Origin of the sequence: Streptomyces sp. AB3(2024), from assembly GCF_041862025.1 — a bacterium.
Lineage (GTDB): Bacteria > Actinomycetota > Actinomycetes > Streptomycetales > Streptomycetaceae > Streptomyces.
Genome location: NZ_JBGWAB010000057.1, coordinates 1 through 46,175 on the forward strand (window position 1 = coordinate 1; position 46,175 = coordinate 46,175).

Annotated in this window: 46 protein-coding genes, 1 pseudogene and 1 riboswitch; of the genes and pseudogenes, 29 read left to right on the top strand and 18 right to left on the bottom strand. The window is 72.6% G+C overall.

All coding sequences use genetic code 11. The annotated features are described in order from the left end of the window. The first annotated feature begins 298 nt into the window (after nucleotides 1-298). From ACEPPI_RS21985 to sucD, 3 genes are all read left to right on the top strand, one after another. Entirely contained in the window at nucleotides 299-1,489 is a 1,191-nt protein-coding gene (locus tag ACEPPI_RS21985; RefSeq protein ID WP_373916963.1) for a VWA domain-containing protein, read from the top strand. A 266-nt stretch (nucleotides 1,490-1,755) separates the two neighbouring features. Further along, nucleotides 1,756-2,949, top strand: a complete 1,194-nt coding sequence (gene sucC / locus ACEPPI_RS21990; protein ID WP_373916964.1) for an ADP-forming succinate--CoA ligase subunit beta — start codon at nucleotides 1,756-1,758, stop codon at nucleotides 2,947-2,949. Nucleotides 2,950-2,970: 21 nt separating this feature from the next. Further along, the gene (sucD, locus tag ACEPPI_RS21995) at nucleotides 2,971-3,858 is read left to right on the top strand and encodes a succinate--CoA ligase subunit alpha (protein ID WP_030230875.1); all 888 of its coding nucleotides are present in this window, start codon (nucleotides 2,971-2,973) and stop codon (nucleotides 3,856-3,858) included. A 78-nt stretch (nucleotides 3,859-3,936) separates the two neighbouring features. Here the strand turns inward: sucD and ACEPPI_RS22000 are convergent, their stop codons facing one another. Beyond that, complete coding sequence (locus ACEPPI_RS22000) at nucleotides 3,937-5,523, bottom strand: helix-turn-helix domain-containing protein (RefSeq protein ID WP_373916965.1); 1,587 nt, start codon at nucleotides 5,521-5,523, stop codon at nucleotides 3,937-3,939. A 119-nt stretch (nucleotides 5,524-5,642) separates the two neighbouring features. On the opposite strand from ACEPPI_RS22000, the gene ACEPPI_RS22005 reads away from it, so the two are divergent. Further along, entirely contained in the window at nucleotides 5,643-7,334 is a 1,692-nt protein-coding gene (locus ACEPPI_RS22005) for a DUF6350 family protein (protein WP_373916966.1), read from the top strand. 334 nt (nucleotides 7,335-7,668) lie between these two features. Here ACEPPI_RS22005 and ACEPPI_RS22010 read toward each other — a convergent pair whose 3' ends face one another. Further along, on the bottom strand, nucleotides 7,669-8,268 hold the full coding sequence (locus ACEPPI_RS22010) for a hypothetical protein (protein WP_373916967.1): 600 nt from the start codon (nucleotides 8,266-8,268) through the stop codon (nucleotides 7,669-7,671). Nucleotides 8,269-8,493: 225 nt separating this feature from the next. On the opposite strand from ACEPPI_RS22010, the gene purN reads away from it, so the two are divergent. Continuing rightward, nucleotides 8,494-9,117 carry a phosphoribosylglycinamide formyltransferase gene (gene purN / locus ACEPPI_RS22015; RefSeq protein WP_373916968.1) on the top strand — a complete coding sequence of 208 codons (624 nt, stop codon included), beginning with the start codon at nucleotides 8,494-8,496 and terminating at the stop codon, nucleotides 9,115-9,117. Continuing rightward, nucleotides 9,114-10,709, top strand: coding sequence for a bifunctional phosphoribosylaminoimidazolecarboxamide formyltransferase/IMP cyclohydrolase (purH, locus tag ACEPPI_RS22020; RefSeq protein WP_373916969.1), 1,596 nt, complete (start codon nucleotides 9,114-9,116; stop codon nucleotides 10,707-10,709). Before purN ends, purH begins: the two co-directional genes overlap by 4 nt. Nucleotides 10,710-10,775: 66 nt before the next feature. Here purH and ACEPPI_RS22025 read toward each other — a convergent pair whose 3' ends face one another. Further along, on the bottom strand, nucleotides 10,776-11,513 hold the full coding sequence (locus tag ACEPPI_RS22025; RefSeq protein ID WP_356215065.1) for an RDD family protein: 738 nt from the start codon (nucleotides 11,511-11,513) through the stop codon (nucleotides 10,776-10,778). Nucleotides 11,514-11,765: 252 nt separating this feature from the next. Here ACEPPI_RS22025 and ACEPPI_RS22030 point away from each other — a divergent pair, with 252 nt between their 5' ends. Further along, the gene (locus ACEPPI_RS22030; protein ID WP_373916970.1) at nucleotides 11,766-12,626 is read left to right on the top strand and encodes a bifunctional methylenetetrahydrofolate dehydrogenase/methenyltetrahydrofolate cyclohydrolase; all 861 of its coding nucleotides are present in this window, start codon (nucleotides 11,766-11,768) and stop codon (nucleotides 12,624-12,626) included. Next, entirely contained in the window at nucleotides 12,616-13,161 is a 546-nt protein-coding gene (locus tag ACEPPI_RS22035; protein WP_373916971.1) for a DUF3017 domain-containing protein, read from the top strand. The genes ACEPPI_RS22030 and ACEPPI_RS22035 overlap by 11 nt, the downstream gene beginning before the upstream one ends. Here ACEPPI_RS22035 and ACEPPI_RS22040 read toward each other — a convergent pair. Beyond that, the gene (locus tag ACEPPI_RS22040) at nucleotides 13,148-14,044 is read right to left on the bottom strand and encodes a LysR family transcriptional regulator (protein ID WP_373916972.1); all 897 of its coding nucleotides are present in this window, start codon (nucleotides 14,042-14,044) and stop codon (nucleotides 13,148-13,150) included. The genes ACEPPI_RS22035 and ACEPPI_RS22040 overlap by 14 nt on opposite strands. Before the next feature lie 80 nt (nucleotides 14,045-14,124). Between ACEPPI_RS22040 and ACEPPI_RS22045 the strand changes: the two genes are divergently transcribed. From ACEPPI_RS22045 to ACEPPI_RS22065, 5 genes are all read left to right on the top strand, one after another. Continuing rightward, complete coding sequence (locus ACEPPI_RS22045; protein WP_373916997.1) at nucleotides 14,125-14,727, top strand: short chain dehydrogenase; 603 nt, start codon at nucleotides 14,125-14,127, stop codon at nucleotides 14,725-14,727. 239 nt (nucleotides 14,728-14,966) lie between these two features. Further along, entirely contained in the window at nucleotides 14,967-15,956 is a 990-nt protein-coding gene (locus ACEPPI_RS22050; RefSeq protein WP_373916973.1) for a malate dehydrogenase, read from the top strand. Between the two features lie 121 nt (nucleotides 15,957-16,077). Then, nucleotides 16,078-16,443 (top strand): hypothetical protein, encoded by a 366-nt coding sequence (locus ACEPPI_RS22055; protein ID WP_373916974.1) that lies wholly within the window; start codon nucleotides 16,078-16,080, stop codon nucleotides 16,441-16,443. Further along, entirely contained in the window at nucleotides 16,433-16,804 is a 372-nt protein-coding gene (locus ACEPPI_RS22060; RefSeq protein WP_373916975.1) for a hypothetical protein, read from the top strand. The genes ACEPPI_RS22055 and ACEPPI_RS22060 overlap by 11 nt, the downstream gene beginning before the upstream one ends. Nucleotides 16,805-16,807: 3 nt before the next feature. After that, nucleotides 16,808-17,785, top strand: coding sequence for a hypothetical protein (locus ACEPPI_RS22065; protein ID WP_373916976.1), 978 nt, complete (start codon nucleotides 16,808-16,810; stop codon nucleotides 17,783-17,785). 57 nt (nucleotides 17,786-17,842) lie between these two features. On the opposite strand, the gene ACEPPI_RS22070 is transcribed toward ACEPPI_RS22065, so the two are convergent. After that, nucleotides 17,843-18,343, bottom strand: coding sequence for a carboxymuconolactone decarboxylase family protein (locus tag ACEPPI_RS22070; protein WP_373916977.1), 501 nt, complete (start codon nucleotides 18,341-18,343; stop codon nucleotides 17,843-17,845). A 46-nt stretch (nucleotides 18,344-18,389) separates the two neighbouring features. On the opposite strand from ACEPPI_RS22070, the gene ACEPPI_RS22075 reads away from it, so the two are divergent. After that, nucleotides 18,390-19,805 carry a PLP-dependent aminotransferase family protein gene (locus ACEPPI_RS22075; protein WP_373916978.1) on the top strand — a complete coding sequence of 472 codons (1,416 nt, stop codon included), beginning with the start codon at nucleotides 18,390-18,392 and terminating at the stop codon, nucleotides 19,803-19,805. A gap of 90 nt (nucleotides 19,806-19,895) precedes the next feature. Here ACEPPI_RS22075 and ACEPPI_RS22080 read toward each other — a convergent pair whose 3' ends face one another. Then, complete coding sequence (locus ACEPPI_RS22080) at nucleotides 19,896-20,711, bottom strand: DMT family transporter (protein ID WP_373916998.1); 816 nt, start codon at nucleotides 20,709-20,711, stop codon at nucleotides 19,896-19,898. Between the two features lie 202 nt (nucleotides 20,712-20,913). Between ACEPPI_RS22080 and ACEPPI_RS22085 the strand changes: the two genes are divergently transcribed. Together ACEPPI_RS22085 and ACEPPI_RS22090 are read left to right on the top strand one after the other, a co-directional pair. Further along, nucleotides 20,914-21,198, top strand: a complete 285-nt coding sequence (locus tag ACEPPI_RS22085; protein ID WP_373916979.1) for a hypothetical protein — start codon at nucleotides 20,914-20,916, stop codon at nucleotides 21,196-21,198. 7 nt (nucleotides 21,199-21,205) lie between these two features. Continuing rightward, the gene (locus ACEPPI_RS22090; RefSeq protein WP_373916980.1) at nucleotides 21,206-22,405 is read left to right on the top strand and encodes a glutathionylspermidine synthase family protein; all 1,200 of its coding nucleotides are present in this window, start codon (nucleotides 21,206-21,208) and stop codon (nucleotides 22,403-22,405) included. Nucleotides 22,406-22,482: 77 nt separating this feature from the next. Here ACEPPI_RS22090 and rocD read toward each other — a convergent pair whose 3' ends face one another. After that, nucleotides 22,483-23,685: an ornithine--oxo-acid transaminase gene (gene rocD, locus ACEPPI_RS22095; protein ID WP_373916981.1), complete on the bottom strand. Its 1,203-nt coding sequence runs from the start codon at nucleotides 23,683-23,685 to the stop codon at nucleotides 22,483-22,485. A 108-nt stretch (nucleotides 23,686-23,793) separates the two neighbouring features. Further along, nucleotides 23,794-23,884: riboswitch (ZMP/ZTP riboswitch) on the top strand. A gap of 35 nt (nucleotides 23,885-23,919) precedes the next feature. Here rocD and glyA point away from each other — a divergent pair. The 4 genes from glyA (at nucleotide 23,920) to ACEPPI_RS22115 (ending at nucleotide 28,232) form a co-directional block, all read left to right on the top strand. Beyond that, a complete protein-coding gene (glyA, locus tag ACEPPI_RS22100; protein ID WP_373916982.1) occupies nucleotides 23,920-25,203 on the top strand; it encodes a serine hydroxymethyltransferase in 1,284 nt (427 codons plus the stop codon). A 235-nt stretch (nucleotides 25,204-25,438) separates the two neighbouring features. Continuing rightward, nucleotides 25,439-26,452, top strand: a complete 1,014-nt coding sequence (gene trpS, locus ACEPPI_RS22105; protein ID WP_373916983.1) for a tryptophan--tRNA ligase — start codon at nucleotides 25,439-25,441, stop codon at nucleotides 26,450-26,452. A gap of 83 nt (nucleotides 26,453-26,535) precedes the next feature. Further along, nucleotides 26,536-27,120: a 2'-5' RNA ligase family protein gene (locus ACEPPI_RS22110; protein ID WP_373916984.1), complete on the top strand. Its 585-nt coding sequence runs from the start codon at nucleotides 26,536-26,538 to the stop codon at nucleotides 27,118-27,120. Between the two features lie 167 nt (nucleotides 27,121-27,287). Further along, the gene (locus tag ACEPPI_RS22115) at nucleotides 27,288-28,232 is read left to right on the top strand and encodes a YihY/virulence factor BrkB family protein (protein WP_373916985.1); all 945 of its coding nucleotides are present in this window, start codon (nucleotides 27,288-27,290) and stop codon (nucleotides 28,230-28,232) included. Here the strand turns inward: ACEPPI_RS22115 and ACEPPI_RS22120 are convergent. Continuing rightward, nucleotides 28,229-29,473, bottom strand: a complete 1,245-nt coding sequence (locus ACEPPI_RS22120) for a D-alanyl-D-alanine carboxypeptidase family protein (RefSeq protein ID WP_373916986.1) — start codon at nucleotides 29,471-29,473, stop codon at nucleotides 28,229-28,231. The genes ACEPPI_RS22115 and ACEPPI_RS22120 overlap by 4 nt on opposite strands. A gap of 121 nt (nucleotides 29,474-29,594) precedes the next feature. On the opposite strand from ACEPPI_RS22120, the gene ACEPPI_RS22125 reads away from it, so the two are divergent. From ACEPPI_RS22125 to ACEPPI_RS22135, 3 genes are all read left to right on the top strand, one after another. Beyond that, nucleotides 29,595-29,840, top strand: a complete 246-nt coding sequence (locus ACEPPI_RS22125; RefSeq protein WP_030230975.1) for an SCO4848 family membrane protein — start codon at nucleotides 29,595-29,597, stop codon at nucleotides 29,838-29,840. Further along, the gene (locus ACEPPI_RS22130; protein ID WP_373916987.1) at nucleotides 29,837-31,270 is read left to right on the top strand and encodes a metallophosphoesterase; all 1,434 of its coding nucleotides are present in this window, start codon (nucleotides 29,837-29,839) and stop codon (nucleotides 31,268-31,270) included. Before ACEPPI_RS22125 ends, ACEPPI_RS22130 begins: the two co-directional genes overlap by 4 nt. Nucleotides 31,271-31,367: 97 nt before the next feature. Further along, nucleotides 31,368-32,924 (top strand): ABC transporter substrate-binding protein, encoded by a 1,557-nt coding sequence (locus tag ACEPPI_RS22135; protein ID WP_373916988.1) that lies wholly within the window; start codon nucleotides 31,368-31,370, stop codon nucleotides 32,922-32,924. On the opposite strand, the gene ACEPPI_RS22140 is transcribed toward ACEPPI_RS22135, so the two are convergent. Then, nucleotides 32,911-33,438 carry a MarR family winged helix-turn-helix transcriptional regulator gene (locus ACEPPI_RS22140; protein ID WP_373916989.1) on the bottom strand — a complete coding sequence of 176 codons (528 nt, stop codon included), beginning with the start codon at nucleotides 33,436-33,438 and terminating at the stop codon, nucleotides 32,911-32,913. The two genes, ACEPPI_RS22135 and ACEPPI_RS22140, sit on opposite strands and share 14 nt — an antisense overlap. A gap of 109 nt (nucleotides 33,439-33,547) precedes the next feature. Between ACEPPI_RS22140 and ACEPPI_RS22145 the strand changes: the two genes are divergently transcribed. After that, nucleotides 33,548-34,825, top strand: a complete 1,278-nt coding sequence (locus ACEPPI_RS22145) for an MFS transporter (protein WP_373916990.1) — start codon at nucleotides 33,548-33,550, stop codon at nucleotides 34,823-34,825. Nucleotides 34,826-34,853: 28 nt separating this feature from the next. Here ACEPPI_RS22145 and ACEPPI_RS22150 read toward each other — a convergent pair whose 3' ends face one another. Genes ACEPPI_RS22150 through ACEPPI_RS22160 form a run of 3 tightly spaced genes read right to left on the bottom strand, consistent with a single transcriptional unit; the run spans nucleotide 34,854 to nucleotide 36,433 of the window. Beyond that, nucleotides 34,854-35,585 (bottom strand): TetR family transcriptional regulator, encoded by a 732-nt coding sequence (locus tag ACEPPI_RS22150; protein ID WP_373916991.1) that lies wholly within the window; start codon nucleotides 35,583-35,585, stop codon nucleotides 34,854-34,856. A gap of 11 nt (nucleotides 35,586-35,596) precedes the next feature. Then, nucleotides 35,597-36,001: a thiol-disulfide oxidoreductase DCC family protein gene (locus ACEPPI_RS22155; protein ID WP_373916999.1), complete on the bottom strand. Its 405-nt coding sequence runs from the start codon at nucleotides 35,999-36,001 to the stop codon at nucleotides 35,597-35,599. 27 nt (nucleotides 36,002-36,028) lie between these two features. Then, complete coding sequence (locus ACEPPI_RS22160) at nucleotides 36,029-36,433, bottom strand: hypothetical protein (protein WP_373916992.1); 405 nt, start codon at nucleotides 36,431-36,433, stop codon at nucleotides 36,029-36,031. A 124-nt stretch (nucleotides 36,434-36,557) separates the two neighbouring features. On the opposite strand from ACEPPI_RS22160, the gene ACEPPI_RS22165 reads away from it, so the two are divergent. Genes ACEPPI_RS22165 through ACEPPI_RS22175 form a run of 3 tightly spaced genes read left to right on the top strand, consistent with a single transcriptional unit; the run spans nucleotide 36,558 to nucleotide 39,843 of the window. Next, nucleotides 36,558-36,977, top strand: a complete 420-nt coding sequence (locus tag ACEPPI_RS22165; protein ID WP_373916993.1) for a helix-turn-helix domain-containing protein — start codon at nucleotides 36,558-36,560, stop codon at nucleotides 36,975-36,977. Between the two features lie 9 nt (nucleotides 36,978-36,986). Then, nucleotides 36,987-37,403 carry a VOC family protein gene (locus ACEPPI_RS22170; RefSeq protein WP_356215018.1) on the top strand — a complete coding sequence of 139 codons (417 nt, stop codon included), beginning with the start codon at nucleotides 36,987-36,989 and terminating at the stop codon, nucleotides 37,401-37,403. Nucleotides 37,404-37,437: 34 nt separating this feature from the next. Then, nucleotides 37,438-39,843, top strand: coding sequence for an ATP-binding cassette domain-containing protein (locus ACEPPI_RS22175; protein WP_373916994.1), 2,406 nt, complete (start codon nucleotides 37,438-37,440; stop codon nucleotides 39,841-39,843). Nucleotides 39,844-39,859: 16 nt separating this feature from the next. Here ACEPPI_RS22175 and ACEPPI_RS22180 read toward each other — a convergent pair whose 3' ends face one another. The 6 genes from ACEPPI_RS22180 to ACEPPI_RS22205 all read right to left on the bottom strand — a co-directional run bounded on the left by ACEPPI_RS22180 (nucleotide 39,860) and on the right by ACEPPI_RS22205 (nucleotide 45,006). Then, nucleotides 39,860-40,471, bottom strand: a complete 612-nt coding sequence (locus tag ACEPPI_RS22180) for a Uma2 family endonuclease (protein WP_373916995.1) — start codon at nucleotides 40,469-40,471, stop codon at nucleotides 39,860-39,862. A 204-nt stretch (nucleotides 40,472-40,675) separates the two neighbouring features. After that, nucleotides 40,676-41,434: a succinate dehydrogenase iron-sulfur subunit gene (locus tag ACEPPI_RS22185; RefSeq protein WP_033219571.1), complete on the bottom strand. Its 759-nt coding sequence runs from the start codon at nucleotides 41,432-41,434 to the stop codon at nucleotides 40,676-40,678. Further along, the gene (sdhA, locus tag ACEPPI_RS22190) at nucleotides 41,434-43,188 is read right to left on the bottom strand and encodes a succinate dehydrogenase flavoprotein subunit (RefSeq protein ID WP_371677029.1); all 1,755 of its coding nucleotides are present in this window, start codon (nucleotides 43,186-43,188) and stop codon (nucleotides 41,434-41,436) included. The genes ACEPPI_RS22185 and sdhA overlap by 1 nt, the downstream gene beginning before the upstream one ends. A gap of 23 nt (nucleotides 43,189-43,211) precedes the next feature. After that, complete coding sequence (locus ACEPPI_RS22195) at nucleotides 43,212-43,694, bottom strand: succinate dehydrogenase hydrophobic membrane anchor subunit (protein WP_030231015.1); 483 nt, start codon at nucleotides 43,692-43,694, stop codon at nucleotides 43,212-43,214. 5 nt (nucleotides 43,695-43,699) lie between these two features. Continuing rightward, on the bottom strand, nucleotides 43,700-44,080 hold the full coding sequence (sdhC, locus tag ACEPPI_RS22200; RefSeq protein WP_356215006.1) for a succinate dehydrogenase, cytochrome b556 subunit: 381 nt from the start codon (nucleotides 44,078-44,080) through the stop codon (nucleotides 43,700-43,702). Nucleotides 44,081-44,232: 152 nt separating this feature from the next. Continuing rightward, on the bottom strand, nucleotides 44,233-45,006 hold the full coding sequence (locus ACEPPI_RS22205) for a 2-oxo-4-hydroxy-4-carboxy-5-ureidoimidazoline decarboxylase (RefSeq protein ID WP_373916996.1): 774 nt from the start codon (nucleotides 45,004-45,006) through the stop codon (nucleotides 44,233-44,235). A gap of 179 nt (nucleotides 45,007-45,185) precedes the next feature. Between ACEPPI_RS22205 and ACEPPI_RS22210 the strand changes: the two genes are divergently transcribed. After that, entirely contained in the window at nucleotides 45,186-45,929 is a 744-nt protein-coding gene (locus ACEPPI_RS22210) for an RNA polymerase sigma factor (RefSeq protein ID WP_373917000.1), read from the top strand. After that, a pseudogene (locus tag ACEPPI_RS22215) lies at nucleotides 45,929-46,175 on the top strand (hypothetical protein); the annotation flags it as partial. The gene ACEPPI_RS22210 and the pseudogene ACEPPI_RS22215, both read left to right, overlap by 1 nt.

A 46,175-nucleotide genomic window follows, 5' to 3' on the forward strand; every position in this document is an offset into this window, starting at 1 on the left:
GGGGGGGGGGGGGGGGGGGGGGGGGGGGGGGGGGGGGGGGGGGGGGGGGGGGGGGGGGGGGGCGGGGGGGGCGGCGCCCGGCCGCCCCCCCCCCCCCCCCCCCCCCCCCCCCCGGGCGGGGACGCTCCGCCTCCCGCGCCGCCCCCGAGGGCTTCGCCCCGGACCTCGACCCGGCCCGCGCGGACGCGGCGGAGGCCGTCGCCCGCCTGCTGCTGGCCACGGCGGGGTGAGGCGCCGGGACGGAGGGGCGGCGGGGCGGTGCCGGAAGAGAAGGGAACGAGCGGAGGGAGAAGGACAGATGACGGAGCGGGACCGGCCGGCGGCGGCCGGGGGGACGACGGCGACGGACGCCGTCGCGGGGGACGAGCGGCTGCGGCGCTGGCGGATGGTGCTCGGCGGCGGCGAGGCCGACGGCACGGGGTACGCGCCGGCCGGGCGGGACGCCGCGATGGACGCCGCCCTCGAAGCGCTGTACGGGGGCGGTGGCGGCGGACGGCCCGCGGGGGAGCGGTCCGCCGGGCTCGGGGGCTCCGCGCCGCGGGTGGCGCGCTGGCTCGGGGACATCCGTACGTACTTCCCCACCACGGTGGTCCAGGTCATGCAGCGGGACGCCATCGACCGGCTCGGCCTGTCCGCGCTGCTGCTGGAGCCGGAGATGCTGGAGGCCGTCGAGCCGGACGTCCACCTGGTCGCCACCCTGCTGTCGCTGAACAAGGCGATGCCGGACACCACCAGGGAGACCGCGCGGGCCGTGGTCCGCAAGGTGGTGGAGGAACTGGAGCGGCGTCTTGCCTCCCGTACGCGGGCCACGGTGACGGGCGCGCTCGACCGGTCGGCGCGGACCGCCCGCCCCCGCCACCGCGACATCGACTGGGACCGGACCATCCGGGCGAACCTGAAGAACTACCTGCCCGAGCACCGGACGGTCGTGCCGGAGCGTCTCGTCGGCCACGGCCGCTCCGCGCGGGGGGTCCGCAAGGAGGTCGTCCTCTGCGTCGACCAGTCGGGTTCGATGGCGGCCTCCGTCGTCTACGCCTCCGTCTTCGGGGCGGTCCTGGCGTCCATGCGCTCGATCGCGACCCGCCTGGTCGTCTTCGACACGGCCGTCGTCGACCTGACCGACCGGCTCGACGACCCCGTCGACGTCCTCTTCGGTACCCAGCTCGGCGGCGGCACCGACATCAACCGCGCCCTCGCCTACTGCCGGTCCCGGATCACCCGTCCCGCCGACACGGTCGTGGTCCTGATCAGCGATCTCCACGAGGGCGGCATACGTGACGAGATGATCAAGCGGGTCGCGGCGATGAAGGCCGACGGGGTGGAATTCGTGACCCTCCTCGCACTGTCCGACGAGGGCGCTCCCGCCTACGATCACGAACACGCGGCGGCGCTCGCCGCACTCGGCGCGCCCGCCTTCGCCTGCACCCCCGACCTGTTCCCGGAGGTGATGGCGGCGGCACTGGAGAAGCGGCCCCTGCCCAGCACGTGAGGGCGCTGACGCAAATCGGCAGATCACACGAAGTTGCAGTTCAACCGTGAGGTGATCTGTGACAGGTATCACCGCGCAGGTGTGATCTGCGATTTAGGGACCTACGGCCCACGGGGATAACCTGCGAGACGGACATGCCGCGTCCACGGTCACCGTGTGCGCCTCCCCTGTGACAGCGCCGTCACGTTGCCCTTCGCGGCACGCCCACGCAGATAGCAGACAACCGCGAATCACTGCGAATCTTTGAAGACAAGGGACGGACGCGCGTGGACCTGTTCGAGTACCAGGCGAGGGACCTCTTCGCCAAGCACGGTGTACCGGTGCTGGCCGGTGAAGTCATCGACACGCCTGAGGCGGCTCGCGAGGCCACCGAGAAGCTGGGCGGCAAGTCGGTCGTCAAGGCCCAGGTGAAGGTCGGCGGCCGCGGCAAGGCCGGCGGCGTCAAGCTCGCCGCCACCCCGGACGAGGCCGTCGCCCGCGCGACGGACATCCTCGGCATGGACATCAAGGGCCACACGGTCCACAAGGTGATGATCGCCGAGACCGCTCCGGAGATCCTGGAGGAGTACTACGTCTCGTACCTCCTCGACCGCACCAACCGCACTTTCCTGGCCATGGCCTCGGTCGCGGGCGGCATGGACATCGAGCAGGTCGCCGAGGAGACCCCGGAGAAGCTCGCCAAGGTCCCGGTGAACGCCAACGAGGGCGTGACCATCGAGAAGGCCCGCGAGATCGTCGCGCTGGCGAAGTTCCCGGCCGAGGTCGCCGAGAAGGTCGCCGAGGTCCTCGTGACCCTGTGGGCGACCTTCATCGCCGAGGACGCGCTCCTCGTCGAGGTCAACCCGCTCGCGAAGGTCGCCAACGGCGACGTCATCGCGCTCGACGGCAAGGTCTCGCTCGACGAGAACGCCGAGTTCCGCCAGCCGGGTCACGAGGAGTTCGTGGACCACGCTGCCGCGAACCCGCTGGAGGCCGCCGCCAAGGCGAAGAACCTCAACTACGTCAAGCTCGACGGTGAGGTCGGCATCATCGGCAACGGCGCGGGTCTCGTCATGAGCACCCTCGACGTCGTCGCGTACGCCGGTGAGGCGTACACGTCGGCGAATGGCGGCGGCGTCAAGCCCGCCAACTTCCTGGACATCGGTGGCGGCGCCTCCGCCGCCGTCATGGCCAACGGTCTTGAGATCATCCTCGGCGACCCGGACGTCAAGTCCGTGTTCGTCAACGTCTTCGGTGGCATCACCGCGTGTGACGAGGTCGCCAACGGCATCGTCCAGGCCCTGCAGCTGCTCGCGGACAAGGGCGAGGCGGTCACCAAGCCGCTGGTCGTCCGCCTCGACGGCAACAACGCCGAGCTGGGTCGCAAGATCCTCTCGGACGCCAACCACCCGCTGGTGCAGCGCGTGGACACCATGGACGGCGCGGCCGACAAGGCCGCCGAGCTCGCGGCTGCGAAGTAAGGGCAGAGGTCACAGACTCACATGGCTATCTTCCTCAACAAGGACAGCAAGGTCATCGTCCAGGGCATGACCGGTGCCACGGGCATGAAGCACACCAAGCTGATGCTGGCTGACGGCACCAACATCGTCGGCGGCGTGAACCCGCGCAAGGCCGGCACCACCGTCGACTTCGACGGCACCGAGGTCCCGGTCTTCGGTTCCGTCGCCGAGGCGATGGAGAAGACGGGCGCCAACGTCTCCGTCCTCTTCGTCCCGCCGGCCTTCGCCAAGGCCGCCGTCGTCGAGGCCATCGACGCCGAGATCCCGCTGGCCGTCGTCATCACCGAGGGCATCGCGGTGCACGACTCCGCCGCCTTCTGGGCGTACGCGACCGCCAAGGGCAACAAGACCCGGATCATCGGCCCGAACTGCCCGGGTCTGATCACCCCCGGCCAGTCCAACGCCGGCATCATCCCGGGCGACATCACCAAGCCCGGCAAGATCGGTCTCGTGTCCAAGTCCGGCACGCTGACCTACCAGATGATGTACGAGCTCCGTGACATCGGCTTCACCTCCGCCGTCGGCATCGGTGGCGACCCGGTCATCGGCACCACGCACATCGACGCCCTGGAGGCCTTCGAGGCCGACCCGGACACCGAGCTCATCGTCATGATCGGCGAGATCGGCGGCGACGCCGAGGAGCGTGCGGCGGACTTCATCGCGAAGAACGTCACCAAGCCGGTCGTCGGTTACGTCGCGGGCTTCACCGCCCCCGAGGGCAAGACCATGGGCCACGCCGGCGCCATCGTCTCCGGTTCTTCCGGCACCGCACAGGCCAAGAAGGAAGCCCTTGAGGCCGCCGGCGTCAAGGTCGGCAAGACGCCGACCGAGACCGCCAAGCTGGCGCGCGAGATCCTGAACGCCAAGTAGTCGTTCTCGTCTTCCGCACGTGTACGGGCGTGGGGGGGGGCCCCCCCCCGCGGGGGGGGCGCGCCCCACGCCCGTTCCTCATTCCAGGGCCGGGGAGATCCGGGCGGGGCCGGAGGCCGGGTCGCCCCGGAGCTTTTCCCGGAGCTCCCGGCTCTGGTCGGTGAGCCGCTGCGGGCCGCTGTGCGGGGGGACCCCGGAGACGCTGCTGCCCGGCGCGACCGGGGCCACGTACCGGTCCGGCGCGGTGACGGCGGTGTACCCGGTCGCCACGGCGATCGCCGCGGTGAGGCAGATCGCCGCCCGGGACCACCGCCGGGCCGTGCGCTCGGTGAGGGCGCGGATGGTGGCCGGGGCGCTGCGGGGTTCCAGCTGCTCGGCGGGCCGGAGCCCGCCGAGCAGCTCGCGCAGCGCGGCGGACTGCCTCTCCGGCGGTACGTCGGCCAGCCCGGGAACCCGTTCGGCGAGGGTGACGTGGGCGCGCAACAGCCGGTTCCCGGCGGCGGGGGTGCTGGCCTCGGTCTCGGCGGCGGTGTCGGGCAGGTCGAGGCCGATGCCGTCGTAGAGCAGCACGGTCCTGCGGTGCGCGGGCGGCAGGCCGAGCAGGGCGTCCAGCAGCATCCGGTCGACGGGTTCGACCGGGCCCGGGTCGGGGTTGCGGTACGCGCGGCGGAACCGGCGCCAGGGCGAGAGGGCGTACTCGTACGCGACGGCCCGTACCCAGCCGACGGGATCCGGGTCGGTGGCCACCTCGGGCCAGCGCCCCCAGGCCTGCCGGAAGGCGTGCTCGACGGACTGCCGGGCGAGGGCGCGGCGGCCGGTGAGCAGGTAGGTCTGGCGGACGAGCGCGGGGGCGGCGCAGAGGTAGAGGGCGTCGAAGGCCCGTGCGGATTCCGTCGGGGGCGGCTGTGCGGACTCCCCGGGCGGCGCGGGGTCGGGCTGTGTGGGGTCGGGACGGGCGGGGTCGGGCTGCGTGGGTTCGGGGCGTGCCGGAGCGCCGGCCCGTGGGTCGGGCCGGGCGGGGTCCGTGCGCGGGGGCGCGGAGGGGGGCGGATCCGTCGGGCCGGCGGGCGCGGGGGAGGGACCGCCCCCGCCGGCCCCGGTTCTGACGGGGTGTTTCGTCTCGTGGCGGGTCAGGGAAACGGGTGGCCGGGCGGCGCCCTTGCCGGCCGGGCGGGGGCGCGTACCGGGCCCGCCCGCGCGCGTGGGGAGACCGCCCGCCGCGAATGCCCGTACGCCTGCGGCGCCGGCCCGGGGGGCTGCGCCGATGGTATCCCCGGCGGGAGCGTCCACGGCTTCCGGGGCGGTCGGTTGGGGAGGGCCGGGCGGTTCGGGCGTGGTGGTGGCGGTGGTGGCGGCCCGTACGGCGGGCGCGTCCGGCTCCGCCTCCCGGGGGGCACGGGCCTCGGCCTCCGCCTCCGTCTCCCCCGTCTCCGACTCCCCCTCCGCTTCCGCGAGGCGGGTCAGCAGCGCTGCGTACACCTCTCGCTTGCGTCCGCGCGGTTCGGTGCGGCCCGTCTCCCAGGAGCGGACGGTCGTCGCGGTGACGCCCACCGTCGCCGCGACCTCCTCGGGGGTCAGCCGGCCCGCTTCGCGCAGCCTGCGGCGTTCCTTGGGGGACGGCAGGCCCAGCTCCGCGTCGGAGGTCGTCTCGACGCCTTGTGTCATGCCACACTCCCCGCGACCCGACAGTCCTGCGCGAAAAAGTACATAAACGTATATTGAGCGACACCACGGGCATTCGCCTGTTACCCGCCCATAGCGCGTGTCGTTGGCACCATGGCGGGGTGACCCAAGTGACCGAACACGGGACCTCGTTGCCGACGGTCCCGAGGGCGGGTGTGCGCCGGCGTTCGCCGGCCGCCGCTGCCTGTGTGCTGGGCGGCGCCGTGGCCGCCGGACTGGGGCTCGGCTTCCTGGCCGTGCTCGTGATCGTCCTGTGGATCAGCTCCCCCTACCCGGACAGCGGTCCGGGCGGCGCCCTGCACCTCGCCGCGGGGCTGTGGCTGATGGCGCACGGGACGGAACTCGTCCGCTACGAGACCCTCTCCGGGGTGCCCGCGCCCGTCGGCCTGACACCGCTGTTGCTGGTGGCGCTGCCGGTGCTGCTGATGCGGCGGGCGGCCCGGCTCGGCAGCGCGTCGGGGGACGGCGGGGGCGGTGAGGGGAACGAGGCCGACGAGGCGTTGCCGGCCGGTGTCGTCCTTTCCGCCGTCACCTGCGGCTACCTGGGCGTCGGGGCGCTGGCCACCGTGTACGCCGCCGGGGGGCCGATGCCCGCCGATCCGCTCAGCGCCGCATGGCACGTCCCGCTGGTGGCGGTGCTCGCCGCCGCGGCCGGGGTGTGGTCGGCGAAGGGGAGGCCGCTCGGGCCGCTGCCGGGCTGGATTCCAGGGGGCGTACGGAGGGCCGTCGCGCGCCCCCGTTACGCGCTGGCGCTGCGATCGGGCGCGGCCGGGGCCCTCGTCCTGCTGGGCGGCGGCGCCCTGCTCGTCGGCGCGTCGCTGGCGTGGCACGGGGCGGAGGTGCAGTCCTCCTTCCTGACGCTGACCGGGGTGTGGTCCGGGCGGTTCGCGGTGCTGCTGCTCGCACTGGCCCTGATCCCCAACGCCATGGTGTGGGGAGCGGCGTACGGGCTGGGGCCCGGGTTCGCGGTGGGGGCCGGGGTGACGGCCACCCCGCTCGGCTTCGCGGGCGCGCCGGCCCTGCCGAGGTTCCCGCTGCTCGCGGCGCTGCCGCCGGAGGGGCCGGGAACGCCGGTCACCTGGGCGGCGGCCGGGGTGCCGGTGGCGGCCGGGCTGATCGTGGGGTGGTTCTCGGTGCGCCGGGCGCGGGACGTCTCCTCCGGGGAGGCCGCGCTGACGGCGGCGCTGGGCGCGGTGGTGTGCGGGCTGGCGATGGCGGGCCTGGCGGCGGCTTCGGCCGGGCCGCTCGGGTCGCGGGCACTGGCCGGCTTCGGGCCCGTGTGGTGGGCGGTGGGCGGCGCGGCCGCGGGGTGGACGCTGCTGCTGGCGGTGCCGTTGGCGGTGGGGGTGCACGTGTGGCGGACCCGGCCGGTGCGGGGTGCCTCCGGCGGGGGCGGGGAGGACGTGTGGCACGACTCCGGGGTGCGGGAGCTGAGGTGGGCGGCGTTGCGGGAGGCGACCCGACCGGTGGCTCCGCCGGTGGCTCCGCCGGTTCCGGTGGGGGTGGTCGCTCCGCCCGAGCCGGTGGCTCCGCCCGAGCCGGTGGCTCCGCCCGAGCCGGTGGCTCCGCCCGAGCCGGTGGCTCCGCCCGAGCCGGTGGCTCCGCCCGAGCCGGTGGCTCCGCCGGTGGTGGTGGCTCCGGCGGCTCCGCCCGAGCCGGTGGCTCCGCCGGTCGTGGTGGCTCCGGCGGCTCCGGATGCTCCCGAGGTACCGCTGGTGGTGGTGCCCGCCGAACCGTTGCTGCCGCCGGTGGTCGGGGTGCGGGTGCTGGCCCGGCGGCGGCCTCCGCCCTGACCGGCCGCGCATGCGGTCCCGCGCCTCGGCGGGGCCGGGTGTTCCCGGGGCGGCTCCGCCCCGGACCCCGCGCCTCGATCGCCGGCGGGGCTTGGTTTGGTGGGCGTGGCGCGGGTGCGGCATGCGGCCCGCGTCCCGGATTCCGGGGCTGAAGCGTCGTCGGCGGGGCCGGGGTGTTCCCGGAGCTCCGCCCCGGACCCCGCGCCTCGATCGCCGGCGGGGCGAGATGCGGCCGGCGTGGGTGGTGCGGGTGCGGGTGCGGTATTGGGCCCGCACCCCGGACCCGGACCCGGACCCGGACCCGGACCCGGGGCTGAGGCGTCGGCGGGGTCGGTCAGCGCTGGACCTTCAGGATGTCGCCCAGGACGTTGTCCGGGAGCAGGTTGTTGCACTGGAGTTCCGCCGTGCGGGTCAGGGCGTCGTCGCGGCAGACGAAGAAGTCCTTGTACGTCAGCTGCAGCGCGTACGAGCTCGCCGCCAGCATCAGGGCCATGGACGCCGTCACCAGGCCGCCGACCGCCGCCGCGCGCTGCGGCCGGGCCGCCGGGCCCAGGGAGTCCAGGCCTCCCGGCCGGGCCGGGGTGCCCGTCGTGGGGTCGGCCTTGGTCTCCGGGCGGCCGCGCAGGGCGCTGATGCCCCAATACATCGCGAGCGCGCCCAACAGCAGCCCCACCGAGGGGATCCCGAAGATCCCGAAGAAGAACCCCCACATGCCCGCCAGCAGGGCGTACCGCGCGCGCCGCTGGAGCGGGTCCATGGGGTCCCAACGGGCCGGGCCCCCGGGGCCCCCGGGCTCGGACGGGCCGCCGCCGGAGCCGCCGCCGCCGGGCTGCTGCGGCTGCCGGGGCTGCCACGGCTGGTCGGGCCGGCCCTCCGGGGGCGCCGCGAAGGGGTTGTCGTCGGTCGAGGGGTCGGGCTGACGGCGGTCCGGCATCGAGTGCGTTACTTCCCCTGTGTCGTGGGCCGGGCGCGCGCCCGGCGTGCGGTGTACGCCAGACGCTACCGCTCGCCCGTCCCCCCGTCCCTCGGGGGCGGTCCCGTGTGCCGGTATCGTTGCAGGCGGTCGGTGGCTTCGTATGGTTCCCCGTATATCGGTACCCCGAAGTTTCGTATGACCACACAAGACGAACGACGGCAATCCCGTAAGAAAGGGCCTCCCATGCCCGCCTCCCGGCTGGTCGTGCTGGTCTCCGGCTCCGGCACCAACCTCCAGGCCCTGCTCGATGCCATCGACGCGCACCCCGGCGGAGCCGAGGGATTCGGCGCCGAGGTCGTCGCGGTGGGGGCCGACCGCGCGAACATCGCCGGCCTCGAACGGGCCGAGAAGGCCGGGATCCCCACTTTCGTGTGCCCGGTCAAGGCCTACGGCAGCCGCGAGGAGTGGGACGCGGCGCTGACCGAGGCGACGGACGCGCACGCGCCGGACCTCGTGGTCTCCGCCGGGTTCATGAAGATCGTCGGCAAGAACTTCATCGACCGCTTCGGCGGCCGGTTCGTCAACACCCACCCCGCCCTCCTCCCGGCCTTCCCCGGCGCGCACGGCGTACGGGACGCCCTCGCCTACGGGGCGAAGGTCACCGGCTGCACCGTCCACTTCGTGGACTCCGGCGTGGACACCGGTCCGATCATCGCCCAGGGTGTCGTCGAGATCCGGGACGGCGAGGACGAAGCCGCTCTCCATGAGCGCATCAAGGAAGTCGAGCGCCAGCTGCTCGTCGACGTCGTGGGGCGCCTGGCCCGGCACGGCTACCGCATTGAGGGACGAAAGGTAACAATCCAGTGACCGCCGCAGACTCCGTAGAGAGCAACGACCCGACCACCACCCAGCGGCCGATCCGGCGTGCGCTCGTCAGCGTCTACGACAAGACGGGACTGGAAGAGCTGGCCCGCGGCCTGCACGAGGCGGGCGTCTCGCTCGTCTCCACCGGCTCCACCGCGTCGAAGATCGCCGCTGCCGGGGTGCCCGTCACCAAGGTCGAGGAGCTGACCGGCTTCCCCGAGTGCCTCGACGGCCGCGTCAAGACCCTCCACCCGCGCGTGCACGCCGGCATCCTCGCCGACCTGCGCCTGGAGGACCACCGCAACCAGCTCGCCGAGCTGGGCGTCGAGCCCTTCGACCTGGTGATCGTCAACCTCTACCCCTTCCGGGAGACCGTCGCCTCCGGCGCCACCCCCGACGAGTGCGTCGAGCAGATCGACATCGGCGGCCCGTCGATGGTCCGCGCCGCCGCCAAGAACCACCCGTCGGTCGCCGTCGTCACCAGCCCCGCCCGCTACGCCGACGTCCTCGCGGCCGCCCAGGGCGGCGGTTTCGACCTGACCGCCCGCAAGCGGCTCGCGGCCGAGGCCTTCCAGCACACCGCCTCCTACGACGTGGCCGTCGCGTCCTGGTTCACCGACGTCTACGCCCCGGAGTCCCCCGAGGTGGCGCTGCCCGAGTTCCTCGCGGGCGCGTGGGAGCGCAAGTCGACCCTGCGCTACGGCGAGAACCCGCACCAGGCCGCCGCGCTCTACACGGACGGCCGTCCGGGCGGCATCGCCAACGCCGAGCAGCTGCACGGCAAGGAGATGTCCTTCAACAACTACGTGGACACCGAGGCCGCCCGCCGGGCCGCCTACGACCACGACGGGCCCTGCGTCGCGATCATCAAGCACGCCAACCCGTGCGGCATCGCCGTGGACCAGGACGTCGCCGCCGCGCACCGCAAGGCGCACGCCTGCGACCCGCTGTCGGCCTTCGGCGGTGTCATCGCCGTCAACCGTCCGGTGACCGTCGAGCTCGCCGAGCAGGTCGCCGAGATCTTCACCGAGGTCATCGCCGCCCCGGCCTACGAGGACGGCGCGGTCGAGATCCTGGCCAGGAAGAAGAACATCCGCGTCCTGAAGGTGGACGGCACCCCGCACCAGCCGGGCGACCTGAAGCCGGTCTCGGGCGGCGCGCTGCTCCAGCAGAGCGACCTCTTCCAGGCCGAGGGCGACGACCCGGCGAACTGGACGCTGGCCACCGGCGACGCGCTGTCCGCCGAGGAGCTGGCCGAGCTCGCCTTCGCGTGGAAGGCCTGCCGGGCCGTCAAGTCCAACGCGATCCTGCTGGCCAAGGACGGCGCCTCGGTCGGCGTCGGCATGGGCCAGGTCAACCGCGTCGACTCGGCGAAGCTCGCCGTCGAGCGGGCGGGCGCCGAGCGCGCGCAGGGCTCGTACGCCGCGTCCGACGCCTTCTTCCCCTTCCCGGACGGGCTGGAGATCCTCACCGCGGCCGGCATCAAGGCCGTGGTCCAGCCGGGCGGTTCGGTCCGGGACGAGCAGGTCGTCGAGGCCGCGAAGAAGGCCGGGGTGACGATGTACTTCACCGGTACCCGCCACTTCTTCCACTGAGGCACGGATACGGCGAAGGCCGCCACCCGCTGGTGCGGGTGGCGGCCTTCGCCGTGTGCGAGCGGGTTACTTCGTCTTGACGACGATGGTGCCCGCGGCGCGGTCGTGCCAGCCCTGGAGCTTGCCCGAGTTGTCGAAGAACGGGGACAGGTAGACCAGGACGGCGCCGATGTAGCAGAGGAAGACGCCGACGATCGGGATGATCCAGCGGATGAAGCCGCCGCCCAGGCCCGGGGCCTGGCCGGTGTTCTCCTTGACGACCTTCAGGCCCAGCGCCATCTTGCCGAGCGTCGCGCCGACGAAGGCGATCATCAGCCACTCGTAGAGCATGGTGGCGATACCGATGAGGGCGATCATGCCGAACAGGGCGGCGATCATGCCGCCGGCCGCCTGGGCCTGGTCGTTGACGCACTGCTGGTAGGTGGCCGACGCGTAGTCCGTGCCGCAGTCCTTGACCGTGTCCGCGAGGCCCAGTGCCCCGGCGAAGCCGATCGCCATGAGGATCCACACGATGACGGAGACGGCGACGCCGTCGATCAGACGGGCACCGAAGCGGCGGCCCATCGTCGCGACCTGGACGGTGCCCAGACCCGCGACGTTGATGTAGCCGTTGTTCGCCTGGATCGTGCCCGGCGCCTGCGGCGGCATGCCGCCGTACGGCTGCTGGCCCTGCTGCGGGTATCCGTAGCCGCCCTGCGGCGGCACGCCCTGCGGGGCCTGCTGCGGGTAGCCGTAGCCGGGCTGGCCCTGTGGGGCCGGCGGCTGCTGCTGCCCGTACGGGTTGTTCGGGTCGCCGAAGCTCATCTGGGTCTTTCCTCCGTGAAGTGCGGGGACGCACGGCACGCACGGAGGACATCTGCTTTCTGCGGTACGCCCCCCGGCACTGCCCGCGGCACTCTTTCGATCGTCTTGCCGACCGTCATCGTGGTGGGCCCGTACCGGCCTTGTCCAGCCGGTTGTCTCAGAGGGCCCCACTTGTTGTGCAAGTGCAATCAAGACCGCATTCCGGCATCCGCCGACTGGAACCGGGGCCACCACATCCGCGAGGATGGCGGTATGACCGCCCAGATTCTCGATGGCAAGGCCACCGCAGCCGCGATCAAGTCCGAACTGACCGTCCGAGTGGCGGCGCTGAAGGAGCGGGGGATCACCCCCGGCCTCGGCACCCTGCTGGTCGGCGACGATCCGGGCAGCCGCTGGTACGTCAACGGCAAGCACAAGGACTGTGCCGAGGTCGGCATCGCCTCCATCCAGCGCGAACTGCCCGCGACGGCCTCCCAGGAGGACATCGAGGAGGTCGTGCGGGAGCTGAACGCCAACCCGGCCTGCACCGGCTACATCGTCCAACTGCCGCTCCCGAAGGGCATCGACACCAACCGCGTCCTCGAACTGATGGATCCGGTCAAGGACGCCGACGGCCTGCACCCCATGTCGCTGGGCCGGCTGGTCCTCAACGAGCCGGGCCCGCTGCCCTGCACGCCGTACGGCATCGTCGAGCTGCTGCGCCACCACGGCGTCGAGCTCGCGGGTGCGCACGTCGTGGTCCTCGGGCGCGGCATCACCGTCGGCCGGTCCATCGGCCTGCTGCTGACCCGCAAGTCCGAGAACTCGACCGTCACCCTGTGCCACACCGGTACGCGTGACCTGTCCGGGCTGCTGCGCCAGGCGGACGTCATCGTCGCGGCGGCCGGGGTTCCGCACCTGGTGAAGCCGGAGGACGTGAAGCCGGGCGCGGCCGTGCTCGACGTCGGCGTCAGCCGCGACGAGAACGGCAAGATCGTCGGGGACGTGCACCCGGGCGTGGCCGAGGTGGCGGGCTGGATCTCCCCGAACCCGGGCGGGGTCGGCCCGATGACCCGCGCGCAGCTGCTGGTCAACGTGGTCGAGGCGGCGGAGCGGACCCCCAGTGCGGGCTGAGCACGACGACCCCGGCGCGGCCGGGCGGCCGAGGGAACCGGAGCGCGACCCGCAGCGCGGGCAGGAGTCCGAGCCGGAGTCCGAGCCGGAGCGCGGGACGGAGACGGAGCGGACCTCCGAGCAGGCGGCGCGGTCGACGGCCGGGGCCGCGAAGTCGCGGCGGTTCCCCTCCGTCACCGAGGGCACGGTACGTCCCGAGGGCGGCGGGCGCGCCGTCCCCGGGGCGGTGTCCACGCCCGCCCGTCAGTGGCCGATGCTCAGTGTCCTGGCGGCCACCGCCGCCGGGCTGCTGACCACGGCGACGGGGCATCCGCGGGCCGGCTGCCTGATGATCGGCATCGCCCTCATCGCGGCCGCCGCGCTGCGCCGGTTCCTGCCCTCGGTGGGCATGCTCGCGGTGCGTTCCCGCTTCACGGACATGATCACGTACGGGCTGCTCGGCGTGGCGATCACGCTGCTCGCGGTGGTCATGGAGCCCAAGCCGTGGCTGGACGTCCCCTTCCTGGAGAGCGCGGTCCGCTTCACCGTCCGGTGACCGGGAGCGCGGCCAGCGCGGCCAGCGCGGCCGCGATGGCCGGCCGGGTCTCGGTGCCCGCCCGGACCAGCGCCTCCAGGACCCGCCCCCGGCCCGGCAGTTCCACCACCGCCGTGCCGGGAGGCGGTGCGTCGCACAGCAGTTTCGGCAGGATCGACACGGCCCGGCCGGTCGCGACCAGCCACAGCCCGGCCCGCAGGTCCGCGCACTCGTGCGCGATCCGCGGGGTGAACCCGGCGTTGCGGCAGGCGTGCAGGAGCATTTCGCGGCAGCTGCTCGGCGCGGGCGCCGAGACCCAGTCGGCCTCCCGCAGCGCCGTCAGCCCGTCTCGTCCGTAGGCCGGGAGCAGGGCCTCGGGCAGAGCCAGGCAGAGCGGGTCGTCGAACAGCGGGACGGCGGTGGTGCCGCTCGCGGGCGGCGCGCCCAGCAGCGGGTACGCGTAGGTCACCGCCAGGTCCAGGCGGCGCCCGCGCAACAGCGGCAGCGCCTCCTCCGGATCGGCCTGCACGATCCGCGGCCGCAGCCCCGGATGGCGTGCGGCGAGGGCGGCGACCAGCGGGGCGGCCACCGTCGCCAGCGCGCTCGGGGCGCAGCCGACGTGCAGCTCCCCGACCGGCCCGGCGTCGAGGGCCCGTACCGCCCCCTCGGCGCGTTCCAGCGCGGCCAGCACCGGGTCGCAGGCGGCGGCCAGGGCGGCTCCGGCGGGGGTGAGGCGCAGTCCGCGCCCGTCCCGTTCGACGAGGGCGGCCCCGGCCTCGGCCTCCAGGGCCCGCAGCTGCTGGGAGACGGCGGAGGGGGTGACGCGGTGCAGTTCGGCGACCGCGGTCACCTTCCCGTGTTCCGCCAGGTCCCTCAGGATGACCATCCGCTTCACGTCAAGCATGAGTTCATCTTAATGATTGCTGTAGTGAAGGTAGCTGGACTTCACGTTGGGGCGAGGGTGATGCTCGTGCCATGAATCCCCTGAAGGTGGTCCTGATCGGCGCCGGCGGCACGCTCGGCCGCGCGGTGCACACGGCCCTGCGCGAGCGCGGCCACGAGGTGGTCACCGCCTCCCGCGAGGGCGCGGACGTCCGCGTCGACATCACCGACCCCGACTCCGTCCGGGCGATGTACGAGGCGGTCGGGTCCGTCGACGCGGTGGCCTGCGCGGCCGGCTCCGTCCCGTGGCGCCCGCTGGGCGAGCTCACCACCGCCGACGTGCGGGCCGGCCTGGAGGGCAAGGCCGTCAGCCAGATCGAGCTGGTACGCCAGGGCGCCCCCCGGCTGCCCGCGCACGCCTCGTTCACCCTGATCACCGGCATCCTGGCCCGCGAGCCCCTGCTCACCGGCTCGGTCGCCTCCCTCGCCAACGGCGCGGTCGAGGCCTTCGTACGGGCCGCCGCGATCGAACTGCCGGGCCGTCAGCGGATCAACGCCGTCAGCCCGACCGTGTTCACCGAGTCCCTCGGCGTCTACGGGGACACCTTCGCCGGATTCGACGCGGTGCCGGTCGCCCGCGCGGCGAACGCCTACGTCAAGTCGGTCGAGGGGCACCGGACGGGGGAGATCTTCCGGGTGGAGTAGTACTCGGGAGGCGGACGGTGAGCGGGGCCCGGACCGGGTCCCGCCTTCGATCCGGCGGGTCCGTGTGCCGTGGACCACAGGGACCCGGGGGTTGGGGGCCCCGCGGGTCGGATAGCCTGACCGCGGATGTCTCTTCACGTCAAGATTCGTAAGGACAGGGAAGCGGCGTCCTCCCAGAACTTGGGGCCCAGCACATGGGGCAGGGACGCCCCACCGCCAGCTGTCTAACGGAGAAGGCCATGACCCGCACTCCCGTGAATGTCACCGTGACCGGCGCCGCCGGCCAGATCGGCTACGCGCTGCTCTTCCGCATCGCCTCCGGCCACCTGCTCGGCGCGGACGTGCCGGTCAAGCTCCGCCTGCTGGAGATCCCGCAGGGCATGAAGGCCGCCGAGGGCACCGCCATGGAGCTCGACGACTGCGCCTTCCCGCTGCTCAAGGGCATCGACATCTTCGACGACCCGAACCAGGGCTTCGCCGGCGCCAACGTCGCGCTGCTCGTGGGCGCCCGTCCGCGCACCGCGGGCATGGAGCGCGGTGACCTGCTCGCCGCCAACGGCGGCATCTTCAAGCCGCAGGGCGCCGCGATCAACGCGCACGCCGCGGACGACATCAAGGTCCTGGTCGTGGGCAACCCGGCCAACACCAACGCGCTCATCGCGCAGGCCGCCGCCCCGGACGTCCCGGCCGAGCGCTTCACCGCGATGACCCGCCTGGACCACAACCGCGCGATCTCGCAGCTCGCGAAGAAGACCGGCGCCGACGTCACCGACATCAAGCGCCTGACCATCTGGGGCAACCACTCGGCGACCCAGTACCCCGACATCTTCCACGCGGAGATCGCCGGCAAGAACGCCGCCGAGGTCGTGGGCGACGAGCTGTGGCTCGCCGACACCTTCATCCCGACCGTCGCCAAGCGCGGCGCCGCGATCATCGACGCCCGTGGCGCGTCCTCGGCCGCCTCGGCCGCCAACGCCGCCATCGACCACGTGCACACCTGGGTCAACGGCACCGCCGCGGGCGACTGGACCTCGATGGGCATCCCGTCGGACGGCTCCTACGGCGTCCCGGAGGGCATCATCTCCTCCTTCCCCGTCACCACCAAGGACGGCAAGTACGAGATCGTCCAGGGCCTGGACGTCAACGAGTTCTCCCGTGCGCGCATCGACGCGTCCGTGGCGGAGCTCGTCGAGGAGCGCGACGCGGTCCGCGAGCTCGGCCTCATCTGAGCCACACCCCGCGGGACGGCCGGTCCGATCGTTTGATCTGATCGCCTGACCCGTACGAACGCCCTTGCGCCCCGGTCGAATCCGACCGGGGCGCCTTGGTGTTTTTTCACCTGTCGGGTGCGTGTGGGCGGTAAACAAGGCCGGCTGGTGGCGGATCGTCACCGGCTGCCACGGCGGGGCCCGCCCCGAGGGGCCGGAGCTGTCGGTGCGGGAGATCGCGGCGGATGAGGACGGCTCCCTCTTCCACCTCATGGACCTGGACCGGTATCTGAAAACGAGTCAGGACCGGGTGGTGAGCGGGGTTACCGTCGCTCTGCACGAAGCGGGCTGGCACACGGCGGAATTCGCACAGCGCGCGGTCCACGTCGCCGAGGGCGGCGTGTTCATCCAGTCGGTGAACGGCAGCGCCTTCAGCCTCGGCGGCACCGGACACCACAACACCGCCGGCGGCGGTACGGGTGGAAAGGGGAGCAACGGTGGCACATGACGGTGGAGAGCCCTCGGTCCGGATCGGCGGGATCAGCGGCAGCGCCTTCAGCACCGGCGGCAGCGGACACACCGACACCGTGCACCACGGCGGTACGGGAGCGGCGGCGCCCGGCGCCGCGGAGCTGCTGGAGGCCGTCCTCGAACTGCGGGCCGCCCTCGTGCGGCTGCCCCGCGGCGAGGACCGGACGGCGCTCGACGCCGAACTCGACGAGGCCGCCGGGGAGCTGGAGGAGGCCGGTGAGGTCCGGCCCGGCCTCGCCGCACGGCTGCGCGGGGCGCTGGTGCGCCGGGCCCCGCTGGTGGAGTCGGTGAGCGCGGCCACCGCCCCGGGCGAACCGCTCGTCTCGCTGGGGGGCTGACCGGTGTCCTCGCCCGACGGTGCCTCCGGCGCCCCCCGGTGGAACTCGCAGTCGCAGCGGTGGGAGTGGGGCGCGCAGCCGGGACCGGCCGCCGATCCGTCGGCCGCCGGGCCGCCCGCACCCGAGCCCTCGACCCTGCCGGCCGCGCTGCCGCCCGGGTACGGGTTCTGGCCCGCGCAGCCGTCCTCGACCCTGCAGCCCCCGCCGCCGCTCCCTCCGCTCCCCCCGGTCCAGCCGCCACCGCCACCGCCGCCCCCGCAGTACACGCCGGGCGGCGGCAGCAGCGGTGGCGCCGGCGGCGCCGGGCAGTGGCGGACCCCGTTGCTGGTGGGGCTCGTGGCGGCCGTCGCGGGCGGGTCGGCCGTCGCGGCGTGGATGCTGCTGGGCGCGAAGGACGAGCCGTCCGCGGCCCCCGGTCCTCCCGCCGCGAGCGCGCCCTCGCAGGGGCGGACCACGGAGCCCACGGGCCCCCGTAGCTCCCCGCCGGGCCCGAGCGCGAGCGCCACGTCCTCCGCCACGTCCTCCGCCTCGGCGAGCGCCGGAGCGGGGTACACCGTGGTGCGCGACGAGGGCGGCTTCTCGGTTGCCGTCCCCACCGGCTGGCAGCCCAGCCACGACGAGACCGGCAGCGGATCCTTCTACCGCCCGCCCGGTGACCGCAGCGCCCTGCTGCAGATCTTCCGGGTCACCGAGGACTCCGCCACCGGCTCGTGCGAGCTGCTGCGGATGTCCTCGCAGAGCCTGGACGACGGCACCCCCGCCTACCGGCAGGTCTCCCTCGAACCGGTCGCGGGCGGCGCCTGCGAACTGGTCTACGAGTACGACAGCGCCGAGTCCCACGGCCGCCGCAGGGGCATGGAGCGGATCGTCACCGCCACCGACGGCAAGCGGTGGGCGCTGCTGGCGGCCGGACCGGCCACGGACTCCCCGACGGTGCGCGCGCACCTGACGGCGGCCCTGGACTCCTTCCGGCCGGAGTGACGGACCGGGTCACGGGCGTGCCCCGGCCGCAGGACGGCCGGGGCACGTGCGGCGCGGCTACTTGTACATGCCCACCGTGTAGTGGCCCGGGACGCTGCGCGTGGTGACGCCGATGCGGTTCCACACGTTGATCGTCGCGATCACGGCGATCAGCTGGGCCAGTTCGGCCTCCTCGAAGTGGGTCGCCGCCCTCGCGTACACCTCGTCGGGGACGAAGCCGTCCGTCAGGACGGTGACGGCCTCGGTCAGCTCGATCGCCGCCAGCTCCTTCTCCGTGTAGAAGTGACGCGACTCCTCCCAGGCGGAGAGCTGCACGATCCGCTCGACGGTCTCGCCGTGCGCGATCGCGTCCTTCGTGTGCATGTCCAGGCAGAAGGCGCAGTGGTTGATCTGCGAGGCGCGGATCTTGACCAGCTCGACCAGGGACTCGTCCAGGCCCTTGACGGCGGCCATCTCCATGCCGAGGACGGCCTTGTAGAACGCGGGCGCGTGCTTGGCGAGGTTCATGCGGGGGGTGTGCTCGGCGGCCAGTTCGGCGGTCTTCGTTTCGTTGGTCATGGCACCACCGTACGGAGCGGGCGGCCCGCGGATATGGTCCATATCCATGACCGGATCTTGGGCCACTCTTGGGGCCGACCTCCATCTGGACCTGTCGGCCGCGGTACGGGGCGGGCGCGGGCTGCGGGCCGCGCTCACGGAGGAGCTGCGGGAGGCCGCGCGGAGCGGGCGGCTGGCGCCGGGCACCCGGCTGCCGTCCTCCCGGTCCTTCGCCGCCGACCTCGGGATCGCCCGCAACACGGTCGCCGAGGCGTACGGGGAGCTCGTCGCCGAGGGCTGGCTGACCGCCCGCCAGGGCTCCGGCACCCGGGTCGCCGAACGCGCCACCCCGCGCCGCCCCGCGGGCACCGCGCGGGTCCGCCGCCCCGCGCGCCGGGGGCCCGCGTACAGCCTGATCCCCGGTTCCCCCGACCTCGGCGGTTTCCCGCGGGCCGGCTGGCTGGCGGCCGCCCGGCGGGCCCTCACCGACGCCCCCAACGACGCCTTCGGCTACGGGCTCGACGTACGCGGCCGGCCGGAGCTGCGCGAGGCTCTCGCCGGATACCTGGCCCGGGCCCGCGGGGTGTACGCCGACCCGGACCGGATCGTGCTGTGCTCCGGGTTCGCGCACGGGCTGCGGCTGCTCGGCGCGGTGCTGCGGGCGCGCCGGGTGCGGGAGGTGGCGGTGGAGGGGTACAGCCTCGACATCCACCGCGACCTGCTGGCCGGGGCCGGGCTGCGCACCCGCCCGCTGTGGGTCGACGGGGCCGGGGCCCGCACCCCCGACCTGGCGGGGCTCGGCCCCCGCACCGGCGCGGTGCTGCTGACCCCGGCGCACCAGTTCCCCACCGGCGCCGCCCTCACCCCGCAGCGGCGGGCGGCGGCGGTGGACTGGGCGCGGACCAGCGGCGGGTTCATCCTGGAGGACGACTACGACGGGGAGTTCCGCTACGACCGCCAGTCCGTCGGGGCCCTCCAGGGCCTGGACCCGGACCGGGTGGTCTACCTCGGCACCGCCAGCAAGTCCCTGGCGCCGGGGCTGCGGATGGGGTGGATGGTGGTGCCGCCGGACCTGCTGGAGGAGGTGCTGGAGGCCAAGGGCCGGGTCGACTGGAGTTCGAGCGCCCTCGACCAGCTCACCCTCGCGGAGTTCATCACCTCCGGGGCCTACGACCGCCACGTGCGCGGCATGCGGCTGCGCTACCGGCGCCGCCGGGACGCGCTGGTCGCGGCGGTGGCGGGACGGGTCCCCGTCTCCGGGGTCGCCGCCGGGCTGCACGCCGTGCTGGACCTCCCGCCGGGCACGGAGCGGGCCCTGCTGCGGTCCGCCGCCTGGCAGGACCTGGCGCTGGAGGGCCTGGGCACCTACCGCCACCCCGACTCGGCGATGCCCCCGCGCGAGGCCCTGGTCGTCGGCTACGGCACCCCGTCCGACAGCGCCTTCGCCCCGACCCTCGCGGCCCTGGTCGCCTCCCTGCCCTGACACCGTCCGGCGCGGCGCGGCCCGGACCGGCCGGGACGGCCGCCCCGGCCCGCCCGTCCCGGCCCGCCCGTCCCGGCCGGTCCGGGCCGGCTAGGCCTCCGGTTCGCCGAAGCGGGACAGGCCGAGCGCCCCCGCCACCGCCACCGCGAAGCCGAGCACCGCCAGCCAGGTGAAGCCCTCGCGGGTGCTGTCGCCGAGCCAGGCCACGCCGACCACCGCCGGGCCGATCGTCTCGCCCAGGACCAGGCCGGCGGTCGCCGCCGTCACCGAGCCGCGCTGCAGGGCGGAGGTGAGGAGCAGGAAGCCCGCCGCGCCGCCCAGCAACAGGGCGTACAGCGCCGGGTTGCGCAGCTCCTGCCGGGAGAGGGAGTCGACGAGCCGGACGGACACCTCCACCACCCCGAAGCCCGTCCCCGCCGCCAGGCCCAGCACCAGCGCCCGCGAGCGGTCCGGCAGCCGGCCCGCGGCCGCGCCCACCAGCAGTACCAGCCCCGCCACCGCCAACAGCCCCAGCTTCAGCGCGAACGACCCGGTCTCGGAGCCCTCCTCGCCGGACGCCAGCCCCAGCATCAGCAGCCCCGCGCACACCACCCCCACCGCACCCCACTCCAGCCCCGACAGCCGTACCCGCAGCAGCCGCGCCGAGACCACCGCCGTGACGGCCAGACTGGAGGCGAGCGCCGCGCCCACCGCGTAGATCGGGATGTGGCGCAAGGCGATGATCTGGAGCACGAAGCCGACCGCGTCCAGGCCGAGCCCGGCCAGGTACCGCCACTGCCGCACGGCCCGTAGGAACAGCGCGGTGTCCACCCCCGAGCCCGTGCCCGGCTCCGCGGTCCGCGCCGCGACGGCCTGGAGCACCGACGCCGTACCGAAGCAGACGGCCGCGCCCAGCGCGCAAAGCATCCCAATCAACACGAACCGACTCTAGGCCCCGACCTGGGCGCGCACCCGTGACAAGGGTGTGACGACGGCCGGATTCCATCCCCCCGCGCCCCGATCTAGTCTGTCGGCCATGGACAGCAGCCCGACCGGCAGTACAGGCACAACCGGCAGTACCGCGAGCACAGGCACCACAGGCACCACAGACACCGCGGGACGCGCCGTCGTGCGCCGCCGCATGCGCTCCGGGGCGGTCGCCCTCGGCGGCATGGGCCTGCTCGCCGCCACCCTCGTGGCGTGCGGCAGCAGCGACCAGCCGGACAAGCGCTGTGCCTCCCGGTCGTCCCTGGACCACCTGAACATGAAGGAGTGCAGCAGCGGCGGCCGCGGCACCTACTACTACGGCGGCTCCGTCAGCAAGGGCAAGGTCTCCGGCGGCAGCTTCGACAAGCCGTCCGTCACCCGCGGCGGCATCGGCGGCGGCAGCCACACCGGCTCCTCCGGCGGCTGAGCGCACCATGCGGCGGCACACCATCGAACCCCGCCCCGACTGGCAGCAGACCGTCGAGGAGCAGGGCCTGATCTACCCCCTGACCCGCTATCCCGACGACTCCCTGCGCCCCTACTGGGACGAGAGCGCGTACTACTCCTTCTCCCTCCCGGAGGTCGAGGCGCTGGAGGGGGTCGTCGAGGAGCTGCACGCCATGTGCCTGGCCGCGGCGGCGCACATCGTCGAGCACGACCGCTTCGCGGACCTCGGCATCACCGATCCGAAGCTGGCCGGCCTGATCGCCGAGTCCTGGCACCGCCGCGCCGAACAGCCCTCCCTCTACGGCCGTTTCGACCTGCGCTACGACGGCGACGGGCCGGCCAAGCTGCTGGAGTACAACGCCGACACCCCCACCTCCCTGGTGGAGGCGGCGAGCCCGCAGTGGTTCTGGATGGAGGAGCGCTTCCCCGGCGCCGACCAGTGGAACTCCCTCCACGAGCGGCTCGTCGAGGCCTGGCGACGCCAGGCGGAGCTGCTGCCGCCCGGTCCGCTGCACTTCGCGCACTCCGAGACCGACGAGCTCGGCGAGGACCTGATGACGGTGGCCTACCTCCAGGAGACCGCCGAACAGGCCGGCCTGGAGACCCACGCCCTGTCGGTCGAACAGATCGGCTGGGACAGCCTCTCGGGCCGGTTCGTCGACGAGAAGCTCCGCTTCATCCGCGGCTGCTTCAAGCTCTACCCGTGGGAGTGGCTGGCCGAGGACACCTTCGGCCCGCAGGTCCTGGACACCTACGACCACGGGGGCGGCTCCGGCACCACCGCCTGGATCGAGCCCCTGTGGAAGATGCTGCTCGCGAACAAGGCGCTGCTGGCGGTCCTGTGGGAGCTCTTCCCGGAGCACCCCAACCTGCTGCCCGCCTACCTCGACGGCCCGCGCGAACTCGCCGGGGCCGACGCGGCCGGCTACGCGGCCAAGCCCCTGCTGGGCCGCGAGGGCGCCGGGGTCACCCTCCACGGACCGGGCGGGGAGGGCGGGCCCTTCGTCCCGGCCGAGGGGGAGACGTACGTCTTCCAGGCGCTGGCGCCGCTGCCCGACTTCGACGGCAACCGGGTCGTCCTCGGCGCGTGGGTGGTCGAGGAGGAGGCGGCGGGCCTCGGGATCAGGGAATCGGCGGGGCCGGTCACGGACGAGTACGCCCGCTTCCTGCCCCACGTCATCCTCTAGTGCCGGGCCGGGCGCCGTGACCCGGTGAACCTTTCCGGCCACGGCACCGGGTCACCTTCCGGCGGACACCGGCGCGGCTACGCCAGTACCTGCCGCAGCCGGTCCAGGCCCCAGTCCAGGTCCTCCTTGCCGATCACCAGCGGCGGTGCGATGCGGATCGTCGATCCGTGGGTGTCCTTCACCAGCACCCCGAGCTCCATCAGCTTCTCGGAGATCTGCCGGCCCGTGCCGCGGGAGGGGTCGATGTCGACCCCCGCCCACAGGCCGCGGCCGCGGACGGCGGTCACCGCACCTCCGCCGACCAGCAGGTTCAGCTCCCGGTGCAGGTGGTCGCCGAGTTCGGCGGCTCGTTGCTGGTACTCGCCGGAGCGCAGCATCGCGATCACCTCCAGGGCGACGGCGCAGGCCAGCGGGTTGCCGCCGAAGGTGGACCCGTGCTCTCCCGGCCGGAACACCCCGAGCACGTCCCGGTCGGCGACCACGGCGGAGACGGGGACCACCCCGCCGCCCAGCGCCTTGCCGAGGACGTACACGTCGGGGACGACGCCCTCGTGCTCGCAGGCGAAGGTCTTCCCGGTCCGGCCCAGGCCCGACTGGATCTCGTCGGCCATGAAGAGCACGTTCCGCTCGCGCGTCAGCTCCCGTACGCCGGCCAGGTACCCGGCGGGCGGCACCAGCACCCCGGCCTCGCCCTGGATCGGCTCCAGCAGCACCGCCACGGTGTTCTCGGTGACGGCGTGGGAGAGCGCGGTGAGGTCCCCGTACGGGACGATCTCGAAGCCGGGCGTGTAGGGACCGAAGTGGTCGCGGGCCTCGTGGTCCGTGGAGAAGGACACGATGGTGGTGGTGCGGCCGTGGAAGTTGTCGGCGGCCACCACGATCTTGGCGTGCCCGTCCGGTACGCCCTTGACCTCGTACCCCCACTTGCGGGCCGTCTTCACCGCCGTCTCCACGGCCTCCGCGCCCGTGTTCATGGGCAGCACCATCTCCTTGCCGCACAACTCGGCGAGCTGCGTGCAGAAGTCCGCGAAACGGTCGTGGAAGAAGGCGCGGGAGGTGAGGGTGACCCGCTCCAGCTGGTCGTGGGCGGCGTCGATCAGACGGCGGTTGCCGTGGCCGAAGTTGAGCGCCGAGTACCCGGCGAGCATGTCGAGGTACCGGCGGCCCTCCACGTCCGTCATCCACGCGCCCTCCGCCGAGGCGACGACGACGGGCAGGGGGTGGTAGTTGTGCGCGCTGTGCTCGTCGGCGGAGCGGATGGCATCAGCAGTTCTCGACACGGGGTCTCCGATCGTCCGTCTGGCCGGTGACGTGGGTGGCGTCCTTTCTATCGTCGCTCGGATCGCGGACGGAGAAACCTTCTTTCCGGCGCGCCCGCTAAGGTGTCCGGTACGCACGGCGACTGGCGTACGGAGAACCAACTCCGGGGGAGTCGTGCGCGCACGACCGCACACAGGGCCGCTCGCCTGGGCCTCGCGGGGACGAGAGACGACATCGACCCCGGAGGAGCCGCCATGAGCGCGAACCACCGTCATCCCGCACGCCGCCACCCTTCCCTTTGGGCCACCGACCCCGAGCTGGCGTCCTTCATCGCCGCCGAGGAGGGCCTCCAGGCGGAGACCCTGCGCCTGATCCCCAGTGAGAACTACGTCTCCGCCGCCGTGCTGGAGGCCTCCGGCACGGTGCTCCAGAACAAGTACAGCGAGGGCTATCCGGGCCGCCGCTACTACGAGGGCCAGCAGAACATCGACCGGGTCGAGGCCCTCGCCGTCGAGCGGGCCAAGGGCCTGTTCGGGGTGGACCACGCGAACGTCCAGCCGTACTCGGGGTCCCCGGCGAACCTCGCCGTCTACCTGGCCTTCGCCAAGCCCGGCGACACGGTGATGGGCATGGCCCTGCCGATGGGCGGGCACCTCACCCACGGCTGGGGGGTCTCCGCGACGGGCTCCTGGTTCCGCGGGGTCCAGTACGGCGTGCGCCCGGAGGACGGCCGGATCGACTACGACGCGGTGCGCGCGCTGGCCCTCGCCGAACGACCGAAGATCATCTTCTGTGGCGGCACGGCCCTGCCGCGGACCATCGACTTCGCGGCCTTCGCCTCGATCGCCGAGGAGGCGGGCTCGGTCCTCGTCGCGGACGTGGCACACATCGCGGGCCTGATCGCGGGCGGCGCCCACCCGTCCCCGGTCGGGCACGTGGACGTGGTCTCGACGACCACCCACAAGACCCTGCGCGGGCCGCGCGGAGCGATGCTGATGTGCAAGGAGGAGCACGCGAAGGCCATCGACAAGGCGGTCTTCCCGGGTCTCCAGGGCGGTCCCCACAACCAGACGACCGCGGGCATCGCGGTCGCCCTGCACGAGGCGGCGCAGCCGGCGTTCACGGCGTACGCCCACGCGGTCGTGGCCAACGCGAAGGCGCTGGCCGCCGCGCTGCTGGAGCGGGGCTTCGACCTCGTCTCGGGCGGCACCGACAACCACCTGATCCTGATGGACCTCACCTCGCGCGGGGTGGCGGGCAAGGTCGCGGCGAAGGCCCTGGACCGGGCGGGGATCGTCGTGAACTACAACACCGTGCCGTTCGACCCGCGCAAGCCGTTCGACCCGTCGGGCATCCGGATCGGCACCCCGTCGCTGACGTCCCGCGGCCTGACCGCGGAGCACATGCCCGTCGTCGCCGACTGGATCTCGCGGTCGGTGGACGCGGCCGCCAAGGGCGACGAGCCGGCCCTCGCCGCCGTCCGCTCCGAGGTCGGCGACCTGATGGCCGCCTTCCCGGCGCCCGGACTCCCGCTGTAGCCGCCGTGCCGCCGCCGGGACCGTACCCGTCCCGGCGGCGGCATCCGGCCACCCCAGGGAATCGGTCGCTCGGCCGGGGCGGGATCCGGCCGCCCCGCTACCGCCCGGTACGTGGGCAGGGGCCGGGCGGGACCCCGGGAGCGGGTCCGGGCCCGGTCGCGCCGGGACGCGGCGGCGGCAGGGTTCCGGCCAGCGCGGGGCCGGAGCGCGCCCCCGCACCTGAGAGAATGAAGCCATGGCTTCTGATCGTCCTCGCGCGCTCTCCGGCATCCAGCCCACCTCCGGTTCGTTCCACCTCGGGAACTACCTCGGAGCCATCCGCCAGTACGTCGCCCTGCAGGAGACGCACGACGCCTTCTACATGGTGGTCGACCTGCACGCGATCACCATGCCGCAGGATCCCAAGGACCTGCGGGCGAACACCCGCCTCTCCGCGGCGCAGCTCCTCGCGGCCGGTCTGGACCCGGACCGCTGCACGCTCTTCATCCAGAGCCACGTGCCGGAGCACGCCCAGCTCGGCTGGGTCATGAACTGCATCACCGGTTTCGGCGAGGCCAGCCGGATGACGCAGTTCAAGGACAAGTCCGCCAAGTCGGGCGCGAACAACGCCACCGTCGGCCTGTTCACGTACCCGATCCTCCAGGTCGCCGACATCCTCCTCTACCAGGCGGACTCCGTCCCGGTCGGCGAGGACCAGCGCCAGCACATCGAGCTGACCCGCGACCTCGCGGAGCGCTTCAACCAGCGCTTCGGCGCCACCTTCACGCTCCCCGCGGCGCACATCGTCAAGGAGGTCGCGAAGATCTACGACCTCCAGGACCCGGCGATCAAGATGTCGAAGTCGGCGTCCTCGCCCAAGGGCCTGATCAACCTCCTCGACGAGCCGAAGGTCACCGAGAAGAAGATCAAGAGCGCGGTCACCGACACCGAGGCCGTGGTCCGTTTCGACACGGAGAACAAGCCCGGCGTCAGCAACCTGCTCACGATCTACTCCACCCTCACGGGCGAGAGCATCCCCGCCCTGGAAGCCGCGTACGAGGGCAAGGGTTACGGAGCGCTCAAGACGGACCTCGCGGGCGTGATGGTCGATTTCGTCACACCGTTCAAGCAGCGGACCCAGGAGTACCTGGACGACCCGGAGACCCTGGACTCCTTGCTGGCCAAGGGCGCGGAGAAGGCCAGGGCGGTCGCCGCCGAGACCCTGGCGCAGACCTACGACCGCCTCGGTTTCCTGCCCGCGAAGCACTGACGGACCGGCGCCCCTGGCGGTCGGGGGGGTGCTGGCGCCACACTGAGGCGGCAGCATCCCGCACACAGACGGAGGAGACATACGTGGGGACCGTAACGCTCGGCGTTTCGATCGCGGTCCCGGAGCCGTACGGCAGCCGTCTCCAGGGGCTGCGCGCCGGCTTCGGGGACGCCGCCGCGCACGGCATCCCCACGCACGTCACCCTCGTACCGCCGACCGAGGTGGAGGCGGACCGGCTGCCCGCGATCCGCGCCCACCTGACCGAGGTCGCCGGGGCCTTCCGGTCCTTCCCGATGCGGCTTGAAGGGACGGGAACCTTCCGTCCCCTCTCGCCGGTCGTCTACGTCCGGCTCGTCGAGGGCGCCCCGGACTGCACCCGCCTCCAGGGCCGGGTCCGCGACCCGCAGGGGCCGGTCGACCGGGAGCTGGCGTTCCCGTACCACCCGCACGTCACGGTCGCCCACGGGATCTCCGAGGAGGCGATGGACCGGGCGTACGCCGAGCTCGCGGACTACGCCGCCGGCTGGCTGTGCGAGGGCTTCGCGCTCTACGAGCAGGGCTCCGACGGGGTCTGGCGCAAACTGCGCGAGTACCCCTTCGGCACCGGCCCGGCTCCCGTCCCGGCGCAGTCGGCGCCCGCCGCCGACGCGGCCGCGCGCCACTCCTGACGCAGGGGCCGCAGGGCCACCAGGGCGCGGAAACGGAGCCCGCGCAGGACCAGGGCGTGGATCGGGCGGGCCGGCGGGCGCGCTTCGCGAAAAGTCACAATCGACGACCGTAGTCCCAAAAACCGGCAATCCCGGCTATTTCCGGCAGCTCATTTACGGTGACCCCCATGGACTGGCTGAAGAAACTCCCCGTGATCGGGCCCCTGGTGGCCGCCGCGATGAGGACCCACGCCTGGCACTCCTACGAGCGCCTCGAACGCGTCCACTGGGCGCGGCTCGCCGCCGCGATCACCTTCATCAGCTTCCTCGCGCTCTTCCCGCTGTTCACCGTGGGCATCGCCGTCGGCGCCGCGCTGCTGAGCCCCGAGCAGCTCGCCAAGCTCCAGAAGAACCTCGCCGAGCAGGTCCCCGGCATCTCCGACCAGCTCGACCTCGACGGACTCGCCGCCAACGCGGGCACCATCGGCCTGGTCGCCGGCGCCCTGCTCCTGCTCACGGGCATCGGCTGGGTCGGGTCCATGCGGGACTGCCTGCGCGCCGTCTGGGACAAGGACGACGAGGACCAGGGCAACCCCGTCGTGCGCAAGGGCAAGGACGCCCTCGTCCTCTTCGGCCTCGGCGGCGTGGGGCTCGCCTCGGCCGCCGCGTCGATCCTCGGTGCCAGCGCGGTCGGCAAGTTCGGCGAGACCCTCGGCGTCCCGCGCGAGGGCGCGGGCGGCGCCCTGCTGCGGGCCGGCGCCTTCCTCGTCGGCGTGGTGGCCGCCTTCCTGGTGCTCCTCTACCTGCTCACCCTGCTGCCCGGCGTCGAACCCCCGCGCGTCCGCCTGATCCAGGCCGCCCTGATCGGCGCCGCGGGCTTCGAGCTGCTGAAACTGCTGCTCAGCGGCTATATGCGGGGGGTCGCCGGCAAGAGCATGTACGGGGCCTTCGGCGTGCCGATCGCCCTGCTGCTGTGGATCAACTTCTCGGCGAAGCTGCTCCTCTTCTGCTCCGCCTGGACGGCCGCCCGCGACGACGGCGGCGAGGGCGGGGACACCGGCGACGCCGAGGGCGGCACCGCCGACGAGGGCAGCGGGGGCGGTGTGGGAGACCCGCGCCCCGCCCGGAGCTAGCTCCGCTGACCCCGGCGCCCGCCGCGCGGCCAGCGCCGGTTGACCACGAACGCCCCGCCCGCCAGGACCGCCAGCACCCCGCCGGCGATGCCGACCGCCGTGCCGACACCGCTGCTGCCGGAGTCGTCCCCGCTCGCCGACGCACTGTTCTCGTGGGACTTGGCGGGCGAGCCGAGGGAGGTGGTGTCCGCGCTCTTCGGCGGCACCAGTTCGCCCACCGGCTTCACCTTCCCGGCCGCCGCGAAACCCCAGTCGAAGAGCTCGGCCGTCTCCTCGTACACGGAGTTGACCCCGCCCGTGTCCGGGTTCATCACCGTGACCAGCAGCTTCTTGTCACCGCGCTGCGCCGCGCCGGTGAAGGTGGAGCCGGCCATCGTGGTGTTGCCGTTCTTCACCCCCGCGATGCCCTTGTACGGGGTGATGCCGCCGGCGCCCGTCATCAGCCGGTTGGTGTTCTGGATCTCGAAGAAGTCGCGCGGCCGGCCCGTCTCCTGCTTGCCGGGGAAGCGCGCGCTCACCGTCCCGCAGTACTCGCGGAAGTCCTGCTTCTGCAGTCCGGAGCGGGCGATGAGGGTGAGGTCGTAGGCGCTCGACACCTGCTCCGGGGCGTCGTAGCCGTCCGGCGAGATCACATGGGTGTCCAGTGCCTGGAGCTCCTCGGCGTGCGCCTGCATGTCCTTGACGGTCTTGTCGATTCCGCCGTTCATGGCCGAGAGCACGTGCACGGCGTCGTTGCCGGACCGCAGGAACACGCCCAGCCACAGGTCGTGGACGGTGTACTCCTCGTCCTCCTTGACGCCCACCAGGCTGCTGCCCGCGCCGACGCCCGACATCTCCTGCTCGGAGACCCGGTGCACCTGGTCCTTGGGCAGGCTCGGCAGCACCGTGTCCGCGAACAGCATCTTCATGGTGGAGGCCGGGGGCAGCCGCCAGTGGGCGTTGTGCGCGGCGAGGACCTCACCCGTCTCGGCGTCGGCCACGATCCAGGACCGGCCGGTGAGGTTCGCGGGCAGGGCCGGTGCCCCGGGCAGCAGGTTCACCTGGGTGCCCGGCTGGCCGAGCCGCGCCCCGCCGACCGTGGACATCGACGCGGGCGGCGCGGGGGCCGCCGGGGCCTTGGCGGGCCGGCCCTTCGCGCCCGCCGGTGGCGGCGCCGGCGCGGCGTGCGCGGGCGACACGATCATCGCGGGGACCAGCAGCGCGGCGGAAAGGACCGTCAATGCGGTCTTTTTGGCAGACACGCAGGTGAACGTACATCCCGATGGGCTGTCCGCCCTCCCGGACCGGCCATCCGTGGAGAACCACCGCCGGTACGGCCCACCCCGGCGCGTCCGTCCTGGGGACGAATCCGATACTGGGGACATGAAACTCAGCCGCGCCGCCTCCTGGTTCCTGCTCGCCTTCGGAGTGTGGAGCTGGTTCATCTGGGTGTCCTTCGTCCGGAACTTGTGGAAGAACGGCAGCGGCCTGTCCTTCGACACGGCCGGCGACCCTACGGCGTACTTCTGGGTCCACCTTCTCCTCGCAGTGACGTCCTTTCTCCTGGGGACGGCCGTTGGTGTGATCGGGTTGCGTGGCGTGCGGGCCCTGCGGCGGGAATCACGATGACCGTCGTCGTGGTGGTCGTGGCGGTCGTCGCCGTACTGGCCCTGCTGGCGCTCGTGCACCGGTGGCTGTGGGTGCGGCTGGTCCGGGACACGACCCGGGCGGGCGGCGCGGCCCGCCGCACGGGCACCGTCCTCGCCTTCGCGCTGCCGCTGCTGGCACTGGCCGCCCTGACCGCCGGACGGGCCGGAGCGCCCTTCTGGCTCCAGCGGGTGGTGGCGTGGCCGGGGTACATGTGGCTGGCGGTGCTGCTGTACCTGACCCTGGCGATGCTCGTGGCCGAACCGGCCCGCCGTCTGTGGCTGCGCCGGCCGGCCCGTACGGGGGCCGCCGCCACGGCGGCCGCTCCCGGGACCCCCGGACCCGGCGCGCCGGGGGCCCCGGGAGGTTCCGCGACGGCGGCCGAGGATTGTCCGGATCTCGCGGGCACGGCGGCCACGGCGACCCCGCAGCCCGCGCACGCCGTCGGGGTCGAGGCCCCGCAGCCCGTGGGTGCGGGTGGCGCCGAGAGCCCGCGGGGCGCGACGGCCTTCGGGGCGCAGGATCCGCAGCCCGCGGGCGCGGGTGGCGCCGGTACTCCGGGGGGCGCGGGCGACCGCGCGGTCCCGGTCAGCCGGCGGGTGTTCGTCGCGCGGGTGGCCGGGGGAGCGGCCGCCGCCGCCGCGCTCGCGACCGTCGGGACGGGCACCTACGGGGTGCTCCGCGGCCCGCGCGTCAAGCGCGTCCGGGTGCCGCTCGCCCGGCTGCCCCGCGCGGCACACGGGTTCCGGATCGCCGTCGTCAGCGACGTCCACCTCGGACCGGTCCTCGGCCGGGCGCACACCCAGCGCATCGTCGACACCGTCAACCGCACCCAGCCCGACCTCATCGCCGTCGTCGGCGACCTCGTCGACGGCAACGTCCACGACCTCGGCCCGGCCGCCGAACCGCTGCGCCTGCTCCGCTCGCGCCTCGGCTCGTACTTCGTCACCGGCAACCACGAGTACTTCTCCGGCGCGCAGCAGTGGGTCGACCACGTCCGCGAACTCGGCCTGATCCCCCTGGAGAACGCCCGCCGCGAGCTGCCCCACTTCGACCTCGCCGGGGTCAACGACGTGCAGGGGGAGAGCGAGGGCCACGGCCCCGACTTCCGCGCGGCCCTGGGGGACCGCGACCGCTCCCGGACCGCGGTCCTCCTGGCCCACCAGCCGGTGGTCATCCACGACGCCGTCCGGCACGGCGTGGACCTCCAGCTCTCGGGGCACACCCACGGCGGCCAGCTGTGGCCCGGCAACTACCTGGCCGAGCTGGCCAATCCGACCGTCGCGGGCCTGGAGCGCTACGGCGACACCCAGCTCTACGTGTCCCGCGGAGCCGGCGCCTGGGGCCCGCCCGTCCGGGTCGGAGCGCCGTCCGACATCACGGTGGTGGAACTCGCCTCATACCAGGCCTGACCCGTTCCGACCGGGCATCGTGGACCTTCCCGTGGCCGATTTTCCGTGATGGGATGTCCGATAGTCGGATACCGAGTTCGGATGGCGGGGTTCAGGGATGCGGTCTGTCCGCGCGAAGGTCATTGCGGTCGGGCTGGTCCTCGGGATCGCGGGCGCCGGCGCCTGGCAGCTGCTGCCCGAGGGCGACGACGGCCGGGGCGCGATCCGGGTCGGGACCACCGACGTGGTCTCCGCCCTCGATCCCGCCGGGGCCTACGACGCCGGTTCCTGGGCCCTGTTCAGCAACGTCTACCAGTCGCTCCTGACCATCGGGCCCGGCTCCGACACCCCCGTCCCGGACGCCGCGTCCGCCTGCAGGTTCATCGGTCAGAAGCTGATGACCTACCAGTGCGAGCTGCGCCCCGACCTCACCTTCCCGAGCGGCCGCGCGGTCACCGCGGCCGACGTGAAGTTCTCGTTCGACCGCATCAAGCAGATCAACTCGGACCAGGGGCCGGCCCCGCTCTTCAACACCCTGCAGTCGGTCAAGGCCGAGGGCCGCACGGTCACCTTCAACCTCTCGGCCCGCGACGCCACCTTCCCCTTCAAGATCGCGACCGGCGCCGCCTCGATCGTCGACAAGGACACGTACCCGGCCAAGGAGCTCCGCGTCGACGGCAAGGCCGACGGCTGCGGCCCGTACTCCCTGGTCGCGTACGAGCCGGGCGCGAGCGTCGAGCTCAAGCCCAATCCCGCCTACCGGGGGCAGAGCAGGCCGGCCCGCGCGCGCGTGGCCGTCCGCTACTTCAAGGACTCCGCCCAGCTCGACGCGGCCTGGCGGGACCACCAGGTCGAGGTGGCGCACCGGGACATGCCGCCCGCCGTCCTCGCCGGTCTCAACCCCGGCATGAAGGACACCCGCTACCAGGCGTCCGGCGGTACCGAGACCCGGAGCATCGTCTTCAACGTGCGCCCCGGCTCGGCGGCCGAGAAGTCCGCCGTCCGTCAGGCGGTGGCCGCGGTGCTGGACCGTTCGAAGGTGGCCGGGGACGTCTACAAGGGCACGGTCACCCCGCTGTACTCGCTGGTCCCGGCGGGCATCGCGGCGCACAGCACGCCCTTCTTCGACACCTATCCCTCGCCCAACGGCCTGACCGCCCGCAAGCTCCTCAGGGACGCCCTGATCACCGCCCCCGTCCCGCTGACCCTCGGCGTCAACGCGCGCGGCGTGAACCTCGCCGAGGCGCAGGAGATCAAGCGGCAGCTGGAGTCGACGAACCTGTTCCAGGTGAAGATCAAGCCGGTCGAGGTCTGGGAGGACTTCCAGAAGGCCTACGCGGCCGGGCAGTTCGACGCCTACACGATCGGCTGGATCGCCGACTTCCCCGACGCGGACAACTTCCTCGCGCCCCTGGTCGGCGCGGGCTCCAGCATGAACAACGGCTTCTCCGACAAGGCCGTGGACGAACTGATCACCCGCACCCAGTCCTTCTCGGACCGCGGAGGGGCCGCCGGTGACTTCCGGGAGCTCCAGCGGCTGGTCTCCCAGCAGGTCCCGATGCTGCCGATCTGGCAGAAGAAGGACTACGTCATGTCCCGCGAGGCCGTCACCGGCGCGCAGTACCTCTCCGACGGCACGGGCGTGTGGCGCCTGTGGGAGCTCAACTGGCTGTAGTCGCCGGGTCGGCGGCGGTGTCCCCGTGCGCCAGCAGGAGGGTGCGCAGGGCCTCGGCGACCGTCCGTGAGGTGTCCCGGTCCAGGGGGGCCAGCAGCTCCGCGTAGTGCTTGAGGTGCTCCTCCATCACGCTCTCGCAGAGCGCGCGGCCCGGCTCGGTCAGCCGGATCCGCACCGAGCGGCGGTCGGCGTCGTCGCGGACCCGCTCGACCAGGCCCTTGGCCTCCAGCCGGTCGATCCGGTTGGTGATCGCGCCCGAGGTCACCATCGCGGCCGGCACCAGCGCGCCGGCGGTCAGTGCGTACGGCGGGCCCGAGCGGCGCAGGCTGGCGAGCACGTCGAACTCGCCCACCTCCAGGCCGTGTCCGGCCATGAAGGCCTTCAGCTGCTTGTCGATGATCCGCGTCATCCGCTGGACGCGGGCGAGCACTTCGATCGGCCAGAGCGCCTCCGCGAGGTCGGGGCGCTCCGTCTGCCACTGGCCGATGAACGTGGCCACCGTGTCTTTCTCCATGCCCACAGAATACCTCAACGTTAAGACACTTGACGTTGAAGCAGTCGCTCTGCTTTTATTTCAACGTTGAGATTGTCAAGGTTGAAATGTGAAGGGGAGTGGGTCATCCATGACGGTCACCACCACCACGGCGGGCACCGCGAAGGCCGCCGGGAAGGTCACCCGGAGGGCCGGCGAGAAGGCCGCCGGGACGGCCGGCGCCGCACCCGCCGGGGCGCCCGTCCCCGTCCTGTGGCTCGCCCTGCTGGCCACCCCCATCGCCGCCGGGGCCAACGCGCCGGTGCTCATCCTCCCGGAGATGGCCGCCTCCCTCGGGGTCTCCTCCGGTACCGCCGCCTGGCTGCTCACCGCCTTCGGCTGGGCCATGGCCGTCGGCACCCCTCTGCTCGCCGGGCTGCTGCGCCGCAGGGGCCTGCGCGCGGTGCTGCGGCTGTCCACCCTGCTCGTCCTGGCCGGCACCCTGCTCGTCGCCGTCTCCCCGTGGCTCCCGCTCACGCTGTCCGGCCGCTGCGCCCAGGCCGCCGGCGGCGCCGGGCTGGTGGCCGCGGCGATCAGCCTCGCCGGCACCGCCCGCCGGATGGGCGTCATCAGCGCCGGGTTCGGGATGCTCGGCGCCGCCGGACCGCTGCTCGGCAAGGCCCTCGCGGACGGGGCGTCCTGGCGGATCGCCCTCACCGTCTCGGCGCTCTCCCTGCTGGCCGTACCCGCCGTCGGCCGCCGCGCCGGGGCGGCGAACCCGCCCGCGCCCGGCCGCTTCGACGGCCGGGGCGCCGCCCTGCTGACCGGGCTCGCCACCGCCCTGGTCCTGCTGCCGACCGCGCCGCTCGCCGCCCTCGGCGGGGCCCTGGTCGCCGCCGCGCTGCTCGCCCTGCACGTCCGACGCCACCCCGAGGGGTTCGTGCCCGCCGCCCTGCTGCGCCGGCCCGTCTTCGTGATCTCGGCCCTGCTGGCGCTCGCCCTGTCGGCGTCCTACTTCACCCTGCTCTTCTCGGTGCCCCGGCTGCTCGCCGACCGGGCCGGCTGGGACACCGCCTCCGCCGGGACCGGACAGCTGGTCGCCCTGCTCACCGGATCGGCGCTGTCCTGGCTGCTCGCCGCCGCCTCGGCCCGTATGAGCCGCGCGGCCGTCCGTACGGTGCTCGTCTCCCTCGGGGCACTCGCCGCCCTCGCCGGGATCTTCGCCACCTGGGGCCCGCTGCTGCTGGTCGCCACCGCGGCGGGGGTCTTCACCGCCAGCGCCGCCAACGCCGTCCTGTCCACCCACGCGGTGGCCGCCTCTCCCGACCCGGCGCAGCGCCCGTCGGCCATCGGCCTGTTCACCCTCTGCTACCAGCTGGGCGGCGCCTTCGGCCCGGCCGTCGCCGCCCTGCTGGTCCTGGGCGGCTGAGGGGAGGGGGCGCGCGGGTCTCGGATCCTCACTCCTCCCCGGGGTGCGGGTCCGAGGCCCGCTTGCCGCGCGAGACCGCCGTCTGGGCCATGCCCGGCAGGAAGTCCGCGAACAGCTCGTGCACCTCCCGCACCAGCGGCCGCAGCACCCGGAACCGGGCCAGGACGATGCCCCGCGTCGTCAGCTGCGCGCCGCGCTCGGCCAGCCGCCGCGTCTTCTCGCTGTCGGGGGAGCGGTCGAAGACCCAGTACAGGACCAGGCCCATCTGCGAGAGCCACATGAGCTCGGGCAGGACGTCGGCCAGCTCGGCCGGCACCTTGGTCTTCGCCCCCGCCAGCACCTCGCGGTGCATGTCGATCGCGGCGTTGCGCGCCGGTTCCGATTCGGGGGAGAAGGGGCTGAGCGGACTCTCCGGGTCCGCCGCGTTCTTGAAGAACTGCGAAGCGAACTCGTGGTACGGCGCCGCGATGTCCAGCCAGCTCGTCAGAACGCCCGCGAGCCGTTTCTGGAGATCGGTCTCCTCGTCCAGGATCGGCCGGACCGCCTTCTGGTGCGCGGCGCCGATCCGGTCGTAGAAGCCCTGGACCAGGTGCTCCTTCGACTCGAAGTAGTAGTACGCGTTGCCGACCGAGACCCCGGCCTCCTTGGCGATGCCCCGCATGGTCGTCTTGTCGAAGCCGCGCTCCTGGAAGAGCCGGAGCGCGGTTTCGAGGATGAGCGTGCGGGTCTGTTCGCTCTTGGGAGCCTTCTGATCTGTCACGGTGTCCGACCCTATCGGGGTGCGGAGCACTGGTCGTCACAGGCCGGTTCTCCGGGTTCCGCTCCGGAATCGGTACGCACCGCGTGCCGGACCGCGGCGGCCGTGTACATGGCGGCCTTGGCGAAGGGCCGGCCGGCCGGGGTGGCCAACCAGTTCGCCTTCGGCCGGTGTTCGGCCAGCGCCCACAGGCACACGATGAAGGCGTCCGTCCCGGTCCACACCTGCCCCTGGTCCCCGACCACGGTGATCTCCCGCAGGGTCTCGGCGTGGGCGAGCCCGGGGAACCGCCGCCACGCCTCGGCGGACGCGGCGGGCACGAACCGGAGCGGTACGAGGTGATGCTGCCCGAGCAGCCAGTGCCGGATGTGCACGCACACCGGGCAGTTCGCGTCGTAGAGGACGGTCAGGTGGCGCATGTCGTCCCGTGCGGTCCGCGCCACCGGTCAGGCCCCGGCCGGAGTGGTCCAGGCCTGCGGGGTGACCGGCGGGGTCTGCCGGCGCTCCATGATCCCGCGGCGGCGCATCCTGTTGAGCACCCACACGTTGCCGAGGTGCATGACGCCGAGGACGAGCAGGACGACGCCGATCTTCACCGAGAGGGCCTCGAAGAGGCCGCGCGCTTCGAGGATCGACTCCCCCGAGCGCAGGTAGAGGGTCACGAAGCCGATGTTCACGAGGTAGAACCCGACCACCAGGAGGTGGTTGACGGCGTCCGCGAGCTTCTCGTTGCCCTGCAGCACATCGCCGATGAAGACGCGGCCGTTACGGCTGAGCGTACGGGCCACCCAGATGGTGAGTCCGATGCTGACGACCAGGTAGATGACGTACGCGACCACGGTGAGGTCCATTGCCCTCAGCCCCCTTTGAACCTGTTCAACTGCTGACGTCGATGACTCTAGGCCTCTTTTTGAACAGGTTCAAGCCTTCTGTTCGCCCGGCTTCCGCGGCAGGCGCCGTGCGATGCTGGGAGGCATGAACCTGGAGGACCTGGTCCGCTTGCGCCGTGCCCGGGACGCGATGGACCGCGACTACGCGCAGCCGCTCGACGTCCCCGCACTGGCCAAGGTCGCCCTCATGTCACCCGGGCACTTCTCCCGCAGCTTCCGCGCCGCTTACGGGGAGACCCCCTACAGCTACCTGATGACCCGCCGCGTCGAGCGGGCCAAGGCCCTGCTGCGCCGCGGCGACATGAGCGTGACGGACGTGTGCTTCGCGGTCGGCTGTACCTCGCTCGGGTCCTTCAGCTCCCGCTTCAGTGAACTCGTCGGCGAGAGCCCCAGCGCCTACCGGGCCCGCTCCCACGAGGACGGCGCCATGGTTCCGGCCTGCGTCGCGAAGGTCTCCACGCGACCGGTCAGGAACGGAGAAGCGAAATCGGCCTCCCCCTCGTAGCGTCGAGGCATGACCATCAACCTCTCGCAGTGCTTCATCGCCGTCGACGACCACGACAAGGCGCTCACCTTCTACCGCGACGTCCTCGGCCTGGAGGTCCGCAACGACGTCGGGTTCGAGGGCATGCGCTGGGTGACCGTCGGGTCCCCCGAGCAGCCCGACGTGGAGATCGTCCTCGAACCCCCGCTCGCCGACCCCGGCGCCTCGCCCGCAGACCGCCAGGCGATGGCCGAACTGCTGGCCAAGGGCCTGCTGCGCGGCGTGATCTTCTCCACCGACGACGTCGACGCCACCTTCGAACGCCTCCGGGCGGCCGGCGCGGACGTGCTCCAGGAGCCGATCGACCAGCCGTACGGGGTCCGTGACTGCGCCTTCCGCGACCCGGCGGGCAACATGCTCCGCTTCACCCAGCCCCGCAAGAGCTAGAGCCAGAGTCAGAGTCAGAGGGAGACACCACGCGATGAGCAGGGCCACGAGGACGGGCACGCCGGAGCCGGCGCCGCACGCGGCGGACAGCCACGATCTGATCCGGGTGCACGGCGCACGCGTGAACAACCTCAAGGACGTCAGCGTCGAGCTCCCCAAGCGCCGCCTGACGGTGTTCACCGGTGTCTCCGGCTCCGGCAAGAGCTCCCTGGTCTTCGGCACCATCGCCGCCGAGTCGCAGCGGCTGATCAACGAGACCTACAGCGCCTTCGTCCAGGGCTTCATGCCCACCCTGGCCCGGCCCGAGGTCGACGTGCTCGAAGGGCTGACGACCGCGATCATCGTCGACCAGCAGCGGATGGGCGCCGACCCCCGCTCCACGGTCGGCACCGCCACCGACGCCAACGCCATGCTCCGCATCCTCTTCAGCCGCCTCGGACAGCCGCACATCGGCTCGCCCAAGGCCTTCTCCTTCAACGTCGCCTCGATCAGCGGCGCGGGCGCGGTCACCGTGGAGCGCGCGGGACAGACCGTCAAGGAGCGCCGCAGCTTCAGCATCACCGGCGGCATGTGCCCGCGCTGCGAGGGCCGCGGCTCCGTCAGCGACATCGACCTCACCGCGCTCTACGACGACACCAAGTCCCTGAACGAGGGCGCGCTCACCATCCCCGGCTACAGCATGGACGGCTGGTACGGCCGCATCTTCGCGGGCTGCGGGTTCTTCGACCCGGACAAGCCGATCCGCAAGTACACCAAGCGGGAGCTGCAGGACCTGCTCCACAAGGAGCCGACCAAGATCAAGGTCGACGGGATCAACCTGACCTACGAGGGCCTCATCCCCAAGCTCCGCAAGTCGATGCTGGCGAAGGACGTCGACGCCCTCCAGCCGCACATCCGGGCCTTCGTCGAGCGGGCGGTCGCCTTCACCGTCTGCCCCGAGTGCGACGGCACCCGGCTCAGCGAGGGCGCCCGTTCCTCGAAGATCGGCGGAATCTCCATCGCCGACGCCTGCGCGATGCAGATCAGCGACCTCGCCGCGTGGACCGGCGGCCTCGACGAACCCTCGGTGGCCCCGCTCCTGGCCACGCTGCGCCAGACCCTCGACTCGTTCGTGGAGATCGGGCTGGGCTACCTTTCGCTCGCCCGGCCGGCGGGCACGCTCTCGGGCGGCGAGGCGCAGCGCGTCAAGATGATCCGCCACCTCGGCTCCTCGCTCACCGACACCACCTACGTCTTCGACGAGCCCACCACGGGCCTGCACCCCCACGACATCCAGCGGATGAACGGCCTGCTGCTGCGCCTGCGGGACAAGGGCAACACCGTCCTCGTCGTGGAGCACAAGCCGGAGGTCATCACGATCGCCGACCACGTCGTCGACCTCGGCCCCGGCGCGGGCTCGGGCGGCGGCACCGTCTGCTTCGAGGGCACCGTCGAGGGGCTGCGGGACGCGGGCACCGTCACCGGTCGCCACTTCGACGACCGGGCCAAGGTCAAGGCGGAGGTCCGCACGCCCACCGGGGCGCTGGAGATCCGCGGCGCGAGCACGAACAACCTGCGGGACGTCGACGTCGACGTGCCCCTCGGGGTCCTCACCGTCGTCACGGGCGTCGCGGGCTCCGGCAAGAGCTCGCTCGTGCACGGGTCGCTGACCGCCGGCTCCGCGGGGGCCGGCGAGGGCGTGGTCTCGATCGACCAGGGCGCGATCCGCGGTTCCCGCCGGAGCAACCCGGCGACGTACACGGGGCTCCTCGACCCGATCCGCAAGGCCTTCGCCAAGGCCAACGGCGTGAAGCCCGCGCTGTTCAGCGCCAACTCCGAGGGCGCCTGCCCCACCTGCAACGGCGCCGGGGTCGTCTACACGGACCTGGCGATGATGGCCGGCGTGGCGGCCCCCTGCGAGGAGTGCGACGGGAAGCGGTTCCACGCCTCGGTGCTGGAACACCGCTTCGGGGGGCGCGACATCAGCGAGGTGCTGGCGATGTCGGTCACCGAGGCCGAGGAGTTCTTCGGCGACGGCGAGGCCCGTACTCCGGCTGCGCACCGCATCCTCACCCGGCTCGCCGACGTCGGCCTCGGCTACCTCAGCCTCGGCCAGCCGCTCACCACGCTGTCCGGCGGCGAGCGGCAGCGGCTGAAGCTGGCCACGCACATGGGGGAGAAGGGCGGGGTCTACGTCCTCGACGAGCCGACCGCCGGCCTGCACCTCGCCGACGTCGAGCAACTGCTCGGCCTGCTCGACCGGCTGGTCGACTCCGGCAAGTCGGTCATCGTCGTGGAGCACCACCAGGCGGTCATGGCGCACGCGGACTGGATCATCGACCTCGGCCCCGGCGCCGGCCACGACGGCGGGACGGTCGTCTTCGAGGGCACCCCCGCCGACCTGGTCGCCGCCCGCTCCACCCTCACGGGAGAACACCTCGCGGCCTACGTCGGCGCCTGACCGGGGCGGTAATCGGCTAGGGGCCCGTCAGGGCCTCGGTGATCTCCAGTCCCTTGATGCCCGGCCCGTCGGGGACGACGACGGGGGTCCCGTACGCGACGGTCGTCTTCGTGGCGTACGCGGCCCTCTCCGGGGCCGGTCCGCTGAAAACGGTCACCGTGCCCTGGCCGTCGAAGTCGTCGATGACCAGGTAGACGGGTACGCCGGCCTGGGCGTACCAGCGCTGCTTGCGGATGTGGTCCCGGCGGTGGGCGTCCGCGCCGGGGGAGACGACCTCGGCGACGAGGGGGACACGGGTGGCGTCCACGCCGAGCCCCTCCTCATCGGGGATCTCGTCCAGGTCCTCCGGGCCCACGAAGAGGTCGGGAACGCAGCCCTCGCGCCGGTGGATGACGTTGCCGCCCTGGTGGGCGACGAGTCCGCCGCCCGCCAGAGGGGCCTCCAGAGCCTTGCGCAGGCGGTCCACGAGAATGCCGGGCCGACGACCTGCGGGCGCCGACACGTCGATCGCCTCCCCGAGGACTTCGGCGCGGTACCCCTCGGGGAGGACCATCGCCTTCCAGGCCCGCCACAGGACTTCGCCGATATCCGGCTCGTACGAGTCGACCCCACGGGCTCGCTCGGGCATGTGCGCCACCTCCTGGCCGCCGGACCGCGGACGACGCTCCGAACCCGGCATCGCCAGTGACGGTAGCGCCGCCCGGGGGCCGTCCGGCCGGAGGAAAGGTTCCTTCCGGTGGATGTCACCCCTGGGGGACGGCGAAGGCCCCGCACCCGGAACGGATCCGGATGCGGGGCCTCGTAGGCCGTCGGCCTCAGGTGCGTCGAAAGGCTAGAAGCGGCGCGTGATGAGGGCGCGCTTGACTTCCTGGATGGCCTTCGTGACCTCGATGCCACGCGGGCACGCGTCGGTGCAGTTGAAGGTCGTGCGGCAGCGCCACACGCCGTCCTTGTCGTTCAGGATCTCCAGCCGCTGCTCGCCGGCCTCGTCGCGCGAGTCGAAGATGAAGCGGTGGGCGTTGACGATCGCCGCCGGGCCGAAGTACTGGCCGTCGTTCCAGAACACCGGGCACGAGGACGTGCACGCGGCGCACAGGATGCACTTGGTGGTGTCGTCGAAGCGCTCGCGGTCCTCGGCGGACTGCAGGCGCTCGCGCGTCGGCTCGTTGCCCTTGGTGACCAGGAACGGCATGACGTCGCGGTACGCCTGGAAGAAGGGCTCCATGTCGACCACGAGGTCCTTCATCACCGTGAGGCCCTTGATGGCCTCGACGGTGATCGGCTTCTCCGGGTTGATGTCCTTGATCAGCGTCTTGCAGGCGAGCCTGTTCTTGCCGTTGATCCGCATCGCGTCGGAGCCGCAGATGCCGTGCGCGCAGGAGCGGCGGAAGGTCAGCGTGCCGTCGAGGTCCCACTTGATCTTGTGGAGACCGTCGAGCACGCGCTCCTTCGGGTCGATCTCGATCTGGAAGTCCTGCCACTGCGACTCGTCCGAGATCTCGGGGTTGAAGCGGCGGATCCGGAACGTGACCGTGATGAACGGCGAGGCGGCGGCCGCCGCCTCCATCTTGTCCAGGGTGGGGGTGGCCATCAGTACTTACGCTCCATCGGCTGGTAGCGGGTGACGACGACGGGCTTGTAGTCCAGCCGGACGGAGTCCTTGCCGTCGGCGCCGACCTCGCGGTACGCCATGGTGTGGCGCATGAAGTTGACGTCGTCGCGGTTCGGGTAGTCCTCGCGGTAGTGACCGCCGCGGGACTCCTTGCGCGCCAGCGCGGACACGGCCATGACCTCGGCCAGGTCGAGGAGGTTGCCCAGCTCGATGGCCTCCAGCAGGTCCGTGTTGAAGCGCTTGCCCTTGTCCTGGACGGACACGTTCTTGTAGCGCTCGCGCAGCTCCGCGATCTTCTCGACCGCGGTCTTGATGGTCTGCTCCGTGCGGAACACCATCACGCACGCGTCCATCGTCTCCTGGAGCTCCAGGCGCAGGTCGGCGACCCGCTCCTTGCCCGTGGAGTTGCGCAGGTGCTCGACCAGGTCGGCGACCTGCTGCGCCGGGTTCTCCGGCAGCTCGACGTAGTCGTTCTCGGCCGAGTACTTCGCCGCCGCGATGCCGGAACGCTTGCCGAAGACGTTGATGTCCAGCAGCGAGTTGGTGCCCAGGCGGTTGGCGCCGTGCACCGACACGCACGCGACCTCGCCGGCCGCGTACAGGCCGGGGACGACGGTGGTGTTGTCCGCCAGGACCTCACCCTCGACGTTGGTCGGGATGCCGCCCATGGCGTAGTGCGCGGTGGGCTGGATCGGGATCGGGTCCGTGTACGGCTCGATGCCCAGGTAGGTGCGCGCGAACTCCGTGATGTCCGGGAGCTTCGCGTCCAGCTGCTCCGGCGGGAGGTGCGTCAGGTCCAGGTACACGTGGTCGCCGGCGGGACCGCAGCCGCGGCCCTCGCGGATCTCCGTGTAGATGGAGCGCGAGACGACGTCACGGGACGCGAGGTCCTTCATGACCGGCGCGTACTTCTCCATGAAGCGCTCGCCGTCCTTGTTGCGGAGGATGCCGCCCTCACCGCGGGCGCCCTCCGTCAGCAGGATGCCCATGCGCCAGATGCCCGTCGGGTGGAACTGGAAGAACTCCATGTCCTCCAGCGGCAGGCCGCGGCGGTAGCAGGCCGCCTGGCCGTCACCCGTGAGGGTGTGCGCGTTGGAGGTCACCTTGAAGAACTTGCCGGTGCCGCCGGAGGCGTAGATGACGGCCTTCGCCTGGAAGATGTGGATCTCACCGGTGGCCAGCTCGTACGCGACCACACCGGCGGACTTCTGCACGCCGTCGACCTCGACCAGCAGCTGGTCCAGGACGTAGAACTCGTTGAAGAACTCCACGCCCTCCTTGACGCAGTTCTGGTACAGCGTCTGGAGGATCATGTGGCCCGTGCGGTCCGCGGCGTAGCAGGACCGGCGGACCGGCGCCTCACCGTGGTTGCGGGAGTGGCCGCCGAAGCGGCGCTGGTCGATGGTGCCGTCCGGGGTGCGGTTGAACGGCAGGCCCATCTTTTCGAGGTCGAGGACCGCGTCGATGGCCTCCTTCGCCAGGATCTCGGCGGCGTCCTGGTCGACCAGGTAGTCACCGCCCTTGACCGTGTCGAAGGTGTGCCACTCCCAGTTGTCGTCCTCCACGTTGGCCAGCGCGGCGGCCATGCCGCCCTGCGCGGCGCCCGTGTGGGAGCGGGTGGGGTACAGCTTCGTCAGCACGGCGGTGCGGCTGCGCTTCGTCGCCTCGATGGCGGCGCGCATGCCCGCGCCACCGGCGCCGACGATGACGGTGTCGTACTTGTGGATCTTCATGGGATTCGCCTCAGCCCCGTTGCCTAGCGGATGTTCGGGTCGAAGGTGAAGATCACCAGCGTGCCCAGAAGGATGGTGAACACCGTGGCGGTGTAGAGCAGGCCCTTCAGCCACAGCCGCGTGTTGGCGCGCTCCGCGTAGTCGTTGATGACGGTACGCAGACCGTTGGCGCCGTGCAGCATGGCCAGCCACAGCATCAGCAGGTCCCAGACCTGCCAGAACGGGGATGCCCAGCGGCCGGCGACGAAGGCGAAGCCGATCTTGGAGACGCCGCCGTCCAGCACCAGCTGGATGACCAGGTGGCCGATGACCAGGACGACCAGCACGATGCCCGAGAGGCGCATGAAGAGCCACGCGGCCATCTCGAAGTTGCCGCGGGTCGAACGGGGCGTCTTGCCGGTCCGCTTGCGCGGGGCCTCGATGTACGGCGCCGGGTTCTCGACGTCGTAGAGGGAGACGCCCTCCACGTCACCGATCGCCCGGGCGGAAGAAGTGTCAGAAGACATGCGTGTCACTCCCCGAACAGAACGCGGTAGGCGTGGCCGAGGACGGGGTAGAGGGCCCCGATCATCAGGATGATCCAGACGGTGACGACGGACCAGAGCATCTGCTTCTGGTAGCGCGGTCCCTTGGACCAGAAGTCCACAGCGATGACACGGAGACCGTTGAGCGCGTGGAACAGGATGGCGGCGACGAGGCCGTACTCCAGCAGCGCGACGATCGGAGTCTTGTAGGTAGCCACGACATCGTCGTACGCCTCAGGGGAGACGCGGACGAGAGCGGTGTCGAGGACGTGTACGAACAGGAAGAAGAAAATGAGGACGCCGGTGACTCGATGAGCCACCCAGGACCACATTCCTTCCCGGCCGCGGTACAACGTTCCAGCCGGCACGGAAAACCCTCCGGAAGCGGGGCGGGGGCCAGCCGGCTTCTTTGTCGGTCGGGCCCGGCCGGGTACGGTCCACCGGCCCCGGACATCGTAGCGACGCTTTGTCGGTTCCCTTGCGCCGGGTCCATCGGTGTGATCAAACAGGCACGGACGGGCTATCCCGCAGGGGCGAATAGCCCGAAATCAGCCTCGGACAGCCCATCGTCGGGGTCCTGCCCGGCAGGGTCCGCCAGCCGGGCCAGCAGTCGGGTCAGCCGGGAGCGGGCGACCATGCGCAGCTCGTCCGCCGCGAGGGAGCGTTCCTCGTCCACCTCGTGGGCGAGCCTGCGGCGGATCGCGGCCAGCAGCTGGTCCACCCGCTCCTCCGGCGGGTGTCCGTCCAGGCAGATCACGAAGGCGTGGCCGAAGGTCCGCTCGTACTGCGCCCGCGCCGCGTCGAGCGCGAGGAGCGCCGCGTACGGGGCCCCGTGGCCCAGCTCGGCCGAGGACTCCCGCGCCAGTGCCTCCGTCAGGTCGCCCTGGGACATGTCGTACGAGGCCTCGTCGGCCGCCGCCAGCAACGACGCGGTGTCCGGGTACGGGCGGTGGGCGGCCACCCGCTGCGCCCACCGCGGACTGCCGCAGCAGTGGGTCAGGGCCGTCCGGGCGGTGCCGGGGGGCAGCGAGTTGAAGTGCGTCAGCCCGGTGCCGGGGGCGGAGACCGGGCCGCGGACCTGTGCCGGAAGGTGGCTGGACAGCGGAGTTCTCCTCGGGGGCGTGGCGTGGGTGTGCCGCCACGCTAGCGATCTCTGAGGGGAGTGTCCCGCCGATAGGGGGATTTCACCCGTAAGTGAGCCGAAAGGATGACACCGGCAGGGGTGTGAACAGGCCGGAAGCAGGGGAGGGCGACCGAGGCCGCCACCCCCCACAGGAGAGGCCCCGGTCGCCATCCGTCACGGACTCGTGCGACAAGCCCGTATCCCTGTCAGCGTCCGGAGTGCGTTTTGTGTCACACCCCGCTCCGCGCAGGGTTGGTTGCTGGTTGTACAACTCGTGGACGAGAGGTGCGTGAAAGCCGTAACGTGCGGATTTGCGCCACACGTACAGGACGTCGAACGGGTTGGGGACTTTGCTGGGGGACGACGCGGAGCTGACCGCCGCGGTGCTCGCGGCACAGGACGGCGACGAAAGCGCGTTCCGGACTGTGTACCGCGCCGTGCACCCACGCCTGCTCGGATACGTGCGCACGCTCGTCGGTGACGGCGACGCCGAGGACGTGACCTCCGAGGCCTGGCTGCAGATCGCCCGCGACCTCGACTCCTTCACCGGTGACGCCGACCGCTTCCGCGGCTGGGCCGCCCGCATCGCCCGCAACCGGGCCCTCGACCACATCCGCATGCGCGGCCGGCGCCCCGCCATCGGCGGCGACGAGACCGAGCTCACCGGACGCGCCGCCGACTGCGACACGGCCGGCGAGGCGATGGAGGCCCTGTCCACCGGCCGCACCATGGCCCTGATCGCGCAGCTCCCGCAGGATCAGGCGGAGGCCGTCGTCCTGCGCGTGGTCGTCGGCCTGGACGCGAAGAGCGCGGCCGAGACCCTCGGCAAGCGGCCCGGCGCCGTCCGCACGGCCGCGCACCGGGGGCTCAAGAAGCTCGCCGAGCTACTGACCGCCGAGTTCGGGTCCGCGGGCCCCGTGGACGGGGAAGCGGAACGCGGCGCGGATTCCGTCCGGAGGGTCGGCCATAATGCCGGTGACCAGGCCCGGGAGCGCGACCTCGACGCCGTGCCCGCGCAGCGCGCGCGGAGTGCGGGCCTGGCGGAACCAACCGGTGTGACGCATTCACGTTGGCGGACGCAGAAGGACATGTGATGGCCGACGAGCACAACGCGTGGCTGGACAAGGCCGCGGCGGACGAGCTGCTGTGCCCGGGGACCGGCCCCGTCGCCTCCGGCGCCGACCCGCGCGCCAGGGCCGAGGCCGCCCGGCTGCGCGCCGCCCTCGACGCCCTGACCCCCTCCCGTCCCGGTGTGGGCGAGCTGCCCGGCGAGGCCGCCGCCGTGGCCGACCCGGCCCTGAGCGCCGACGGGTCCCGCGGGGCCTACAGGTCCCCGTACC

What these genes read in the sequence shown, in the direction of transcription:
- ACEPPI_RS22160 (WP_373916992.1), bottom strand. Translation starts at nt 36,433, where the DNA reads ATGGACCTCACCGTGGTCGCGTACGTCATCTACCTGGTCGTCAGCATC.
- ACEPPI_RS22155 (WP_373916999.1), bottom strand. Translation starts at nt 36,001, where the DNA reads ATGCGCCACCTGACCGTCCTCTACGACGCGAACTGCCCGGTGTGCGTG.
- ACEPPI_RS22195 (WP_030231015.1), bottom strand. Translation starts at nt 43,694, where the DNA reads ATGTCTTCTGACACTTCTTCCGCCCGGGCGATCGGTGACGTGGAGGGC.
- ACEPPI_RS21985 (WP_373916963.1), top strand. Translation starts at nt 299, where the DNA reads ATGACGGAGCGGGACCGGCCGGCGGCGGCCGGGGGGACGACGGCGACG.
- ACEPPI_RS22125 (WP_030230975.1), top strand. Translation starts at nt 29,595, where the DNA reads ATGAAACTCAGCCGCGCCGCCTCCTGGTTCCTGCTCGCCTTCGGAGTG.
- ACEPPI_RS22145 (WP_373916990.1), top strand. Translation starts at nt 33,548, where the DNA reads ATGACGGTCACCACCACCACGGCGGGCACCGCGAAGGCCGCCGGGAAG.
- ACEPPI_RS22130 (WP_373916987.1), top strand. Translation starts at nt 29,837, where the DNA reads ATGACCGTCGTCGTGGTGGTCGTGGCGGTCGTCGCCGTACTGGCCCTG.
- ACEPPI_RS22010 (WP_373916967.1), bottom strand. Translation starts at nt 8,268, where the DNA reads ATGCCGGACCGCCGTCAGCCCGACCCCTCGACCGACGACAACCCCTTC.
- ACEPPI_RS22000 (WP_373916965.1), bottom strand. Translation starts at nt 5,523, where the DNA reads ATGACACAAGGCGTCGAGACGACCTCCGACGCGGAGCTGGGCCTGCCG.
- ACEPPI_RS22070 (WP_373916977.1), bottom strand. Translation starts at nt 18,343, where the DNA reads ATGACCAACGAAACGAAGACCGCCGAACTGGCCGCCGAGCACACCCCC.
- ACEPPI_RS22090 (WP_373916980.1), top strand. Translation starts at nt 21,206, where the DNA reads ATGCGGCGGCACACCATCGAACCCCGCCCCGACTGGCAGCAGACCGTC.
- ACEPPI_RS22205 (WP_373916996.1), bottom strand. Translation starts at nt 45,006, where the DNA reads ATGGCGACCGGGGCCTCTCCTGTGGGGGGTGGCGGCCTCGGTCGCCCT.
- ACEPPI_RS22180 (WP_373916995.1), bottom strand. Translation starts at nt 40,471, where the DNA reads ATGCCCGAGCGAGCCCGTGGGGTCGACTCGTACGAGCCGGATATCGGC.
- ACEPPI_RS22030 (WP_373916970.1), top strand. Translation starts at nt 11,766, where the DNA reads ATGACCGCCCAGATTCTCGATGGCAAGGCCACCGCAGCCGCGATCAAG.
- ACEPPI_RS22025 (WP_356215065.1), bottom strand. Translation starts at nt 11,513, where the DNA reads ATGAGCTTCGGCGACCCGAACAACCCGTACGGGCAGCAGCAGCCGCCG.
- ACEPPI_RS22175 (WP_373916994.1), top strand. Translation starts at nt 37,438, where the DNA reads ATGAGCAGGGCCACGAGGACGGGCACGCCGGAGCCGGCGCCGCACGCG.
- ACEPPI_RS22165 (WP_373916993.1), top strand. Translation starts at nt 36,558, where the DNA reads ATGAACCTGGAGGACCTGGTCCGCTTGCGCCGTGCCCGGGACGCGATG.
- ACEPPI_RS22170 (WP_356215018.1), top strand. Translation starts at nt 36,987, where the DNA reads ATGACCATCAACCTCTCGCAGTGCTTCATCGCCGTCGACGACCACGAC.
- ACEPPI_RS22135 (WP_373916988.1), top strand. Translation starts at nt 31,368, where the DNA reads ATGCGGTCTGTCCGCGCGAAGGTCATTGCGGTCGGGCTGGTCCTCGGG.
- ACEPPI_RS22140 (WP_373916989.1), bottom strand. Translation starts at nt 33,438, where the DNA reads ATGGAGAAAGACACGGTGGCCACGTTCATCGGCCAGTGGCAGACGGAG.
- glyA (WP_373916982.1), top strand. Translation starts at nt 23,920, where the DNA reads ATGAGCGCGAACCACCGTCATCCCGCACGCCGCCACCCTTCCCTTTGG.
- ACEPPI_RS22075 (WP_373916978.1), top strand. Translation starts at nt 18,390, where the DNA reads ATGACCGGATCTTGGGCCACTCTTGGGGCCGACCTCCATCTGGACCTG.
- sucD (WP_030230875.1), top strand. Translation starts at nt 2,971, where the DNA reads ATGGCTATCTTCCTCAACAAGGACAGCAAGGTCATCGTCCAGGGCATG.
- trpS (WP_373916983.1), top strand. Translation starts at nt 25,439, where the DNA reads ATGGCTTCTGATCGTCCTCGCGCGCTCTCCGGCATCCAGCCCACCTCC.
- ACEPPI_RS22115 (WP_373916985.1), top strand. Translation starts at nt 27,288, where the DNA reads ATGGACTGGCTGAAGAAACTCCCCGTGATCGGGCCCCTGGTGGCCGCC.
- purN (WP_373916968.1), top strand. Translation starts at nt 8,494, where the DNA reads ATGCCCGCCTCCCGGCTGGTCGTGCTGGTCTCCGGCTCCGGCACCAAC.
- ACEPPI_RS22080 (WP_373916998.1), bottom strand. Translation starts at nt 20,711, where the DNA reads ATGCTTTGCGCGCTGGGCGCGGCCGTCTGCTTCGGTACGGCGTCGGTG.
- ACEPPI_RS22050 (WP_373916973.1), top strand. Translation starts at nt 14,967, where the DNA reads ATGACCCGCACTCCCGTGAATGTCACCGTGACCGGCGCCGCCGGCCAG.
- ACEPPI_RS22040 (WP_373916972.1), bottom strand. Translation starts at nt 14,044, where the DNA reads ATGCTTGACGTGAAGCGGATGGTCATCCTGAGGGACCTGGCGGAACAC.
- sdhA (WP_371677029.1), bottom strand. Translation starts at nt 43,188, where the DNA reads ATGAAGATCCACAAGTACGACACCGTCATCGTCGGCGCCGGTGGCGCG.
- ACEPPI_RS22185 (WP_033219571.1), bottom strand. Translation starts at nt 41,434, where the DNA reads ATGGCCACCCCCACCCTGGACAAGATGGAGGCGGCGGCCGCCGCCTCG.